This is a genomic window from Wandonia sp., from assembly GCF_984588085.1.
This window is the reverse complement of sequence record NZ_CFIGVI010000006.1, coordinates 1-57,671: the sequence shown is the minus strand read 5'-3', so window position 1 is coordinate 57,671 and position 57,671 is coordinate 1. Positions and strand designations below refer to the sequence as shown.

Below are 57,671 nucleotides of genomic sequence, written 5' to 3'. Positions count from 1 at the left end.
GGAAGGAGTAGCTAATCCAAGTGTTACATCATCGTCAACCGCTGTAATAAAGTCTTTACCAAGTCCTATTGTACGGGCAGAATAACCAAGATTGAGAAAACCGAAAGTAGATTGTCCTCCAATCTGCCCGTGTACCCAACTTGCTGAAAATAAAAGTAAAGCAGCAACAATTCGTAATGACATGAAATAAATTTTTCACCTAAGTAACGAGCGAAATTAATAATTATTGACTGTAAACAAAAAAATAACCGGTTTACAAGAGAAATGTAAACCGGTTACCTACTGTTTTTAAGTTGGTTTTATCAGAATTTCATCCGAAGCGATAAGATAAAGTTTCGTCCGGGAGCTGCCAGTCCGGAACTATAGGATCTGTATCGTTGGTTGGTGATATTCTCGATTCCACCTGTTACCGTAAAGGTTTTATTGATGTCATACGACATACGAAGATTCAAGGTGTACCAGGATGGCGAGTAAGGATTCCCATTTTCATCTTTTGCGTAGATGAATGTTTTTCCCTGTTCTTCAACGGGTAACTCATCGAATGACAAGCCTCCGTTATAGACAGCATAAGCTTCTACACGTACTTTAGAATTACTGTAGTACAGGCGGGTTTGTCCGAATAAGGGAGCAGCATGTCTGGACCTGCTTCGGGTTCCGTTATCCATTTCTTCTTCTCCGTATTGGTAATTAATATGAGATGAGATTCCGAAACCGGCAGGAAGTTTGACATCTACACCTGCCTGAATTCCCCAGACATAAGCTGAAGCAGCATTTTGTATTGCCTGAACCTGACTAAGTTGACCATCATACATAATACTGTCTTGTCCGTTTAGTGAGTAGTCTCTTCTTACCAGCGCATTTGTCAAATAGGTGAAATATCCGGTTGCGTCAATTTTCATCCAATCCCCGAAGACTTTAGCTATACCAAGATCTGCATTGTAGGCATATTCGGCCTTTAGGTTTGGATTTGGAACAATTACACTTCCTGGTTCTGAATCAAATATTTTCCCCAGATCATCAATGTTGGGCGCGCGATAACCTGTGGATGCATTGAATTGAATCGTCCACTTTTTCGAAGGGTGAATAACGAATCCAAGATTTCCATTTACAGCACCGTTATTTAACGAAGCCTCTGTAAAAGGTAATGTGAAATTGGTAGTATCAAAATCAGCCTGAATCATAAAGTGGCTGTATCTGGCACCCGCATTCATGATGAACTTTTCATTTACTTTGTACTGGTACGAAAGGTAAGCTGCATAAGTAGACCACATAGAGTTCGGGTATCGGGCAGATGTGGACGAGCGTACACCTGTATTTATATCTTCCTGAACTCCGACTGAACTGATGTCATTGAATACGCCTTCCAGCCCATAGAAAAGCTTATGTTTACTACCTCCCAGATTTTTAAAGAAATCTGCATTTAGTGAGTAAGCGTGAACTTCTTCTGTCCGGGTTCTTCTTCTTACATTATTAAACTTTCTGTCAATACGACTTTCCTGAAAGTACTGATGAGCCAAACGAATCATCAGTTGATCATACATTTTTCCACGGGCATAGTTCGAAATAGTCAGGTTATTCATCATCCAGATTTGAGGGCCATATCGCCATTCTGCTGATTTAGGATTGTTTCCTGAAGTTTCGATTAATCGGTCATACCGATCGTAGTCGGATGTGGTATTCATGTGGAAATTATAATAAAATTCCCATTTTTCAGAAGGCTTGAAACGAATCTTCTGCATAATACCTGTCTGTGTAAATCCTGAATTCAATTGCGTTTCAGGATCTGCATTTGCTTTTGCCACATCCACACTGTCTATTCGCTCTACGGTGAAAGTTCGTAGATAATCGTCGGTTCCGTGAGAACCCATTTTAAGGTCTCCATACCGGTTGAAGGAAATGGAGGTAAGAGAAGCCCATTTTTTACCTCCTACATTGATGTCAAAATGACCTGCAAATTCATTATTTGCTGAAGCATAACGTGCAGCAGCACTTCCTTTGGTTAGTGTTTTTCCGTCAACCGAAAATTGTGGCTTCAGGGTTTGAAAACTCATAACACCTCCGATAGCGTCACTTCCATACATGACCGATCCGGGACCAAACATTACTTCTGCAGATTCAATAGAAAAAGGATCAATTGAGATAATGTTCTGTAAATTCCCACTTCTGAAAATGGCATTATTCATACGTACACCATCAACGGCAATCACTAAACGGTTTGTCGCAAAACCACGGATCATCGGACTACCGCCTCCTTGTTGACTTTTCTGGATAAATACTTCACCTGATTGCCCAAGTAAGTCGGCAGTTGTCTGAGGGTTCTGAAGTGCTATTTCTTTTGCACTGATCGTTTTGATTTTTACCGGGACATCACGAGACAATTGTTCAGAACGGGAGGCGGACACAACAATGTGATCCAGCATAACCGAAGTCTGTTCTAACTCAATAGTGAGACCGGCACTTTCGATGGTGGTGAAATCGGTTTCTATTTCTTTATACCCAAAAGAACGGATGAAGATTCTCTCTGCATCAATAAATGAATGCAAATCTATCTGTCCTTTGGCATTTGTCGTTTTTACTAATTCGGGATTTTCCCTGTAAAATGATGCGAACTCTACCGGATTTCCGGTTTCTTTGTCCACCACTGTGGCTATTTGTGAAAAAACCTGTTGTGCGCACAAAAGCAACACAAAGGTAAGAATACTATTCTTCATGTTTTTACTTTGATTTTTTACTTCGTTAATTTTCGCTTGATTGCTAATCAAAGATTCGGAATGGGTGGAGGAGTAGGAGGTTTGGTGGTTATCAGACAAATTAATCTGGTAAAGGAAAAGGAGAATTGTTTTTCGTAGGGAAAAATAATTTTGTTTAACTGTATGATTTCTGTTGTCAGATAGTGCAGATCTTTAGAATAAGAGAACAGATGCTTTTTTTCAGGGTCTTTTTCTGTTTTCTTTCCGAATGACACACTGCAAAGCATATTTAACTTGTGGTTTAATTCGGTTTCAACTTTATCCCACCAGCAAACAAACGTAACCGAGTCTTTACTTTCACTCCTCCGAATTATATCGTACATCTGTCCATTGTACTCAAATTCATGGTCGTGTTTCCAGTTCAATTTTTTAGATTGTTCCTGCGAAAAAGTAAAATGTACCAGATCCTCTTCAGGCGTTTCGTGGGCGATCATCCACTTCACCTCTTTACGTATAGTCTTGATCTCCTGTTGAAAATAATATTTCAGTCCCCAAAAGGGAAGGTACAATATAACAATGAGAAATATGGATAAAAGTCCTCTCAACTATTCATAAATTTATCGTACAAATATAGAGAATCATAAAACAATCAGAACTATATGTAAGGTATAGTTCCGTTTCACACGATTTAAACATGCATTGGGAAGAAATTTAATTCTATATTTGTAAAGTTTTAAACCCGATGGAAACACAAGTTATTCTCAATAGCCGGCATTTTGATCTGACGTTAAAGCGTTTATGTCACCAGCTTATCGAAAACCACGGCGACTTTTCAGACACAGTATTGATAGGGCTACAGCCCAGAGGCATAAATGTGGTTACCCGATTAAAATTCCTTTTAGAAGAAATTTTGGGTAAGCCGGTTCAATGCGGATCTTTGGATATAACATTTTATCGGGATGACTTCAGAAGACGAGAACGTCCTTTAATTCCAAGTGCAACCAATGTTGATTTTGTTATTGAAAAGAAGAAAGTGGTATTGGTAGATGATGTTCTTTTTACGGGAAGAACAATTCGTGCCGGGTTGGATGCTATGTTGGCTTTTGGACGCCCTTCAGGCGTTGAATTACTTGCGTTTATTGACAGGCGATTCAAACGCGAATTGCCTATTCAGGCTGATTACGTCGGTAAGACAGTTGATACACTCAGCGAAGAGCGTGTTTCTGTTGAATGGCAAGAAGTAGAAGGAGAAGATAAAGTAGTATTGTTTACACCAAATAAGCTGAATGGATAATTTAAGTGTAAATCATTTGATCGGCATAAAAGATGTCACACGTGAGGATATCGAGTTGATCTTTAAAACGGCAGATAGTTTTAAGGATGTTATCAACCGGCCGATTAAAAAAGTTCCCTCATTACGGGATATAACAATTGCCAACTTGTTTTTTGAAAACTCTACGCGTACCCGTTTATCCTTTGAATTAGCCGAAAAGCGTTTATCTGCAGATGTTGTCAACTTTAGTGCAGCCTCTTCTTCTGTTAAGAAAGGAGAAACGCTGGTTGATACGGTTAACAATATACTTTCAATGAAAGTGGATATGGTGGTAATGCGCCATCCTAATCCCGGAGCAGCAAAATTCTTATCGGAACGAGTGAATGCGCGGGTTGTGAATGCGGGGGACGGAACACATGAACATCCTACGCAGGCTCTTTTGGACGCTTATTCCATTCGGGAACGATTGGGAAGTGTTGAAGGTAAAAAGATTGTCATTGTCGGTGATATTCTGCATTCGCGGGTAGCTCTTTCTAATATCTTCTGTTTACAGAAACTGGGAGCCGAGGTGATGGTGTGTGGTCCGACAACATTAATACCTAAGTATATTCATGAATTGGGTGTGAAAGTGGAGCATAATCTTCGCAAGGCGCTGGAATGGTGTGATGTGGCAAATATGCTGCGCATTCAGTTGGAACGCCAGGATATCAAATACTTCCCCTCACTGCGTGAGTATACTATGCTTTTTGGATTGAATAAAGAGATGCTGGACTCATTGGACAAAGAAATTATCGTGATGCATCCCGGTCCGATTAACCGGGGAGTGGAGATTACATCTGATGTGGCCGATAGTAAACAATCCATTATTTTAAATCAGGTAGAAAACGGGGTTGCTGTTCGTATGGCTGTAATTTATCTTCTGGCCGGAAAAATTGAGCGGTAATTCGGAAAAAATATTACTTTTGGGAAAAGTCGATCCGTTATGAACTATATTATCGAAAACCCTGAGAATTGTTCTATAATTACTTCGAAGGTTGATAAGCTTGATGCCACAAATGCTACCGAACTGAAAAGTGAATTGGTGCAATTGAATAAAAACGGTGTCAATAATATCATTCTCGATCTTGCTAATACAAAATATTGTGATTCATCCGGGTTGAGTAGTATCCTGATCGGAAATCGTCTTTGTAAAGATTCAAGCGGATACTTTGTGCTTTGCGGATTACAGCCTACAGTGGCTAAATTAATTTCAATTGCCCAATTGGATAGAGTGCTAATGATTGAAGAGAGCAGAGAAGCAGCTGTGGATAAGTTAGCTGCTCTGAATGTGAAAGTCGGTTCATGAAATTTGAAATAACTGTTCTGGGATCTGGTTCTGCTTTACCAACTCTTACCCGGAGACCTTCATCTCACTTTGTTAACTGTAATGAGCGCTATATACTCATTGATTGTGGGGAGGGAACTCAACTTCAGCTTCGTAAGTATAAATTGAAATTTCAGCGTATTGATGTAATATGCATAACTCACCTTCACGGGGATCATTTTTTTGGTCTTGTAGGATTGCTATCAACAATGCATTTGCTGGGAAGAGAGAAAAAACTAACTATTATTTGTCCGCAAGGACTGGAGTCCATTATCCGTATGCAGCTGGAAATCGGTGGTGGAGCATATCTTAGTTTTGAAATTGAGTTTAACGAACTCAATTATCCATCTTCAAAGCTGGTTTTTGAGGACAATGTTCTTGAAATACATTGTTTTCCGTTAAAGCATCGTGTTCCGACACATGGTTTTCTGATTCAGGAAAAAGAACGCTTATATTCACTTGATAAACCTGCTTTTGACCATTATGGACTTAGTATAGCTCAGATTCCTGCCATTCGCAGGGGAGAAGATATTGAACGCGAAGACGGAACCGTTATCCGTAACAAAGAATTGGTTTTACCTAAAGAAAAACCGAAAAGTTATGCCTATTGTTCGGATACGATATTCAGAGAAAGCATAATAGAGTATGTTTCAGGTGTAGACCTGATGTATCACGAAGCAACTTTTCTGGATAAGGATAAGGATAAAGCGAAGAAAACTTATCATACTACTGCTGCCCAGGCCGGACAACTTGCTAAAAAATCCCGGGTAAAGAAATTGCTGATTGGTCATTTTAGCACGCGATATTCGGATGTGCAGGGACATATTGATGAAGCAAGTCAGCATTTTGAAAATGTAGAAGCGGCAGAAGAAGGAAAAGTAATTCGAATATGAAAAATCAGGATTTTTTGAATCGGTTGAGAGAGGATATTTCACCCGTTAGAGAAGAAATTATTAATCATCCGCTATATGCTCAAATACAGACTATTCAGGATGTGAGATGTTTTATGGAGCATCATGTCTTTGCAGTATGGGATTTTATGTCTTTGCTAAAAGTTTTACAAAATCATCTTACATGTACCCAGGTTCCGTGGCTTCCGGCTGAAGACGGAGATTCTGCATGGTTGATTAATGAGATTGTTTTGGGAGAGGAGACAGATGAAGATGAGAAAGGGTTGAAAATGAGTCACTACGAGTTGTATTACCATGCGATGAAACAAACAGGGGCTTCTCATACAACAATTGATACCTTTATTGCTAAATTAAGACAAGGTATTAGTGTAGCTAAAGCTTTGGAAGATTCCTCCATTCCCGCCACAGTAAAAGACTTTGTGAAGTTTACTTTTGCATGTATTGAAGAAGGTAAAACGCATATACTGGCAGCTGTATTTACGTTTGGAAGAGAAGATCTGATTCCCGGAATGTTTATTTCCATGATGAAGGAAATGCAACAATCCGGATCAGGTGAAATGGATAAGTTTGTCTATTACCTTGAACGACATATTGAGGTAGACGGTGGACATCATGGAGCGTTGGCGTTGCGTATGACAAGCATGTTGTGTGGTGATGATGCAGAAAAATGGGAAGAAGCAACAAAAGCTTGTGTGTTGAGTCTTCAAAGGAGAAAACAACTATGGGATGGTATATTGTATCATATTCAAGCCGAAAGAGATTCTTCTAATTAACCTTTTCTGAACCTATTAGGTTATACAGGGATTGAAAAAAGAGGTTGATAATTTGTTGATAAAGTAGAAAATACGTATCTTTGCGCCCTATTTTGAAATTCTCGGCCGACAGAGAAAATTGAATTATTGTTAAATCCTTTCAGGAAGTCGGTTGCCTGAAATACAAAGAAATGAGCCGAATGGCAAAAGAACAAATTACAGAAGGACTTTCTGATTTCGATTGGGAAGCAGTATCGCAAGGCGGATACTCTACAGCAAAACGCGAGGAGTATTCTCAAATGTACGACGAAACTTTGAATGCTATTGCTGAAAAGGAAGTTGTTAAAGGAAAAGTTGTTGCGATCACTAAAAAAGAGGTAGTGATAAACCTTGGTTACAAATCTGAGGGGATCATTCCTATTAACGAGTTCCGCTACAATCCTGACCTTAAGGTTGGTGATGAAGTAGAGGTGTATGTAGAATCACAGGAAGACAAATTTGGTCAGCTTGTTATCTCGCACAAAACAGCTCGTACTCACAATGCATGGGAGCGTGTTAATGAAGCGCTTCATTCAGGAGAGATTATCACTGGTTATGTGAAATGCAGAACTAAAGGTGGTCTTATCGTTGATGTATTTGGAATCGAAGCATTCCTTCCTGGTTCTCAGATTGATGTTAAACCAATCCGTGATTACGACATTTATGTTGGTAAGAACATGGAGTTCAAAGTGGTTAAAATCAACGCTGAGTTCCGTAACGTTGTTGTTTCTCATAAAGCACTTATTGAAGCTGAGCTTGAAGAGCAGAAGAAACAAATTATCAGTGGTCTTGAAAAAGGTCAGGTATTGGAAGGAACAGTTAAAAATATTACTTCATACGGAGTATTTATTGACTTAGGTGGTGTTGATGGTCTTATCCACATTACTGACTTGTCATGGGGGCGCGTAAATCATCCTGAAGAAATCGTTGAATTAGATCAGAAATTGAATGTTGTAATTCTTGATTTTGATGATGATAAAAAGCGTATTGCTCTAGGATTGAAACAACTTCAGCCTCATCCATGGGATGCTTTGGATGCGAATCTGAATGTTGGAGATAAAGTAAAAGGAAAAGTTGTTGTTCTTGCTGACTATGGAGCATTCGTTGAAATCGCTCCTGGTGTAGAAGGTTTGATCCACGTTTCAGAAATGAGCTGGTCTCAACACCTTAGAACAGCTCAGGATTTCCTTTCAGTAGGAGATGAAGTAGAAGCAGTTATCCTTACGTTGGATAGAGAAGAACGTAAAATGTCTCTAGGTATCAAACAATTGATGCCAGATCCATGGGAAGGAATTGAGTCTCGTTATCCGGTTGATTCTCGTCACAAATCTAAAGTTCGTAACTTTACTAACTTCGGAGTATTTGTTGAGTTGGAAGAAGGTGTAGACGGATTGATCCATATTTCAGACCTTTCATGGCAAAAGAAAATCAAGCACCCATCAGAATTCTGTAAAGTTGGAGATGAGCTTGAGGTGGTTGTTCTTGAAATCGATAAAGAAGGAAGACGTATTTCTCTTGGGCACAAACAACTTGAAGAGAATCCATGGGAAGTATTTGAAACAATCTTCGGAGAAGGTTCGGTACACCAGGGAACAATTGTTGACATGAAAGATAAGTCAGCTATCGTTTCTCTTCCTTACGGAGTAGAAGGTGTTTGTCCGGCTAAACACTTGAGAAAAGCAGATGGAGCAAACGCAAAAGTTGACGAAACACTTGACTTTAAAGTGATTGAGTTTAACAAAGATGCTAAGAAAATCGTTGTTTCTCATACGGCAACATTTGAAGAAATTGAAACAGAAAAACCTTCTTCTAAGAAAAAAGGTGGTGATTCTTCAACTTCAAAAGCTGTAAAATCAATTAACCAAAATCAGGAAAAATCAACACTTGGAGATTTGGATGCTTTGGCACAATTGAAAGATAAAATGGAAAACGAAGGAAATTAATTCCGGTTGATATTTTATAGAAAGAAAAACGGTTGGCTTTTTTAAGTCAACCGTTTTTTTTTAATCGCTATATGATAAATTATTTCCTAATTTTGCACTATGAAAATTTTGTACTTCTATGATCCCTTATGTGGATGGTGTTTCGCTTTTGCAGATGCAGTAAAACAACTAAAGGAAAAATATCCTGATTGGGATTTCGAAATTATTTCAGGAGGAATGGTTCGGGGGGTAAATGAAGGACCTATTGGTAACATGGCTTCCTATATTCTTAGTGCTCTTCCGAGAGTAGAGGAGATGTCCGGTGTGAAGTTTGGTACTGCATACAGGGAGGTACTTAAAGAGGGAACGCAGAATACTTCTTCGGTACCACCATCAAAGGCTTTAGCCCTTGTGAAAAAGCATTTTCCCAAACAACAATATAGCTATGCTGAAGCTATGCAACAGGCATACTATATGGAGGGACGGGATTTAACGTCCATTGAAACGCATAAGAAATTGTTTGCTGATTTGGGTCTGTCAGTTGAACTACTCGAAAATGAATTCGATAGCGAGGAAGCGATGAAATTAGCATTAGAAGATTTTCAATTTTCAGCCAACTGTGGAATAACCGGTTATCCGGCTCTGGTAATTCAGAAAGGTGAGGAGTATTTTCTTGCCGCGAAAGGATATACTTCGTTTGAGCAATTAACGACAGTAGTTGATCGTATTACAGAATAATACTAATCGTCTGCCAACACATTTCTGAGTACTTCTTCGTAAACATCTTCTCCCCGATAAAGAATGTTTCGGCACCATTCGGTTTTGAGGTCAATTAATTCTTCATTGGTTAATTGCCACTCGATGTCTGAATCCATGAGCCGGTCTCGTAGCGTATTTAAAGATAAGGCTGCAGAAACACTGATGTTAAAACTTTCGGTAAAACCATACATAGGGATACGTATAGCTTCATCAGCAAGATCGATAGCTTGTTGACTTAAACCGTCTTTTTCAGTTCCGAAAACGAGAGCTACAGGTTGAGAGAGATCCAGTGTTTTTAATGTTTTATCAGCGTAAGGAGAAGTGGCTATAATTCGATAACCTTCTTTTTTTAGCTGGTTCAGGCAAGATTCTGTGTTCTGGTTTTTGTAATGATGTGTAGTTACCCACTTTCCTGCTCCCATCGCAACTTCACGATTAACTTCATACTTTTTTTTGTCAGCAATGACATGAACATCCTGTATTCCGAAACAATCACAGGATCTTACCACGGCGCTGGCATTGTGGGATTGATAGATGTTTTCTAAAACAACAGCAATATGTTTGGTTCGTAATCCGGCTAACTTTTCAATTAACTCCCGTTTGTTATCCGAAACCATATGAAGCATCCGGGTCATGATTTCATGCTTCTGATCGTACGTGATATTCTTCATCCTTTGTAAAATGAAAAAGGAGACTCAAAATGAATCTCCTTTTTAGAGTTTTCTAAGCTACTGAGATTAGCCAACTGTCTTGTTCAATTCAGCACCAGCTTTAAACTTAACTACTTTTTTAGCAGCGATTTTGATCTCTTTTCCTGTTTGTGGGTTACGACCTGTACGCGCAGCACGTTCAGAAATTGAGAAAGATCCGAAACCGATCAAAGAGATACGGTCACCTTTTTTCAAAGCCTGAGAAGTAGCGTTAATAAATCCGTCCAATGCTTTTTTAGCATCTGCTTTAGACAATCCTGCGTCAGCAGCGATAGCGTCAATTAATTCCGCTTTGTTCATAGTCCTTTTGGTTTTTTAGATTGTTAATAAAAAAATTACTTGAAGCAAATATATACGAATAATCAAGCTAGACAAGTATTTCAGGGAAAAAAAATATTTAAATGTTGATAATTTTGGCAAAATGTGGATAAATGAACAGATTTTCCAGTGTTTATAAGCTTTTTGGGGATTTTTTATTGCAAAAAAGAGAAGTCATTTGGTGGGCATAATTCGATAAATGGGTTCTAACCTTCTATAAACAGTGCTTTTCTTTCTCATAACCCATATCAACGGAATTGATTAAAATTTAATCAATAAAAGATAATAAACAATTTATCAGATAGTTTGCAGCTTGTACTACAGATTCGAAAAGGAAAATAGGGGGGATGAAAGAGAAAAGCTTCTATTTTTGTATTATGAAAGTTACTATACTTGGTTCCGGAACTTCTCAGGGGGTACCGGTTATTGCCTGTCAATGTGAAGTGTGCTTATCTTCCGATCCAAAAGATAAAAGACTCAGAGCTTCAGTTCTTATTGAACACGGAGGAATGAATTATTGTATAGACAGTGGTCCCGATTTCCGTCAACAGATGCTTATGAATGACGTGAGGTCTCTGGAGGGAATTCTATATACTCATGAGCACAAAGATCACATAGCAGGAATGGATGATGTACGCGCATTTAACTTTCTACAACAACGTCCAATGGATTTGTACTGTAATACGCAGGTAGAAGAAGCGCTGCGTCGTGAATTTCACTATGTTTTTTTACAGGACGGCTATCCCGGTATTCCAAAAGTAACGATAAACAGAATCTCTGCTGACACCTCTTTTTTGCTAAAGAATAGGTTGGAAGTACAACCGATAGAAGTGTTGCATTACAAGATGCCTGTTTTAGGATTCCGTATCAATGACTTTACCTATATCACAGATGCGAAGACGATTTCAGAAAAAGAGAAAGAGAAAGTAAAAGGGACAGAAGTATTGATAATAAACGCTCTGCGGTTAGAGCCTCATTTGTCACATTTTAACTTAGAGGAAGCTTTACAATTTATTGATCAGATAAACCCTTCAAAAGCTTACATTACACATATCAGTCATTTATTTGGAACTCACCAGCAAATTACGGATCAATTACCGAATAACGTTTATGCTGCTTATGACGGACTGACGATCGAATTATAACTGTTATTTTCCTTTGGCTTTTACAACGATCAGTATCGTGTAAAGCATGATTTTAAAATCCAAAGCTAGTGACATATTCTTCAGATAAAGAAGATCGTATTTCATACGTTGCAGCATTTGGTCAACATTCTCAGCATATCCGTATTTAACTTGCCCCCAGGAGGTGATTCCCGGACGTACTTTTGTCAATTGCATAAACTGAGGTTCCTTTTGTATAATTTGATCAATATAAAATTGTCGTTCCGGTCGCGGACCAACTAATGACATATCTCCTTTTATGACATTGATAAACTGGGGGAATTCATCCAGTCTTAGTTTGCGCATTATTCTTCCAACAGGTGTAATTCGGGGATCATTAGAACTGGATAACTGAGGACCTTTGGATTCTGCATCTGTATACATGGTTCTGAATTTGATGATCTTAAAAGGAATTCCGTTTTTACCAACTCTCTCCTGAAGAAAGAAAATAGGACCCTTGGAAGAAGTAAGAACAGCAATAGAAAGAACAATGTACAAGGGTATGAGTAAAATAAAGGCAATTAGTGAGAGAACAATATCAAATATACGTTTTAAGGCTTGTTGCCAAAAAGGCATGAATTCCGAGTTGACTTCCAGAAGTAAAGCTCCAAAGATGTTGTTCATTCGTACCGATCCCGATATGATATCGTACATATCAGGGATTAATTTAATTCGGACAGGGTAACCTGAAAGAATTGAAATAATACCTTTTAGCTTTTCATGTTCACTGCGATCCAGAGCAATGATAACTTCTTCAATCTCCTGATCTTTGATCACTTGTTCCACCTCCTTAACGTGGCCAAAGTAGGGAAGTTTTTCTTCTAGAATTGTGTCAATTCCATTCAGATTGACAAATCCCACAAAACTATTCCCCATACTTTTTGGGAGGGCTTCTAGTTCTTCGTAAATCTGTACTGCTTTTTCACTTCCACCAATCAATAAGGTTTTAAAGCCCACTTTTCTTGTTTGAATACGCCGGACAAAATAGCTGGTCAGTATGTATCGGGGTATAATGGTACAAATAAAATGAATGGCAAATAACCCGAGAATAGATTTGTAGTAAAACTGGTAACTGTATATATCGTCATCCAATAATAAAGCAAAGAAAAGACCTATACTTCCTGTAAGTGTTGCTGTAAATGTCTGACTGAGGATTTTGAATCTGTGTTGGCGAATAACATTCTGATACGTTCCAACAATATAATATAACAATAACCAGAATAAAGGGATTACAATACTACCTAACCAAAAAGTAGGATTAGTAGAAAATTCAGCCTGTTCGATTTGGGTTTTTCTGAAATAATAAAACGCCGCCCAGGCAAGTGCTGCAGAGCAATAATCAGTCAGAACCATGAACAGAGCAGGGTAACGTGTAATCATGCGAGCGTCAGAAGTGTATCAGTTTTATATTGTCGATGATTGCATAACTATCAGACATGCCAGTCTGAAGAATACTGGTAAAGAGTAACTGAAACTGGTTATAGTTTACACTATAGCTAACAATTTCCCGGATATCAATGTACATCTTTTTCCAAACAACACTCCCTTCATACTGAGTATTCAATAGTACGTGAGCATTTACATTAAATCCATCCTGATTAATCGCTTTTACAGACGTTAATATCGAGTTAGTATTGTAATAATCGATTTCAATATACACATCCTGACCTTTTGGGATGTTCCACATATCAGTTGTAGCAGCTTCCCAGAGTGAATCTGTGGTATTTAGATCCACACGACCATAAAAATTACCGTACTTCAATATTTCAGGGTCATTGTCCTTATAGAGATCTGTTTTACTATAAATAGTTGACTGTATTTTTACAGACGCATCTTCAAAGTCTTCAATCCAGAAATTAAGCCCTGAAAAATAACGCGTTACCGGAGTCACTGTTGTTGTATCCAATCGTGTAAAATTGATCTGTTCAGAATACATCTCTACAAATGGGTAGCGCACTTTTCTTGCTGAAATCCCATTCTTCCGCACGCCAGCTACAATTTGCAGCTTATGAGATCCTTCGTAGTCAAGTGGTAATTTACAGGGAAGCTCAAAAACACCAAGCAATTCACCATCAATATATACCCAGGCATCGGAGAAATTATGGGTAAGTTCTCCCTGAAGACTGGAAGCAGAAGGATTCTCCTCCAGAATGAAGTCATTAATTTTAAGAAACGTTGGTGGATTTACATCTTTTCCGCAGGAATAAAGCAGAAAAATACCAATTATGCTTACCAGTAGTTTATTCATTTCGTACAATTCTCAACTGTTAAACGTAAAAAAGAATTAATTATTTTCGGTAATCAGGTTTCCTGAAAATTTTAATTTCTCCAGAATTTGGTGAGCAATGGACAGTGCAGCGTAACCATCTTCTATTGTCACGGCAGGAGTTGAGTTTTCGTTTATTGCCTGAGCAAAAGAGCGAAGTTCTTCTTTTATTGCATTTGTTTCCTGAATATCAGGTTTATCGAATTGAATTTTTTTCGAAGGTTTTCCCGGTCCAAGGTCCATAACGATATCAAAGGGATCTGGTTCTCCCTGTACGTCAGTCATCGTAACAACTTCCATCTCCTTTGTCAAAAAATCAACGCTTACGTAGGCATCTCGTTGGAAGAAACGACTTTTACGCATGTTTTTTAAAGAGATACGTGAAGCCGTTAAGTTAGCGACAGCTCCGTTATCAAATTCTATCCGTGCATTGGCAATATCAGGTGTATCACTTACTACAGCTACTCCTGATGCAGAAACACGTCTTACGGATGACTTTACAACACTCAGTATAACATCAAGGTCGTGAATCATCAGATCAAGAACCACAGGAACATCACAGCCTCTGGGGTTAAACTGGGCTAATCGATGTGTTTCAATAAACATGGGTTTTTCCAGATACGGTAATGCAGCCTGAAATGCAGGATTAAATCGTTCAACATGACCGACCTGCACTTTTACATTGGCTTCATGCGCAAGGTTCATTAGAGTTTTTGCTTCCTCCGGTGTTTCAGTTATGGGTTTTTCAATAAAAACATGTCGTGAAGCTTTTAAAGCCATCGAAGCACAATCGAAATGAGCTAATGTCGGAGTAACGATGTCTACCACATCAACATGTTCAATAATCTCTTCAATACTGGAAAACGCTTTTGTATTAAACTCTTTCGCTACTTGTGCAGCCTGTTCGGGATTTGGGTCATAAAAACCAACAAAATCATATACGTCCTCTAGTTCTTTAAGAAGACGAATGTGAATCTTTCCCAAGTGACCTGCTCCCAATACTCCGACTTTCAGCATACCTTTTAAATCTGTTTTTTACAAAAATAAAGTTTGAACCTACTACTCAACTAAGAAAAAGCCGAATGTTATGAACAAAAAGGCTTGAAAAAGTACCGTTTTAGTACAGACTCCCTGTCTTATCACCTTTTTATATACTTTTGCGGGTATGAGACTGCGATTGGATTTACAGTATGACGGAACCGATTTTTTCGGTTGGCAGATTCAACCTGATGTGATTTCTGTTCAGGGTGCTATTGAAGATGTTCTTACCCGGTTAAATAGTGGAAATCCGGTTGAAGTTACGGGGTGTGGAAGAACAGATACAGGGGTACATGCTTTTCATTATGTTGCACATTGTGACTTTTCGTTTAAAGGAAGTCTTGCAGATCTTGAATGGAAAATGAATACGATGCTTCCTTCTTCGATTGCGATTCTTTCTGTTCAAACGGCTGAAGACAATTTTCATGCACGTTTTGATGCGCACTTTCGAACTTACAGGTACTTTATTCATCAGATAAAGAATCCTTTTGAAAAATCTTTTAGTTATTACTACCCACATGCGTTAGATGTAGAAGCCATGAATAAAGCCTGCTCTTTTATCACAGGTCAAAAGGATTTTACTTCCTTTTCAAAATTACATACTGACGTAAAAACAAATGACTGTGAAGTAACCTCAGCTAGATGGGTAAAGGACGGAGACAAAATCTATTTTGAAATCACAGCTAATCGGTTTTTAAGAAATATGGTTCGTGCAGTGGTTGGTACTTTACTTTTGGTCGGAGAAGGTAAAATCAGCCCGGAAGAAGTCGCTGCTATAATTGAGAGAAAGGATCGGGGAGAGGCCGGAAGAAGTGTTCCCGGGTGCGGGCTGTTCCTTTGGAGAATAGAATATTAGTGACCAGATTAAAATAACAACAGCGTAATGTGAAATAATCCGGGGAAATAATTTTCGGAAAGCGTTCTCTTTTCCTGAAATGCTGTGTATTTTTGTGGCTGTGAGTAAAGAAAAAAATAGCGAATTTTCTGTTTTTAAACGATTATTTCAGGCTACCCGTTCATACAGGTGGCTTTTCATAGGAGCGTTTCTGGTAACTATAACTCTGGCTGTTTTGGGGCCATTCAGGCCTATGCTGATGGGAGAAATTGTAAATGAATTTCTGAATAACCCGGGGGAAAAAGATCAGTTATTGTTTTGGATCGTTATTCTTTTGGTGATTTTATTCGCCGAGGCACTGTTTCAGTTTCTTTCATCCTATATGTCTAATTTATTGGGGCAATCCATCATTCTGGATATGCGGAAGAAGCTATTTAAACATATCGTGTCTTTCCGAATGAAATTTTTTGATAAAACCCCGATAGGTTCGCTGGTTACCCGGCTTGTTGCAGATATAGAGGCGATCGCGGATGTTTTTTCACAGGGATTGATTAATATTTTAGGAGATATCCTGGCTTTGGTGGCTGTGGTTTTGTTCATGCTTTATGATAACTGGCAACTTACTTTGGTCGCTTTGATACCTATTCCGCTGTTGATTTTGGCAACCCGTATTTTTGCCCGTGCGATGAAAAAAGCTTTCCAACAGGAGCGGCTACAGGTGAATCGGTTGAATAATTTTGTTCAGGAGCGGATAACAGGAATGGCCATTCTCCAGATTTTCAATCGACAGAAAATTGAAATGAATCATTTTCAGGAAATTAATAAAGAGCACAGACAGGCGCATATCAATGCTGTGTGGGCGAATTCTATATTTTTCCCGATTGTTGAACTTCTGAGTTCCATATCCATAGGAATGCTTGTCGTTTGGAGTGTGATTCAATTAGAGTGGGTGGATAGCGATGAGCATGTTTTTGGAGAAATAATTGCCTTTACATTGTGGATTCACATGTTATATCGTCCTATTCGCCAATTGGCAGATAAGTTTAATGTATTGCAACGTGGAGTTGTTCGCGCCGAACGCGTATATGAATTACTGGACAGGAGTGAACATATTCAGGATGATGGGAAAGCAGACCAATGTGATTTTTCGAAGGAAATTACTTTCAAAAATGTTTGGTTCGCTTACAAAGATGAGGATTGGGTTCTTGAAGATATTAATCTTACAATCAAAAGCGGCGAAACCGTTGCTTTTGTCGGTGCAACAGGAGCGGGTAAGTCTACTATAGTTAATCTTCTGGGGCGTTTCTATGAGTTTAAAAAAGGACGTATTGAGATTGGAGGGGAATCCATCGTTGATATCAACCTGAACTATCTCCGAAAAAACATAGCTATTGTATTGCAGGACGTGTTTCTGTTTTCAGATACCATCCACAATAATATAACACTTGGAGATCCATCTATTTCCCGTGAACAGGTAATTGAAGCGGCAAAAGCGGTAGGAGCACATGACTTCATTATGCGCCTGAAAGATAATTATGATTACAACGTAGGGGAAAGAGGAGGCGTGTTATCAGTCGGCCAACGACAATTGCTTTCATTTATACGCGCTTTTGTGTACAATCCGAAGATTTTGGTTTTGGACGAAGCTACTTCAAACGTTGATAATGAATCGGAAGAACTGATTCAGCGAGCGACTGAGAAGTTGACAAAAGGAAGAACTTCTATTGTTATTGCTCACCGACTTTCCACTATACAAAAGGCAGATAAAATTGTTGTTATGGAGCATGGACGAATAATCGAAAGCGGAACACACCAGGAGCTTCTGGAAGAGAACGGACATTATAAAAAGCTGGTTGATTTACAGTTCAAGTAATGCCTGTTCCATAGAATGAACCGAAGAATAGCCTTTTAAATAACAAGTCAAGTAAAGAATATTAAATTTGCAGGACAAACGAATTCAAACGTAATGGCACAGAAACCAAGTATTCCAAAAGGTACAAGAGATTTTTTACCCGCAGATGTGGCAAAACGCACCTATATTTTTGAAACGATTAAAAATGCGTTCAGAAAATATGGTTTCCAGCCCATTGAAACACCTTCTTTTGAGAAAAGAGAAACGTTGTTGGGGAAATATGGAGAGGAAGGAGATCGATTGATTTTCCGGATTCTCAACTCTGGAGATAAAATGAAAAAAGCTGATTTGAACGCTTTGGAAAATGATAATCTGGCTGTATTTGCAAATTCACTATCTGAAAAAGCATTGCGATATGATTTAACAGTTCCTTTTGCACGATTCGTCGTTCAGCATCAGAATGAAATCTCTTTTCCTTTTAAAAGATATCAGATTCAGCCGGTTTGGCGGGCAGACAGACCGCAACACGGCAGGTATCAGGAATTTTATCAATGTGATGCGGATGTTGTAGGAAGTGATTCGTTGCTCTATGAATTAGAGTATATTCAGCTTTTTGACGAGGTTCTTACTTCGTTACATATTCCTGATTTTACCATTAAAATCAATAACCGAAAGATTCTTTCCGGCATTGCTGAAATCAGTGGGGAATCGGAGCGATTAATTGATATGACGGTTGCCATTGATAAGCTGGATAAAATTGGTCAGGAAGGTGTGGTGAAAGAGTTGGAGGAAAAAGGTGTTTCCGCTGCGGCTATTGCGAAAATTACACCCTTATTCGATTTGTCAGGGTCAAACTCAGAAAATTTGGAAAAAATACGCGAGTTTTTGGCCGAAAGTGAGATTGGTCTGAAAGGAATTGAGGAATTAAGCTTTTTATTGGATCAGATTGAAGCATTGGGATTAAACCGCGCTAAACTCGAGTTTGACGTAACACTTGCCCGCGGATTGAATTACTATACAGGCGCCATTTTTGAAGTAAAAGCAAATGGTGTTAAAATGGGAAGTATTTGTGGTGGTGGAAGGTATGACGACCTTACCGGTCTTTTTGGAATGTCAGGAATGTCAGGAGTTGGGATTTCTTTTGGTGCAGATCGTATTTATGACGTATTGACTGAATTACAACTTTTCCCCGCATCATTGGAGAAAGGGTTAACCCTATTGTTTGTGAACTTCGGTGAAAAAGAGCAACAACATTGTTTAAAATTGCTCAAAGAGGTCAGAGCTAACGCTATTGATGCGGAACTGTATCCTTCATTTGATGCTAAAATGAAGAAACAGATGAAGTATGCAGATGATAAAAAAGTAGAGTTTGTTGCTATTGTCGGAGAGGAAGAAATGAATGAGGGGCTTATTCAACTAAAGAATATGGCGACCGGAGAACAGGAGGAATTCAGCCTGGAAGAGATGATAGATTTTTTAGTGAAACGACATAATGCATATTAGATAAGATGAATACATTTACCATAACGAAGGAATACATTACACTTGATCAATTACAAGATGTTTTATCAACTAAGACTGTAGTTGAACTAAGTAAGGAGTGTAAAGAATCTGTTGAGAAGTGCAGGAACTATCTTGATCAGGCTGTTTCAGGACGAGAGGAGTTGATTTACGGAGTTAATACGGGATTTGGTTCTTTATGTAATACGGCGATCAGCGAAGATCAGCTGAGTTTGTTGCAGGTAAATCTTGTTCGTTCTCATGCATGTGGTGCGGGAAAAGAAATAGATCCGGAAATTGTACGGATTATGTTGCTGTTAAAAGCCATTGGGCTTTCAAAAGGTCATTCAGGCGTGCAATTGGCGACTGTAGAACGACTTTTGTATTTTTTTAATAATGATATACTTCCTGTTGTATATGAACAGGGGTCTCTAGGAGCTTCTGGAGATTTGGCACCATTGGCTCATCTGTCATTGCCTTTATTGGGTGAGGGAGAGGTGCTGGAAAAAGGGCAGCGGAAACCTGCCGGGGAAGTACTTAAATCACATAATCTTGATCCGATTGTTCTTCAGAGTAAAGAAGGTCTTGCTTTATTGAACGGAACACAATTCATGAGCTCTTTCGGACTATGGAGTGTACTTCGTGGTCGTGAAATTTTGCAGGGAGCGAATAAAATCGGCGCAATTTCTCTGGAGGCGTATGACGGAAGAAAAAATCCATTTAATGAAAATGTAAATGCGATTCGTTGCCAGGAAGGACAGATGGCTGTTGCCGGAGAGTTTCGTAAATTATTAGCAGGTAGTGAATTGATTGATCAGGTGAAAGTAAATGTTCAGGATCCGTATTCATTCCGTTGTATTCCGCAAGTGCACGGAGCTTCTTTCGATACTTTAAATTACGTATTTCAAATCATTGAAAAAGAAGTGAATGCAGTTACTGATAATCCGACTGTTTTCCCGGATGAAGACGAAGTGGTTTCAGCAGGGAATTTCCACGGTCAGCCTCTTGCATTATCAATGGACTTTTTAGCGATTGCAATGGCAGAACTGGGCAGTATTTCAGAGAGAAGAACCTACAAGTTAATAAGTGGAACCAGAGACTTACCGGCTTTTTTGGTTACCAATCCCGGACTTAATTCCGGATATATGATTCCTCAATATGCGCAGGCATCTATTGTGAGTCAGAACAAACAACTGTGTACACCTGCCAGTGTCGATACCATTGATTCCAGTAACGGACAGGAAGATCATGTGAGTATGGGGGCTAATGCGGCAACAAAATTGTACCGTGTAATAGATAATGTTTTTTCAATTCTTGGGATTGAGCTAATGAATGCATCTCAGGCTATTGAGTTTAGAAGACCGGGAAAAAGTTCACCTGTATTGGAGGAAATACTCCATTTGTTCCGGAAAGAAGTACCTTTAACGGAGAATGATACCTATATGCATCCAAGAATGGAAGCGAGTAAGAAATTTGTAAAGAACGAGTTATGGAAAATCAATTTGCAGAAATAGAAAAAGAGCAAAATCAGAATAAACGACCGTTATTTTTGACGGTACTAGTAATTCTAACCTGGATGTGGACAGCGATTTCAATCATGAACAGTTTTACTGCGTTGGTAAATGGTCCGATGGATGATGAGATGATGAAAGAGCAGGAATTAGCTGCCGCTGAAACGATTAGTGAGCTGAAAGAAAGCGGACAGGATGGAGAAGAAGGTGAGTTTGTGCAAATGATTGAGCTGGGACTTGAAAGAATGAAATACGTCAACGAAGAAGCGTTTATGCGTAACTATCTGACGATTCTTGTTGTCTCCATCCTGGGAGCTATAGCTGCCTATCTTATGTGGACACGGAAAAAGACTGGGTTTCATTTGTACATTATTTATACTCTGTCATATATTGGTATGGCCTACCTGATTTATCCGGCAAGTATGGTTATTAATATGGAAGTGTACATTAATTTGTTGATAGGAGGTTTATTTGTGATCCTGTATTCGAGGAATCTTCACGCGATGTCCTGATTTTGTAGGTGATATCGCTATTAATTCACTACCTTTGCACCAAATTTTAGAAAAATATGTTAACAGTAAGCAATTTATCTCTTCAATTCGGAAAACGTACCTTGTTTGATGATGTAAACCTTAAGTTCCAGAATGGAAACTGTTATGGGGTGATCGGAGCAAACGGAGCCGGAAAATCTACTTTCCTGAAAATCCTTTCCGGAGAGCAGGACCCGACAAGGGGTTCTATTGATCTTGAGCCGGGGAAACGAATGGCTGTTTTGAAGCAGGAGCACAACGTATTTGACGAATATGAAGTGTTGAAGACTGTTATCATGGGGCACAAGCGCCTTTATGAAATCATGGAGGAGAAAGATGCTTTATATGCCAAACCTGATTTTTCAGATGAGGATGGAATGAGAGCATCCGAACTGGAAGCTGAATTTGCTGATATGGAAGGCTGGAATGCTGAGACAGACGCAGCAAGTTTATTATCTAACCTTGGAATTAGTGAATCGTACCACTACATGAAAATGGCAGATGTTCCTGCCGAGTTGAAGGTACGTATTTTGTTGGCGCAGGCACTTTTTGGTAATCCGGATGTATTAATTCTGGATGAGCCGACGAATGATCTGGATGCAAGAACAATTGCCTGGTTAGAAGATTTTATTCTTGATTTTAAAAATATGGTGATTGTTGTTTCTCACGACCGTCACTTTTTGGATGTTGTGTGTACACACATCTGTGATATTGACTATAGTAAAATCCAATTATTTACAGGAAACTATTCTTTCTGGTACCAGTCTTCACAGTTGGCCGCACGCCAAAGAGCGGACAAGAACAAAAAGAATGAGGAAAAGAAGAAAGAACTTCAGGACTTTATTTCCCGGTTCTCAGCGAATGCCTCTAAATCGAAGCAGGCTACCAGCAGACGTAAGTTATTGGATAAATTAGATCTGGATGAAATTCAGCCTTCATCCCGACGCTATCCCGGAATTCAGTTTTCACAGGAAAGAGAAGCCGGAAATCAGGTGTTGAATGTTTCAAACCTGAGTGCAAAAGGTGAAGAAGGGGAAGTACTATTCAAGGATTTGAATTTTGTGATGAATCAGGGGGATAAAATTGCTTTCGTTTCTAACAATTCGAATGCAATTACTGCCTTATTTGAAATCCTGAACGGTAATAAAGAACAGGAATCAGGAGAATTTACATTCGGAACAACGATCTCAACAGCGTATTTACCAAGTAATAACAGCAGCTTTTTTGAGGACGAGATTAATCTGATTGATTGGTTGCGTCAGTATGCTCAGACAGACGAAGAGCGCGAAGATGTTAACCTGCGTGGATTCCTGGGACGCATGCTGTTTACCGGAGAAGAAGCTTTGAAGAGTTCAAAAGTTCTTTCCGGAGGAGAGAAAATGCGTTGTATGTTGTCACGTATGATGTTGGCTAAAGCGAATTTACTTATGCTTGACGAGCCGACAAACCACCTTGATCTGGAATCGATTACTGCATTAAACAATGGAATGCGTGATTTTGAAGGGCAGATTTTGTTTAGTTCGTATGACTATGAATTGGTGAATACAGTAGCGAACAGAATCATAGAGTTGACTCCAAATGGTGTGATTGATAAAATGATGTCTTACGAAGAATATCTCAAGGATGAGAAAGTTGTGGCACAGAAAGAAGAAATGTATGCGTAATGCATTCTGAATAATTATAAAGAAAGAGAGGTGATATCAGCCTCTCTTTTTTGTTTATATTTTTACAAAAACAAATAACGATGCATACTCTGGAAGAAAAAAAAGCAGCATTTGAGAGATTGTTGAATATTATGGACGATCTGAGAGAGAAATGCCCCTGGGATAAGAAGCAAACGCTTGAATCTCTTCGTCACCTGACAATAGAAGAAACATACGAATTAGGAGAAGCTATTCTGTCAGGAGATATGAATGAACTGAAAGGTGAAATAGGAGATCTGTTGTTACATATGGTATTCTATTCGAAAATAGCATCGGAAACAGAAGATTTTGACATCGCTGATGTATTGAATGCCATTTGTGATAAGCTGGTATATCGTCATCCGCATATTTATGGTGATGTAGAGGCGTCAACGGAGGAAGAAGTGAAAGCCAACTGGGAAAAATTAAAATTAAAGGAAGGTAAGAAATCCGTTCTACAGGGGGTTCCGACAGGGTTGCCAGCAATGGTAAAAGCAGCGAGAATACAGGAAAAAGTAAAAGGTGTAGGTTTTGATTGGGACAACCGGGAACAGGTTTTTGATAAGGTGAAAGAAGAATTGGGCGAATTAAAAGAAGAGATTGATAAGGGATCGGATCAGATAGAAGATGAATTTGGAGATCTGTTATTCTCTATGATTAATTATGCGCGGTTTATAGGTGTTAATCCGGAAAATGCGCTGGAGAAAACCAATAAAAAGTTTATTTCACGTTTTACCGCGATGGAAGAATATATAGCAAACGATGGTAAGCAGTTCGCGGAGATGAATCTGGAAGAGATGGATACATATTGGGAAAAAGCTAAAAACGAACAACTTAAAAATCAATAATAGCGACACAAAGTTTGTTGATAGAGTAAACAACGTGTTTCGTGCGTTAAATTTTCCGGTTAGTATAAAATAAGCAGTATAATTTTTTGGCGAAATTTGATAAAACTTCTATCTTGGCACAACAAAAAAATATAACTATGAAAAAGAACTTATTTGTTTTGGGAGCTGCTGCTTTAGTTTTGGCTTCTTGTGGAGGTCCAAGTGACGAAGAAATGAACAAAGCTGCTCAGTCAATGTGTGACTGTGTAGAAAAGAAGCGTGCGGAGGCTGATCCGGATGATTTATTTGCTACTGACGATATGCACTTTGCTTTTTGTGCATTGGATGTTGCTGTTGATCACGGAGTAAACTGTGCTGATGAGTCGTTTGCAAAAGCTTTGGATGGAAAATGTCCTGAGTTGAACGAGCTACAGAAAGAGTACGCTAAAACAGCTGAGTAAAAAATGGTACGTTGGTTATTTTTTTCTTTACCGGTTTTCTTTCTGTTGAGCTGTGGTTCAACGGAGGCGGAGAAAAATGCTGCTGAAATGGCCTGTTCCTGTTCTGAAGATAAATCTGTTTTTGGTATAGCGAACTGTTTTGCTTCTGTTGCAGATAGCCTTGGTGTTGATCCGGCTTCAATCGGATACGATAGGGCTTTCAGAAAGCAATGTCCGGAAACTTATAATAGATTGATGGACTTTTCGAAAGGGAAAAAATAAACTACGTAAGCGTAAGAAATAGAAAAGACCGGGATTTTTATTCCGGTCTTTCTTTTTATCTGTTTGTTAGTAATTATTTTGTTTCAGGTAGTTTTTTTGCAAGCATTAAATAAGGCTCAAACATATGGTGTTGGAAAATATTCTCTTGAGCGTCTTTTGGAAACGAAGCATAATATTCAATATCAGGCATAAGGATAATAGGAGTTCCCGCCCGGGTATAATAGATCCCTCTGGAGAATTCAGGTTGTACATACTGAGGTTTACTTTTTTGTATTAGTTTTCCAGTTCTGTATCCCAATTGTTTCTTTACATTTTTACGGGCTTTTTTTGTAGATTTATCCATACTGTTATAGGCGCCTTTTAGAGCCATTCGTACAAGTAATTTTTGCTTTTTCAACATGGGTTTTACATACCTAAAGGGATTAGTTGTCGCGAAATCTTCTGAAGTTTGGACAGTAATTGGAGTTTCCGGAACCCAATCTTCCGGATTTACGACTGTGTAAGCCCAGCCTCCAAATGTTAAGTGCTCATAATCATAAGCAAAATAAAGGTTGCCCGGTTTGGGTGCAGCGCTGGCATACGTTTTAAATACGATATCAGCCGGCAGTTTTCCGTCCTTCTGAAGATAGCGCAGATAGGCAGTGGTAAGATGAGATAAAGCACCTCCCTGGCTATGACCAAAAATCAGAACATTTTTTACTCCTGTCCGGTAGCAGGAATCAATCTTTTCGACAATATCTGAAGCCATTGATCCCAAACCAAACGTCCATCCGGCATGAACCGTTGCATCCGAACGTTCGGCCAGCTTATAGTTGAACGTTAGTGAATCATTAATCTTAATTTCTCCACTGGCTGGAATCATTGCCGCATAAAAGTTGGCTAACCAACTCAATGCTTCCGGTGCTGTACCACGAAGGCTTATACCAATTTCATTTTTATCCTTTCGCATCCAGAGATCCCAGCGATTTAAAAGCCCTACAACCGGAGATCGGTATATACGATCATATTTATCGGATCTGAAAACAGCATCCGGTGAAATCGTATCCTTTTGTGCGGCATTCATTTTTAATGTTTCTATATACTCTGCTTTTGAAAAACCGGAAGACAGGTCATTGGCAAATAACGTCAAAGTAGAGATGCAAGAAAGTAGAGTTATTAAGTATCGTTTCATTTAATGATTGAATTAAGGAATAAGCAAAACTAATAAGTTTCGACTCAAAATACGATAAATTAGGAGGAATTAAAAAGATTGTTCAACCTTAATTTTTTTTCTTTGAGAAGTGTACATGTTAAAACTGTTTCCCTCTTTATAAATACAGGAAGGAGCTAGACGTTGCGTATAATTCAAACGCATGGATTCTCCGTAAGCTCCACAGGAATGAATAACAATATAATCTCCTTCTTTCAACCCTGGTAGTTGATAATTTTTCCCGAAACAATCAGTTGATTCACAACTTGGGCCACTAAGTGTATACGTTTGAAATTGAGTTGTTTCAGAATGCGGTTGCATAGGTGAGATGTGATGTCTTGCACCGTACAAAGCCGGTCGCATAAGATCATTCATTCCTGCGTCCAGAATTACAATTTTCTCGTCCTGCCGGTCTTTAATATACTGTACCTCCGTAATCAATTTACCACACTGACCGACAAGACTTCTTCCGGGTTCAAGGTACACATGCGGAAAACGATCCTGTGGAAAATAGGGGCGAATAGCTCGCATCCATCCGGTAAAGTTTGGTATCATTTCGTTATCCGGATCATCGTAATTTATTCCTAACCCTCCACCCAGATTGATATAATCAAATGAAAAGGAAGAAGGAAGGGTTTGAAAAAAGTAAAGTACAGACCTGCTTAATTCTTCAAAATAGTCCATTCTTGTGATCTGTGATCCGACATGAAAGTGGAACCCACAGGGCAGGAGAGAGGAGTCGTTTTCAATAAGTTTCTGAATTAATCGGGAAGCTTCTTCAGTGCTGATTCCAAACTTGTGATTATTCCCCCCTGTTTGTATATGTTGATGTGTATTGGTGTAAACATTTGGAATAATCCGCAAAGCTATTTTTGTAGTACATCCTGTTGGGTAAACTGAAGAAATATACTCCCATTCGGAGAGCGACTCACAATGAATAGTAGCAATATTTAATTGTAAAGCCTCATCAATTTCCCGTTTCGTTTTTCCGGAACCCGCGAAAGCTATCTGATAGGATTGGAAACCGTTCGTTAAAGCTAATTTAATTTCGCCTATTGAAACAGCATCTATCCCAAAACCATACTTTCGGATGCGTTCCAGTATATATGGATTTGTATTTGCCTTAATAGCATAGAGCAATTTTATGTTATAAAGTTCTGCTGCTACCTGAGCTTCCTCAAGTGTAGTATCCAGCAAATTCATATCATAGAGGTAATAAGGCGTTTCCATCTGATCTTTTTAGACAAAAATAAATCAGAAAATTCAATATTAAACCATTTGTTAAAATATAAACAAATTGACTACAAAAACAAACTATTCTCCATAATTCAGTACGTTCAGTTGCAAATCGTAGATAATAGAGAAATGTTTTTCATTTTCCACTCCATTATAAGTATAGCGAATAGAGGCTTTCTGAAAGTATCCGGTCAGCGGAGGTTCAGAGTTCTCCATTTCAGACTGGAGTCTGGAGATACGCTTTTTCTCCTTTCCAGTCGTCTTCTTTCCAGAACGAATAGTATTTAGAATAATCTTCCTGAGTTTCGAGTATTGTTTTGCAACCTGTTTATTGAGATCATCAGGGAAGGTGGTGTCGTTATACTTTTCCCTGTATAAAAATGCAGCATAATATTCGTCTCTATCCGAATAGAGAGAAGGGTAGGCTAGTGAAGTAATTTCCAATGGATACTCTCGAATGGCGGAAAGATCAGAAAAATTGAATAATTCATAATCTTTCTTATCCATTTCTTTTTGTAGAATACTGTCGATAAATAAACAGAACTGAACCTGAGCTTTATGTTTCAGAGAGTCTTCCTGTCCATATAAAAATGAATAAGAGCAGAAGAGAAGAACCAGTACCAGGACGTTATTTTTCAATTTTTGCCAGTTGTTGGATTACATACGCAGCAGCGTGTAATCCGAAAAGAGCCGGAATATAGCTGATGGTTCCGTAAAATGATTTCTTAAAATTAGTTCCGTCTGTCATTTTTAAAGAATCTTCTTTTTGGTGTTCCGAAGAGAAAACAGCCTTAATACCTTTGTTAATGTTCTCCTTTTTCAGACGTTTTCGAAGATGTTTGGCCATTTTACAATTGACCACTTTTGAAATATCCCGTGTCTGAACCCTTGACGGATCGATCTTTCCACCAGCTCCCATAGAGCTGATAACTTTGAATTTATTCCTTTTACAGGCAATGAGCCAGGTGAGTTTGGGAGTAATGGAATCAATACAATCCATCACGTAATCGGGCTGGTATTCGGTTAAAATTTCGCTAACTCTTTCCGGCTGAACGAATTCATTCAGAACATGTAACGTTATATCCGGATTAATATCCCTGATACGTGCTGCAAGAACTTCTGCTTTGGATTTTCCGATAGTAGACTCCAGTGCCGGAAGCTGACGATTTTTATTGGTCGGGTCAAAAACATCTCCGTCAATAATAGTCATTGTTCCGATTCCGGATCGGGCGATGAATTCTGCAGCATATGAACCGACTCCCCCGAGTCCACAGATGAGTACATGACTTTTTTTTAGATTCTCAATTGCGTCTTTACCAATCAAAAGCTCAGTTCTTTCCAACCAGTCTGTCATAGTTTTACATCAAAAAAGTTGTGTGTATTTCGTTCTGTTTTTTTTTCGAAAGCTTCCAAAGATACGTTTTTCAATTTAGCAGCAAACTGAATTAATTTATTAATTTCTGTAGGATCTTGTTCATCTGTTTCTAAAAAAGTTTCCGTATCAGGAAGAAGGGAATAAATTTCCTGTATGGATGGAGAGTTGAGAAGATAGGTTCCAAAACTCAATTTAATACCTTGTCTGACTACCATTTGAGCGACTTGTATCTTGCTTCGAAAGCCATGGATTACCATGGCAATGTTCATCCATTCTTTTTTTAGAGTAATTAATTCATTGAAAGCTTTGACGCAATGTATGATAACCGGTTTTCCTGTTTTTTCAGCGAGGGCTAATTGTAGACTGAGAATTTCTATTTGTTCTTCCAGAGAAGCTCCTTTTAGTTTATCCAATCCACATTCACCAACAGCAAGGCAGTTTTTCCGGTTCAGTAGATGTTCCAGTTGTAAGCAAGCCTCAGAAACGGAACAGTTCATAGTACCCGTTTCCCAGGGGTGAATACCGATTGAAAAAGGAGCATTGTAGTGAAGAGCCTCATGGATTTCTCCGAAAGAAAAACTTCGAATAGCATCTTTCGCCGGTATATGAGTATGAATGTTTCTGATGATCATCAAGGTAATATAAATAAAAAAACCGCACATTAATTAATGCGCGGTTTTTCTATTGTCTTAATCAGGGATTTTTAGTCAATAATGATTTTTACAACATGATTTCCTTTTTCGGAAGTAAATGTCATAAAGTAAATTCCTGAAGCGAAATTAGAAATATCAAGCGACTCGTTGAAAGAACTCATTGGTTTGATGTTCGAAAGAATAGATTCTTTACCATCTGTCGTAACTAATGAAATACTGATTTCAGCATCCTGAATATTATCCAGAGAAACAGTTACGAATCCTGAAGCAGGGTTCGGGTAGACAACAAGATTGTTGATAAAGTTCTCTTCAACAGATACGTTTGGACAATCTTCAACAGTGATAGTTTCTGTTGCTACTCCTGTACATCCTTCAGGTGTTTCATAAGTATACGTGATCGTATGTGTACCTTCTCCTGCAACTGACGGATCAAATGAACCGGCATTCACTCCTGTTCCTGAATAGGTTCCTCCAGCCGGAGTACCACCCGTAAGTACAATTGGATTTTCTGCATTATCACAAACATCTTCAAAGGCAGCAAGCGTTACTGTAGGGTTTTCATTCACTGTTACAGTTACCTGATCAGTTCCCTCACAACCATTTGCATCTGTTCCGGTTACAGTGTAAGTAGTAGTTGCTGTAGGAGTAAAGGATACACCATCCTGAACACCGTTATCCCATACATATGTATCAGCACCTGATGCGGAAAGCGTAACTTCTTCTCCTTCACATACGGAAACATCAGCTCCTGCATCTACTGAAGGAGTTTCAGCTGTTACGGTGATCTGATCAGTTCCTTCACAACCACTTGCATCTGTTCCGGTTACTGTATAAGTTGTTGTAGCCGTAATCGTAAATGCTACACCATCCTGAACACCATTATCCCAGACATAAGAATCTGTTCCGGAAGCTGATAGTGTAATTTCAGCTCCTGGACACACAATAAAGTCTGATCCTGCATCAACAGTAGGAGCCGGATTAACAGTCACTACCACAATATCACTATCCGTACAACCGTTAACATCTGTTCCTGTTACACTGTATGAAGTAGTGTTGTTAATGATGAACGGAACACCGTCCTGTACACCATTGGTCCAAACATAAGAATCTGCTCCTGAACCTGATAGTGTAATTTCATCACCTTCACAAACTGTAAGGTCAGTTCCTGCATTGACTACTGGGTCAGGGAAAACATTTATTGTAGCACTTCCTGTACCTGCGTTTGTACATCCGGTCGCATCTGTTACAGAAACGATTGTGTATGTTCCCGGTGTAGAAATGTTTTGAGTAACACTAGAAATAGGTGAACTTTGCGAGAAGTTATTAGTTCCGTCAGAAGCTATTAAATCCCATGGTCCCGTCCCTGTTAATGTAATTGTAATGGGAGCATCTCCATTAGAACAAATATCACCTCCTCCGGAAATTGTTGCTGTCGGAGCTTCAGAAATTGTTACCGTGAAACTAGCCTGATCCATTGGGCAGGAAGCTGTAGCAGCAATCGTATTCGTTACTTCATAAGTTCCAGGCAGACTGTTTGCCAAATCAATAACTCCTGTTGAAGTATTGATTGCTAAACCTGTTATATCCACACTGAATGCACCCGCACTTGCTCCTGTTAGGAAAACCGGAGAAGGGTTAGATTCTGATTGACAATATTCAGTTTCAGCGTAGGTAAATACAGCATCAGGAGAGCTGGTAATTGTTAACGTATTAGTTTGTGAACTTGAACATGTACCATCAGTTGTAAATGTAATTTGATAAACCCCATTCAAGCTGCTTGTCATATCGATTTCACCAGTCGCCGTATTTGCAAATACAAGATCCGGAGAATCTACCGTAAAGGTTCCTGTAGCATTTACAGTTGGAGTTTCGTTGGTTCCTCCTGAACATAGCGTTCCTGAAGCATACGAGAAGCTTGGATCATCTAACGGATTCACTGTAACAGTAATCTGATCAGTTCCTTCACAACCATCTGCATCTGTACCAATTACATTAAATGTAGTAGTGGCAGAGATGTTGAATGGAGTCCCGTCTACTGCACTGTTATCCCAAACATACGAGTCGGCTCCGGATCCTGATAATGTAATTTCATCTCCTTCACATACTGTAAAATCTGTTCCGGCATCAACCGTTGGGAGTGCGTTTACAGTAACAGTGATATCTGCCTGATCTTCACATCCGTTTGCATCCGTAAGAACAGCTGTATAAGTAGTTGTAGCTGTTGGCGATACAACAACAGAAGTTCCTGTTCCAATGCTGGCTGCTCCTTCAAACCATTCTATTGTTCCGTTTCCGGAAGCAGTCAGTGTTGCATTATCACCGTTACAAACGGTTTGATCAGTTCCAACAGTAATTGTTTCCTGAGGAGTATTAGATAGCGTTACAGAATACGTTTCTGAACACCCGTTACCGTCTGATTCTACATAAACGGTGTAATTTCCTGCACTTAATCCGGTAAACGTATTACTTGCTGAAAAATTAGTTCCATCCAATGAGTAACTATAAGGAGCGGATCCACCGCTGGTTCCTGTTACTTCAATTTCTCCGTTATCATTTCCACAAGTCAGATCAGTTGTGTTTACAGTTGCCGATATCGCAGGGTTTACAGTTACTGTATAGTAACCTCCTCTTGTCTGACAAGAACCTGTTGCGAAAATATAGACTCTATTGGTTCCGGCTTGTGTAGTTGTTAATGTAGCTGTTTCACCTTCTTGTTGATCATAAACAGGTTCACTGAAAGGGTCACTGGTAAGGAGCCAATCATAAAAAAGAGCATTCGTTGAGCTACTTGCATCAACATTAAATACACCTCCCACACATGCTGTAGCATCTTCAAAAGTAGCAGAAGGTACTGGAGTAGGATCAGAAGAAAGTAAAATATCCATCACAATAGCATTTTCAGAAGGGTTTTCTTCAGCACCAATTGTGTAAATATCGTTACTAAAGTACCATGTGCCAGCTACGTATAATCTGGTGAAATCTTCACCGGCAGGATTATTATTGAATAAAGCAAAAGTATCCAATGGATTAGTATAAGTTAATTCGTATCCGACAAAAAAAGAACCTGTTACGGACACAGGAGTTGTGAATTCGATTGTATTATACTCCATCTCAGTTAAGTCAGCTAATGGTACTATTTCAGATCCAAGAATAGACCCTGGTGAGCCTGAAGCATCTGAATATACATTAAAAGTGACATTTCCTCCACCATCAGAGATACGTTTGATCGGCATTCGAATAGCCCTCACTTCACTGGGAGAGGGAGTGGTATATCTTTCTGCCCAAGCTTCAACATTATAATAATTAGTTCCATCAGTTAAGATCTGGTGACCTGATAGATATCCTAATGGGTTTGAAATGGTAGAAAAGTTATCATTGGGATTATAATTCCGAAGTGTATCACAACTCTGTGCATAACTGAAATTGCCCAGAATAGACACTATTATAAAAAACAGTGAGTTAAAAACTATCTTTTTCATATTTGTCTTGTTTAATTAGATTGATTGTTTTCAAATTCTTCTTTTCGAACTTGTTGCTCAGGAATAGCTTCCAGATTAGCTCTTTTAATGGTCTTTTCCTCGTTTATCTTCGAAGCAGGTGTCTGTTCTGCTTTTATTTTTTTTAAAGAGGTTTTACCTTTAACAGAAGAAGTTGATTGTGATGGACTCAATTCGTTGTTTTGTTGAGCGAACGAAATAGAAGCCATAGAAAATGCAAAAAAAGTAAGTGCAATTGACTTTTTCATAATAATAGATTAACAGTTTCGCCGACGAAAATACAGGTTTAAGTTTGATTGCGATTAGATTGTTAATAACATGATCTTTGATTGTGGATAACGCAGAGTCATTTTCACAAAAGAGTTAGAAAACACTATGTTTTCCTGGTTTCTGTTTGTTTTTTTAACAAAACAAGATAAAACAGACAGATTAAAACTAAAAAAAATCAATACTTTTTCGCAAATCTAGTTTTTCCAGATACAAATTAAGGATACTTTGATTGGTTTGAATTTCAATCCATCGAATCTGATCAATACCGATGATAATCCACATCTCAAGAAAATATCCTTTGCAGGAAAATAAATGCACCCGATGCCCAAGGCTTAAACGAGATCCAATAAATTCTCCTTCTTTTTTCAACAGGTTCAATCGTTGATGAATAGAGAGTTTATTGAATTCTTTTGTTGTCATATTGTAAATAACTAGTGTCCAATAAAACTTTTTAGAAAAGCAGAATTTTTTGTTTAAGGACCTCCCGCTTTCATGCTATTTGGTTTTGCAGAACTAAATCACATGAATAAAAGTAGTTACTTTTTCAGATAGTCTGTTTTCGGACAGCTGATTTCTTTACTGGATCTCAAAAGTAAGATCAATTCAACTTCCTAAAAACATATGGGAGATCACTACGTGAACAAGTCCGATATTCAAATCTCCCGATGCATACGCAGTGTTCTACATTCGTACATTACACTAATTTACAAGAAACACTGGCAAATCGAATTCCCCTTCAAACAGTTTTCAACACAACTTTCCACTGAAATTTTTCGCTGGATACAATGAAAACATTATCAACATACAAATCTGATGTGCGCTAATAGTCCATCTGCTTTAACAGTTCATAAAGAAGGGGCTTACTTTTGAAATCAAGAAAGCATACGCTTTAAAATCAAGGCTTTTAGAAAGCAACTTGATTAATCAGTATTTTTATCAGACACTAGTGATCTTTTATTTAAAGTTTTCACTTTACAGAACATTATTAAGTTAATACATGTTTAATTAAAAATATTTTGATGCAACATTTTATAACCCTGTTTTTTGTTAGTTTTTCATTCTTTTTATGTTCCCAATCCGGAATGATAACCGGGCGAGTTTTCAATGAAACCAATAATGAGCCAATTCCTTTTGCCAATGTCGTGGTTACTGAGTTAGGGATAGGAGCGGTTTCTGATTTAGACGGGAACTATACCATAGAAGGTCTTGCCCCGGGGGTATATACCATTAAGTCGAGCTGTGTGGGGTTTGAAGAACTTATTTTTGCTGAGATAACGATAACTATTTCACGTGCGCTACGATTAGATTTCCCGCTGTCCGAAAAATCAACTGTATCTAATGAGGTTGTCGTACAAGCTAATCCTTTTCGACGCAACGATGAATCACCTGTTAGTTTGCGAACATTGAATGCAACTGAAATAGAGCGTTATCCTGGGGCAAATCGTGATGTGAGTAGAGTAGTGCAGGCTTTACCTGGAGTTGCTCAGGTACCTGCTTTCCGCAATGATATTATCATTAGAGGTGGTTCGCCAGGTGAAAACAAGTTTTACTTAGACGATATTGAAGTTCCGAATATTAATCACTTTGCTACACAAGGAAGTAGTGGTGGTCCAGTCGGTTTGCTGAATGTTAATTTTATTCGTGAAGTTGATTTTTACGCAGGTGCTTTTCCTGCGAATCGTGCGAATGGGTTGAGCTCGGTACTCTCCTTTAAACAGAAAAGAGGAAATGATGAGGCGTTAATTACATCCTTTACAGTTGGATCAAGTGATTTTGGTTTGACTTTTGACGGGCCAATTGGTAAAAAAGCGAACTTTATTTTCTCTGTTCGTACATCTTATCTTCAGTTATTATTTAAAGCGCTTCGATTACCATTTTTGCCCCAATACACTGATTCACAATATAAAATCGATGTCGATTTGAATCAAAAAAATCGTTTGACTTTTATTGGGTTGGGGGCTATTGATAATTTTCGGTTGAATGAATCGGTTAACGATGGCGTTACAGATGAAGAAACGTTGAAGCGTAATACTTATCTGTTAAATAATCTGGCTATTAATGAACAATGGAATTACACAGTGGGAGCCAAATGGACGCATTTTTCAAAAAAATCATACCAGACCGTTGTTGTTTCAAGAAATATGCTTAAAAACACAGCTGTTCGTTACTTAAATAATATTCAGACTCCTGAAAATCAATTACTGGATTATGCTTCATTTGAAGCCGAGAACAAATTTCGCTTTGAGCATGATTGGAAGAAAAATGGATGGAAAATAAACGCTGGATTTGGTTATGAGTATGCACGCTATAACAACAATACGTTTAATATAATAGCAATTGGTGATCAGTTGCTTCAAATTGATTATCAATCTGATTTACGATTGAGTAAGGGCTCGATGTTTGGACAAGTTTCTAAAAGCTTTTTCAACGATCGGTTTAATACAAGTTTTGGTTTACGAACGGATATATCTGATTATAGTAGTGAAATGACAAATCCATTAAATCAATTGGCCCCAATACTATCCTTATCGTATCGCTTAACAGAGAAATGGGCTGTTTCAGGAAACTTAGGACGATATCACCAGCTTCCGGCATACACCATCTTAGGTTTTAGAGATAATGAAGGAAATTTGGTGAATAGAAATAATAATTTGCGTTACATCAGTGTAAATCATGCCGTTTTAGGTGTTGAATATGTGTCAAAATGGAATGGGCGTTTTTCAGTAGAAGGTTTTTATAAAGTATATGATCGCTATCCATTCTCTTTGCGAGATTCAATCTCACTTGCGAATATTGGTGGTGACTTTGGAGTTGTTGGTAACGAAGCTGTATCCTCTACGTCAAAGGGGCGTTCAGTAGGAGGTGAATTCCTCTATCAGCAAAAATTGATCAAAGGCTTCTATGGACTTCTTGCGTATACATTTGTGCGCAGTGAGTTTCAAAATAAAGGTGGAGAATATGTTCCGTCTGCATGGGATAGTCGTCATATTCTTTCGATGTCTGTGGGTAAAAGCTTCAAAAAAGGCTGGGATATAGGAGTTCGTTGGCGCTATTCTGGTGGCGCTCCCTACACACCTTACGACATTCAAACCAGTTCGTTGCAACAGGTCTGGGATGTTAACGGTCGAGGAGTTTTTGATTATAATCAGCTTAATAGTATGCGTCTGGGTAGCTTTCATCAGTTGGACATCCGAGTGGATAAGAAGTTTTTCTTTCCGAGATGGAGCTTGAACTTTTATTTGGATATTCAAAATGTGTATAATTATCAGGCCGAATTAACACCTATTTTGACAGTGGTTCGAGATGAAAATGGTCAGCCGGTGGTTGATCCGAACAATCCGAATGCTTATTTAACGGAGCAATTGACCAACTATACAGGAACGGTGCTTCCAACAATTGGAATAATTATTGAATTTACGGCTAAGAAAAAATCCAAAGTAGGTTAAGTATCTAAACTCTTTCTAAGATCAATTCAATGTGTAAATTTAAAATAGTAAGATTCAATAAATTCCCCTTCCTTTTTCAACAGGTGTAATTGTTGATTAATAGAGAGTTTATTGAATTCTTTTGCTGTCATATTGTAAATTTACAAAAAAGATATTTTGAACCTTTTCTTAATAGAGGTGTACAGAAGATTGCAAGTCACACATTGAACTATGATACAAACTGTTTTTTATAGCATTTTCGTTGTTGTATTTACACTGTTCCCAATTGTTGGCAGAACCCAACAGGAGGAGAAAAGCAGGCTTCAAAATACTTCGGTTGAAGAGGTTGAAAAAAAAGAGATGGATAAAGATCGCTATAAGGCGAAAATGGAAGATGCTGATCTAAATCAACCTGTTCGTAATGCAGAAAACTATTGGTTTGAATACACCTCTTCTGCCAGATCGGATCAAAAAGTTAATGCTCTTCAACAGGCATACAGGCTAGCTCCTGATGACAGAAGAATTGCAGGGGAAATGGCGGGGTATTACATACGCACTCAACAAAAAAATGCTGCAGCACCGATACTATCCTCTTTAGTGGAACAGAACTTTCTTACCAGTGATCAATTACTCTATGGTCAGGATATACTTAAAGCAGTTCCACTAAATGGTATATTAATTTGTAACGGATTTGATGACACTTATGCAGTTACGCAGCAACAAGTGAATAACCAGTTTAGAACAGATGTAGAAGTGATTAGTATGGATTGGCTCCTGATCCCGGATTATAGAAAGTCGTTAGAAGAATCAGGGTATTTTGTTCCGGAATCGAAAAGTGTGGATGCCCTGTTTCTGAGTGAATTTGTGAGCCTGAATCCGGGATACAATATTGGGGTTTCGCTTTCAGTTCCTGTTCAATATACCCGACAATTTAAAGAAAAAGTAATTTCCGGTCCTGTTGTTCTTGTAACAGGAATAGCAAGCAATTCTTTTATTATGGAGTTGTTTGATAATCTGGAACTAATTCGCGAAAAAGAAGTAGATGACAAAACGAAACGATGGTCTGCCAATTATTTACCTTACTTATTTGCTTATAGAAAGAAGGGGCTGCAACAAGTTGGAACTGATAAAGTGAAAGAGGTAGAACAGTTGATAAGGAAAATAGGCATTTGGATTGGTGAGGAGCAACGAATTGAAGAACTATTGAAATAAATGGGATTATTTTCCCCTTCATATAAACAATTGACAGACGAAGAGCTGATGAAATTATCATCAGAAGGAAATGCCCGTGCTTTTTCTGAACTTTATGACAGGTACGCAAAAAAACTGCTGAACTATTTCTTTTTCAGATTATGGAAGGATCGGGAGCGATCAGAAGATCTGGTTCATGATTTGTTTACGAAAATTATTAATAATCCGGATCTATTTGACCCGAAACGGAAGTTTAAAACATGGGTATATAGTGTAGCAAATAATATGTGTAAGAATGAGTATCGGAAGGAAGCCGTTCGATCAGGAATGCAGTCTACAGAAGAACTGGAAACTGATATTCGATCCGGTAGTACTGATGTACTGGAGGATATACATGAGAATGAGTTTAAAGAAGCTCTGAACGAAGCATTGGATAAAATTGACGATAAACATAGTGAAGTTTTTGTTTTACGGCATTTTCAGGAGATGTCTATAAAGGAGATTGCGGCTATTCTTGAGTGTAATGAAGGTACAGTCAAATCCCGTTTGTTTAATGTGACAAAGCGATTGGCCGGAGAGTTACAAGTGTTCAACCCGTTGTTAAATAGAATATAAAGGAGCTCATGAAAGATGATATTTTAGAAGTACTGACCAAACAATATAATGAGTTAACTCCGGAGCAGTTAAACTCTTGTAGAGAATTGTTCAAAAATGAACAGGAATTTGAAATACTGAAGAAAATGCTCATACAAACGAAGGAAGAAGTGATCCGAGAAGAAATTACTCCCTCTGAAAAAATGAAAGAGAGTTTAATGGGGACATTTGACCGGAAGTGGAAAAAAGAATCTGTTCCCTGGTGGAAATGGAACATCGGCGTTTCAAACGGTCAAAAACCTTTTTATGCAAGACCTTTAACTATTGCAATTGCTATTGGTTGTTTATTGGTTATGGTTTTACCTTTTATCCCGGTAACGGAGAAAGATAGTCCGCAGATAGCAAAAGTAGAGGAGAGCGCGGTAGAACGAACAGAACAATTGGTTGATTCTGTTATGAAAGAAAGAAGCGAAGGGAAAAGCCCGGAAATAAGCACTTCGGAACGGGAGATATTAATAGCTACTAAAGAGAAAGACCTGCAGTCCGGTACTATTCAAGTTGCAGCAGATACAGTATCGTTCGAGTTATATGAAGATAAAACAAGTGATTTGGTTGCAAGTAGAGAGGCTATAACGAAAGATGTTGATGAGCCTGCACAATCACGAGCTTTAGCAAAGGAACAAGAGGCTCCGTCTGCTTCAAGCGCGAAACGATTTATGAACTACTCCAGAGTCACGTTAGGTATTGAGAAAGAAGTGGAAGGGAATCATCTATTTACTATTTCTCAAAATGAGGCAGATATCTTGTGGGAAATGTTAGAACCAGCGTATTAACGGTCTATTGGTCTTAGCTAATTAATGTGAAGTTATAGGAATAGAAAAAGTGGATACCTATCAAAAACAAAAGCAGGTTTATTATAAACCTGCTTTTGTTTTTGAGTATAGAGACGACTGATTAGTAATAAATCAGACGGCGTACTTTTGCAACATACTTTGCTAATCGGATTACTTGTTTTGTATATCCGAATTCGTTATCGTACCAGGTATACAGCACAACATTTTTACCATCATTGGATACGATTGTAGCCGGCGCATCATAAACCGAACAACACGTGTTTCCGATAATGTCATTACTTACTAATTCTTCATCAACCGAATAAAAAATCTGGTTGACAAGATCTCCGTTTAAAGCAGCATCACGAACAACAGCGTTAACTTCTTCTGCTGTAACATTTTTACCTAACGAAAGGCTCAAAATAGCCAAAGATCCGTTTGGTGTTGGTACACGAACTGCGTTTGCTGTTAATTTATCCTGAAGATCAGGTATTACTTTAGTAACAGCTTTTCCAGCTCCTGTTGAAGTAATAACCATGTTAATGGCTGCCGAACGACCTCTTCTTGGTTTTTTATGCATATTATCCAACAAGTTTTGATCGTTGGTATACGCGTGAACTGTTTCGATATGACCTTTTTCAATTCCGAAATTATCGTTCACCACTTTAAGAATAGGGGAGATGGCATTTGTTGTGCACGAAGCAGCAGAGAAAATAGTCTCATTATCAATATCAAGATCTTTATGATTAATACCATAAACGATATTGGGTATCTCTTTTCCTGGAGCAGTAAGGATTACTTTTTCAACACCTTTGGCTTGCATATGTCTTGAAAGAGCTTCGCGATTTGTAAATACTCCTGTATTATCAATTACAAGTGCATTTTTAATACCGTATTTTGTGTAATCAATATCTTCAGGATTATTAGCTGAGATCATGTGTACGATCTGACCATTAATGATCAATGCCTTGTTTTCCGTATCAACAGTTACAGTTCCTTTAAAAGCACCGTGAACAGAATCCGAACGCAATAAAGAAGCCCGCTTGATGATATCTGCATCCGAAGAACTTCGTGTTACGATGGCACGAAGACGGAGCTGCTGTCCTTTTCCTGCCTGCTTGATTAATTCACGTGCAGCCAGACGACCAATTCTCCCGAAACCATAGAGAACAACATCACGTGGTTCGAAACTTCCTTTTTCCTCTCCGATAAAATCAGCAAGAATATCATTCAGGAAATCAGCTTTAGAAGCATAGTTGGATTGAGCAGATAACCAGTCACTGGCTAACTTTCCGATATCAAGTTTTGATGGTGCTAAATCCATTTTCAACAATTCTTCAGCCAATTCTGAAGTTGTGTAAACATCAATAGGTTTGTTTACTACTTTTTCTGCATATTCATGCAAATTCAGAATCTCTGAAGTTGTTGTGTCAATGAGGTGGTTTCTGAACAGTACAAGCTCAATCCCTTTGTCGTAAAGCAATTGCCCTGTTTTACTGGACAGCTTGACAGCCGCACGTTCTCTTCTTACATGCTCTTTCAGCTCATTTTCATAACCGATTGCTGCTTCCATAATTTTTAGTTAAAGTATTTGATTTTGAATTATTTACAAATAAAAAGGGCCGCCGAGTAGGCAGCCCTGAAATTTTCTTTATCCCAAATAAGCTTTTAACAGCTTATTACGCGACGTATGCCGCAGACGTCTGATCGCTTTTTCTTTAATCTGACGAACACGTTCCCGCGTCAGGTTAAACTTCGAACCGATTTCCTCCAGGGTAAGCCCATGGTTCATTCCGATTCCGAAGAACAAACGAATAATTTCACGTTCTTTATCGGTAAGCGTGGATAATGAACGTTCGATTTCACGCTGTAACGATTCAGCCATCAACTGCGAATCAGCTTTTGGAGAATCAGAGTTTGCCATTACATCCATCAATGTACCTCCGTCTTCAGCAGAAGACAAGGGTGCATCCATAGAAACATGACGACCTGATACATTAAGACTTTCCTTGATTTTATCTTCAGGAACTTCTAATGCTTCCGCTAACTCTTCAGCAGAGGGTGGTCGCTCAAATTCTTGCTCAAGACGTGAGAACGCCTTGTTAATTTTGTTCAAAGAACCGACCTGGTTCAATGGTAAACGCACAATACGTGCCTGCTCAGCCAAAGCCTGAAGGATGGATTGACGAATCCACCAAACCGCGTAGGAGATAAATTTAAATCCACGCGTTTCATCAAACTTTTGAGCAGCTTTTATCAACCCGAGGTTTCCCTCGTTGATAAGATCCGGTAGGGTCAATCCCTGATTCTGGTACTGTTTCGCTACCGAAACTACGAAACGTAGATTCGCACGAGTCAGTTTTTCCAACGCTAGTTGGTCACCTTCTTTAATACGGCGGGCAAGGTTTACTTCTTCTTCAGCTGTGATAAGCTCCTCTTTACCAATGTCCTGTAAGTATTTATCAAGTGACTGACTCTCGCGGTTAGTGATTGATTTTGTGATTTTTAGCTGTCTCATTCTTTTCCTTTCTCTTCTTTACAACTATAAAGTTTTGCAAATTTACGGCAAAATAACACGTTAGTCAAATAAATCGTACGTGATTTTTATTATTAACTTAATACGTTCTTAAAACGTCCTTTATACCTCACGTTTCTGATTCATTTTACAAACCAAAACCTATATACTCTTTTCTGCCGCTTTGGGTTACTATTTCCAGTAAGATTCCTCCATTTTTTTTGTTTAACTTACTGGTTAGTGTCTCAATATCAGAAACTTTTTCGTTATTAATTCTTGTTATAACCATTCCTTCTGTTAACCCCAGAGATTTTAGTTTTCCGGGACTAAGAGATTTTATCTTCACTCCGGAATCCAAATTGAGCTCTTTCATCTCTTTTGCAGATAATTTCTCAAATGTAGCTCCTAATACAGCTTTTGAGGTCTCGGTTCTTGCAACAAGTTCCGTTTCTCCTTCCTGATTCTGTAAAACGACTTCTTTGATACTTTCGCTTCCGCCTTTGTGGCGAACTGTGATAGAGAGTTTTTCTCCCGGACGAGCTTTACCAACTTCCTCCAGTAATTCAGAGGATGAATTTACGTTTTTAGCTCCTATTTTAAGAATGACATCACCATCTTTAAGACCTGCTTTTTCAGCGGCACTTTTAGAGATTACTTCTGAAATATATACTCCATGCGTATTTGGTAAGTTCTTGTCTTCTTTCAGTTCCTGATTGATATCCATAATTCGGACTCCCAGAAATCCACGTTGTACAACGCCATAATCAATAATATCTGACATTACTTTAGCAACAAGGTTTACAGGAACAGCAAATGAATATCCGGTATAACTTCCTGTCCGGGAGGCAATAGCTGTATTAATTCCGATTAGTTCACCGTTTGTGTTTACGAGAGCACCACCGCTGTTTCCTGGATTTACCGCTGCGTCGGTCTGAATAAATGATTCAATAGGGAAGAGGTTCTGATCACCGTTCTGACGAAGAATGTTAATGTTTCTGGATTTAGCACTTACAATCCCTGCCGTAACAGTAGATGTCAGATTGAATGGATTTCCAACAGCAAGCACCCATTCTCCGATTTTTACATTATCACTATTTCCTATTTGTATTGCCGGAAGATGTTTTGCGTTGATTTTCAGTACGGCAAGATCGGTGGACGGATCGGTTCCAATAACCTCTGCACTGTATTTTTGGTTGTCGTTTAATGTGACTTCAATTTCGCTGGCATCGGCAATTACGTGATTATTCGTAACAATGTATCCATCTTCCGATACTATAACACCGGAACCGGCTCCCTGACCGTAGAGGTTTTCTTTTTTTCCGGCTCCCGGACCATAAAAGAATTCAAGAATAGGGTCACGAACAATTTGTTGCCGAACGACCTTAGTGGTAACGTGCACAACCGAATGGATCGTTCTTTCACTTGCAATAGTGAAATCCGTATTCATTTCTGCTCCTACAGGCATTACACTGGTGGTATGAACCGGATATTGCGGAGAAGAGGTTGGTTTCTCCGTTAATGGACTAGTAGTGTTGAGTTGAAAAATAAAAACCAGTCCGGCAGGGATAATTCCCCCTAACAACCCCAAACCAAGATATTTCATATTTTTCATGTGTATAATATTTTAACGTTCTACATAAAGATAACTATAAACAGAGGGTAATGTTACTGGCTCCGTGTTAAATAATGTTAAGCATCCTACTGGTGTAATGTCTTGCTTTTTTGTATGTTTGCATCGAATTAGTAAGCAGTAATTTTGAACCGATTTATTATCTTTCTTCTGGGCTTTTTAGTGGGAGGTATAGTTATATATGTCCTGGGTGATTTCTTTCCCCGAATTGTGATTAATCATACTACGATTAAAAAAGAAAGTTATGACCGGGAGAAAGCAGATACCATATTAGTAGTTAAAGCTTCAAAGAAGAAAGTTGAGAGGCAACCCGAACGGAAAAAAGCAGTTGTTTCTGATACAGCTTTGATTGTAGAGGAGAAACCGGAAGATTCTATTTCTCCTGATACCCTCTCTGCGGTCACAGAAGATGTGGACGCTGAGGATATTGTAACGGATCGCTTGCTAAGTAAGAGAACGGTGTTACTTCAAGGTCTTCCGGTTTCCACTGATACATCAGCTTCTGGAAAACTGGCTGAGAAAGTAGGCGAGACCTCTTATTTTAGTAAAAAGATGATGGTTGAATTCTGGGAGTCCCCCATTGATTTTATGGGATATCGTCTCAATAAAACTACGTTAGTTTTATATGGTATTTCACCACAGGAATCGTTTGAATTGATTTATCAGAATAAGAATACGTTACTTTTTCGGACGGAAGAAACAGAGATTCCGATGATAAAAACAGAAAAATATACTTCTATTTCGTTTTAAACAATGACTATTCATTTTTCTAAATATCAGGGGACGGGAAACGATTTCATCATGATTGATGCAATTCATTCTGATTATTCCGGTCTTACAGAAGAGCAGATTCGTTTTTTGTGTGCCGAAAAGTTTGGAGTGGGAGCGGACGGACTGATTCTTTTGGAAAAGAAACAAGGAGTTGACTTTTATGTAAATTATTACAATTCCGACGGTTCCCAGAGTTTTTGTGGAAATGGAGCAAGGTGTGCTATTGCATTTGCCTTTTCCTGTGGAATCATTTCCGGAAATTGTCGGTTTGGAGCAATAGATGGAACGCACGAAGGAGAAATGCTCCCTGACGGAACTGTTCGTCTGAAAATGGGAAAGATTTCCGGATTCAGGAAAATGGGAGAAGATTATTTTCTGGATACGGGATCACCACATTATGTGCGTTTTCTTGAACAAGAAACTTTTCCGGATATCGTAACATTTGGTAAACAGATTCGCTATAATGATGAGTTTCGTGTAACCGGTACGAATGTGAATCATGTTGTAGAGAAAAAGGACGGTACACTTTGGGTGGAAACGTATGAACGCGGAGTAGAAGACGAAACGTACAGCTGCGGCACAGGTGTAACCGCCGTTGCACTTTTGCACGGTAAAATCAAAAATGAACAGGAGGGAAGTCGTACTATTGTTACGAAAGGCGGAACACTAAATGTCCGGTGGAAGACAAATGAACGGGGAGCGTATGAAGAAGTATGGTTGGAAGGTCCTGCCGTACTCGTTTTTAAGGGAGAGATAGATGTTTAGGTGGACAGCATCCAAAATACAGAAAGAAGCTGATTTTGTTTTTTTAGAGGAGGGTATTTTTCTTTGGGTGATTAACTGGAAGCTTATACCGCCTCACATAGCATTGTCTAAGAATGGACGGTATTTTTCGGTTACCATAAAAGAAGCACAGGTTGATAAGGGGATTCAGGCATTAACCCGGTTATTTGAGAAAAAGAAAAAACCGGTTCTTTTTGTTCGGTTTAATGCTCGTATTCAATTGGAAGAAAGAGAATTGAAAGAAAGTTTTCAAATTGATCTTTCAGACGGTAGAACGTGTCTTGAACCTGTAAATAAGGTACTTTTTGGGAATTATGAACAATTTGATACAGTAGCTGATTTATTGGTTGCGCTTGATACATCCGGATTAATAAAGTCGGTTCATGTACCCGCCTACACCAAAGAAGACCAGATAGGAGTTCTTGAATATAGTAAGGAAACAGTTGCAGGTTTTATAGATTTAAAACGGTTGGAAAATGCGATTAAAGAGTGATAAAATATATCTTCGGGCTGTCGAATCTTCGGATGCAACCCGAATTATGTTGTGGGAGAATAATCCCTCGTTTTGGCATGTGAGTGAAACTGAAATTCCCTTTTCTTTACGCGATATTCACCATTTTATAGAAAACTCGCAGCATTTTCGTCAGACGGGACAGTTACGTCTTATGATTTGTCTGAATGAAAATGATTTGCCTGTAGGATGTGTTGATTTTTATGATGCAGATTTTAAACACCGGAGAGCCGGGGTAGGCATTCTTATTGCTGAACCTGAAAATAAGGAGAAAGGATATGCATCTGAAGCGATTCGGTTATTAATAAAGTATGGAAGAGATATATTTGACTTTCAGCAAATTTATGCAATGATTTCCGTATCGAATGAACCCAGTCTTCGACTTTTTGAAGCGTGTGGGTTCGAAAAGAGCGGTGTATTGAGGTCGTGGAGGAAAATAGGTAAGAACAGAGAGGATATTGCATTTTATCAGTTAATTTTGGAAGAATTATGAGTCGTTCGAAGGTAATCGTGTTGGTTGTGTTGGTCGTTGTGGCTGTTGGGGGGTATATTGCTTATCCGTACATTAAATTATTTCTGGCTGCTCAGGAAAAAACGATTAACAGTTCTGAGAAAACGATTTATGTATATCCGGGAACTGATCTTCAGGGATTAAAATCCCAATTGAAGGAGGAGGGAATTATTTCTGAAGAAACTTCTTTTGATGAACTTTCTGAGTATAAGGGATTAACTGATTCATTAGTGGCTGCCGGAAAATATGTTATCGAAGCAGGATATCCAGTGAAACATTTGGTGTATGGGTTTCGGTTAAATGCTCTAGGGAATGGAAATGCAGAAGTAGAGGTTGATGTTACATTCAATAATTGCCGTGACTTGTACGATGTTTCCGGTAAGGTAGCACAGGCTCTTGTTATTGATAGTTCTGAGCTGGTATTTTATTTAACAAAGCCTGAAACAGTTGCGTTTTATGGCTTCAGACCCTCAACATTCGGTTCTATGTTTATCCCCAATACGTATAAAATGTTTTGGGATACACCTGTTGAAAGTTTTGTCGCGCGTATGGCAGAGGAGTTTAAGTCTTTCTGGAACGAAGAACGTGCACGAAAAGCAAAATTACTGGGGTTGTCAGAAAGTCAGGTCGTAACACTTGCCAGTATCGTATATCGTGAGCAAGGGATTGTTTCGGAGGAATGGGCAACTATTGCCGGATTGTACCTGAACCGTCTGAAGGATAACTGGAAACTGGAATCTGATCCTACTTTCCGTTATTGCTGGGGGCGCGAACTGGATGGTGTTCAACGTTTGACCTATAAGCACAGAGATATTGATTGTCCGTATAATACCTACAAATATGTGGGATTACCTCCGGGACCAATTTGTATTCCCCCTTCTGGTGTCGTAGACGCTGTCCTGAATGCAGAAAAACACAATTACTATTTTATGTGTGCAAAGCCGGGAGGAGAGTATAAGCACAGTTTTGCTCATTCGTATAACGATCATTTGAAAAACGCTAGAGTCTACCAACAGTGGCTTTCAGCTAATAAGATTAGGTAAATAGATTGCTTTTAACTATGCGATGTTAACTATTTTTTGCGTTTTTCCTTTGTAGTTAATACCGTGGTAAGTACTTTTGTAGTATGAAAATTGAAGAAGCCATACAGACAACCTTCAAAGATGAGCGATTCAAGGCGATGATAAATCTGAAATATACCGCCAACTGGATGAATACGCATCAGAACAAGAGTTTAGAAGAGTTTGGTCTGACAATTCCGCAGTATAATATTCTTCGAATCCTGAGAGGGTCTAAAGGAACATCACTTTCTGTCAATACAATCAGAGACCGAATGGTTGAGAAATCACCCAATACGACGCGTTTGATGGATAAACTAATTGATAAAGAGCTGATTGAAAGAACGCGCTGTGAAAAAGATAGGAGAGTGGTATATGTTATGATCACCGAAAAAGGGCTTGATCTTTTGAACGAAATTAATATAAGATTGGGAGATTCATCTGATTTTATGCGGAATATTACACCGGAGGAAGCGCGTTTGATGAACGAGCTTCTGGATAAAATAAGGAGTTGATAATGAATATAGTTGTTGTATCCGGAACTTATAGGGAAGGAAGGAGATCTCATGGTGTTGCAGTCTGTATTCACCGGGAGTTAGTATCCAGGGGGTATGAGACAGAGTTGGTTGATCTAAAAGCATATGATTTACCGGTTCTCGAATATATTTATGAAAAACATCCTGCTCCAACCGAAGTTATGCACAAGCTTCATTCGATTTTTGATTCGGCTGATGCTTTTATTTTAGTAACACCGGAGTATAATGGTGCACCGGCCGCATCTCTTAAAAATTCGCTTGATTATTTTAGAAAAGAGTATTACCGAAAGGTAATGGGAATATGTACGGTCAGTGCAGGTGCTTTGGGAGGTATGCGGGCAGCCACCTCTTTGCAACAAATGGTGCTGTGGTACGGGGGAGTTCCGGTCTCACAAATGTTGACAGTTCCTAAAGTACAAAATCATTTTGATGAAGAAGGAAACCTTTCAGACTCAGAATTTAAGCCGAACATTGACAAATTTATCGAATCATTTCTTTGGTTATCCGATGCTGTAACAGCTAAACGGAATAGCTGATTTAACTTTATTTTACAGGGTAAATACCTTATATTTGGGCATGAAATTTTACAACGGATACGTACTAGTCCTTCTTCTCAGCTATTTTTTACTTTCCATTCCAGAGCTTAAAGCTCAAAATCAAACAAGTGGTAATAATAAGCTGTCAGGTAAGGTTTTAGATGGAGGTAATAAGCAGCCTTTGGACTTTGTGAATATCACATTATTTAATGCAAAAGACTCTGTTCCGGTAACAGGTGGGATTTCAAATATAGATGGGCTTTTTTCTATTTCGGATATTCCGAGAGGGAGCTTTTATGCGCGACTTAAATTCATTGGGTTTGAAGAGAAAATTATAAGCGATATTCAATTCAAGGGGAATTCAGAACACCGAAAATTGGGAGACGTTTTACTTGAAAATGCGGATAATGAATTATCGGAAGTCGTTGTGGAAGCAGAACAAAAAATGCTGGAAACAAGCATCGACAAGAAAGTCTTTAATGTTGAAGAAGATTTGTCTACTCGGGGAGGAACGGCAAATGATGTTCTGAGTAATGTTCCGTCCATTGATATTGATCAGGATGGTCAGATTTCGCTTCGAGGAAACAGCAATGTAACAGTATTAATTGACGGAAGACCAAGCTCTCTTTCAGGAAGTTCGAGGGGAGCGATCCTGGATGCTATTCCGGCTGCTTCTATCGAACGGGTGGAGGTAGTTACAAATCCTTCTGCGAAATACGACCCTGACGGAATGTCAGGAATCATCAATATTGTCTTGAAAAAGAATAAGCTGAGAGGATTTAACGGTAATATCGACGGAACGTATGGTACCGGAAATAATTATACAACGGCTGTTGGTATCAATTTGAGAAATGATAAATTCAATGTGTTCGCCAATTACAGTTACCGGTATTATGATGGGTATCGGAATTTTTTCTCAGATAGGGAACGGGAATTGGCGTTCGGAACTGAATTTCTTAGTCAGGAAAGGTATGGACGTGATAATAACAACGGTCATACAGGAAAAGCGGGATTTGATTACAGGATAAAAGACAATCACATCATCGGAATGTCTGCAACGGGTTCGTATAATGAAAGAACCCGAGACGGACTCTTGAGTAATACACTGTATTTGAATGGTATAAAGGATTCTGTGTGGCAGCGGAATTCCAGCGAGCCCCGCACGAGGCAAAGTTTTGACCTGAATCTGAATTATCAGTGGACATTTAAAGATAAAAAAGGGGAGATGATTGCTGACTTTAATCAATCCTGGGGAAAGAACTCAGTGAAAGGGTATTATGACGAATACGATTTGATGGAGTGGACTACAAACCCGGCTCGTATGGAGCAATTGGATAACCCTACTATGAATACCGTTTTTTCAGGTTTGGTGGATATTGTTCGGAATTTCAAAAATGCTATGCGTCTGGAAACAGGAGCTAAAGCTATTGTCAATACAAATGACAGAACACAGTTCAGAGAGATTTATGATTTTGAAACAGCAGATTTTTATCCGGATACGAATATCAACAATAGGTTTAAGTTGACAGAGCAGATTTATGCGGTGTATGGAATATTTGGGCACCAGATTAAAAAGTTCAAGTATCAATTAGGAATCCGTCTTGAGCAGGCATTAGTACGACCGGAGTTGATTACAACCGGAGAGAAATTTAAAAATGATTATTTCTCGTTCTTTCCGTCTGCACACCTCGCTTATGAATTAAAGAAGAAGGGAGAGCTGTTTTTGAGCTACTCAAGAAGAATTAACCGACCATCTTCGTGGAATTTAAATCCCTTTACCGAGTACTCGGATCCGTTCAACTTACGTATGGGTAACCCGGCTTTGAAACCGGAGTACATCAACAGTTTCGAAGTAGGGTACAACAAGTCATGGAAAAAACTGACCGTTAATGCGACCGGATATTATCGTCATTCAACGGATGTGATTCAACGAGTTCGTACCTATTATCCGGACGGAACTGCTGCAACTGTTTTTGATAATCTGGATAAAACAATGAATTACGGGGTAGAAGGAATAGTGATTTACCGTCCATGGGATTGGTGGCGCACCAATTTTTCGACAAATGTTTATCAGAGTTTCCTGATTACTTCTAATCCTGAGTTGCAAAACAATTCCGGGTTAAACTGGGGATTCAAATTGAGTTCTGCTATTGATTTCTGGAAGAAAACAACGACCTTTCAGTTGAATTATCGCTATAATGCACCGCGCGTAGTGCCACAAGGACTTGTTCAGTATAAACCGGCAATTGATTTATCTTTACAACGTCAGTTTTTGGATAAGAAATTATCCGTAACATTACGTATTTCAGACGTCTTTGACTGGCAGGGATTCTACATGTTAGTTGAGAATCAGAATGTATGGCAGGAGTCAGAATACAAATGGCAGTCGCGTAGATTGTTCCTGACGGTTAGTTATCGGTTTGGGAAGCTGGAAGTAGGAAACGACAGCAGACGAAGAAGAGGAGGTTCCGGAAACGGAAGTGGTGGAGATATGGACTTTTAAAAATTATAAATTATGTTGACAGGAAAACGAATTTTAGTGACAGGTGGAAGCTCTGGGTTGGGAAAGGCAATGGCGGCTTTGTTTATCGAACGTGGTGCACAGGTGCTGATAACCGGAAGAGATGAGAACAAACTTAAAAAAGTAGCAGGAGAGTTACAGTGTTCTTATGTTACAGCAGATGTGGCAAGTGATGATGATATTGCCCGTACGTTTGACTGGATCGATGCCAACTGGAAGGGGATGGATATCTTGATTAACAATGCAGGTATTGGTTCCTTTTCCGAATTAGACAGTTTAAACAGAGCAGACTTCCGTGAAGTTTTTGAGGTAAATGTATATGGAGCCGCAATGATGGCTAAAGAAGCTGTGAAACGATTTAAGTCAGAGAAGATACAAGGTGATATCGTTAATATTGCATCGACAGCTTCTCTGAAAGGTTTTGCCAAAGGATCGGTTTATGCGGCAAGTAAATTTGCGTTGCGTGCAATGACACAGGCATGGCAGGCTGAATTGCGTCCTTTTGATATTCGTGTTATCCAGGTGAATCCGTCTGAAGTTCCGACAGCTTTTAACTCTCCCGAACGTACAGAAAGAGCGATACAGGATAAAAAACTGACTCCGACAGAAATTGCGCATACGGTTCTTTCAACTCTTGAAATGGATAGAAGAGGTTTCATTCCCGAAGTCAGCGTTTTCGCTACCAATCCTTTTTAAGCGACCTGTTTTTCAGATTGCTTTTCCGGTTTACAGGAAATCCCCAGGACAGATAGCGCCTGGTCAAATCCGTTAGTAGTATTACTGCGAATACGTTTTGTATTTGTCATATTGGGCATTTTTCTGGTGTTCTTTGTCGTTTTCATGGTGTATGTATTTGTTATTCTTTAAAAAGATAATCAAATTTCCTGCCAAACAAGTTATCCTTATGTAAAAGGTGTTTCCTGATTAGTGTACGGTATTATTTTTAATGTAAACTGAATCTTTGTCACAAAAAATGTCCGTTTTTTCTTGAAATTTCTATCTTCATGACGTAGTTTTAAGAAGATGACAAATCAACTCGTACTGGCTTCACAATTTCTTCTCCTCAGTTTGGCTGTGTTTCACCCTGTTGCGGGATTGCTGTATGAGTATTTCAGTGATGTGAATGATCCTTTTTTGATTCGCTTACTTTTCTCAGTCTATTGTTTGTCGGCTCTTTTATTAATTATTGTTTCCCGAAAAGTACGGAGACACCATTGGCGGATTTCGAGGATTACTTTTGCTTTACTGAGTTTACAAACATTTTACCTTACATGGATTAATGAAATAAATCCTGCCTATTTTGCTACTATTCCGATAATCGTTGTTTCTGCCCCCATTTTTTTTACCCGGTACAGGTTGTTAGTACCTTTTTTATCTTTTATTGTTTTGCTGACCATCGTTTCGGGAAGTTACTATGGGATTAATGAAGACACGATCTTTTTCTTTTTGTTGGTGGGATTAAGTCTTCCGGTTTCCTTTTTTAATTTGTTTTTGTTCAGGCGTATTATTAAAAAACTACAGTTTAGTGATTATGTTCTGAATAATATCGATGCGCTTGTGTTGGCTTCTGATTCAAGTGGTGAAGTGACTTTCGTTTCCAAAAATATAAACCGTATTCTCGGTTACAGTCGTCAGGAAATACTGAACAGAGGGTGGTGGGATGTGCGTATGCAACGAAAAGTAACGGATGAAGAATTAACGCATTTCCGAGATCACATTAATGAACGGGCGGACCGGGAAGATGGCTATGACTCGATGGTCGTTACCAAAGAAGGGACAGAAAAATGGTTTCACTGGAAAGTTGTCAGTCTTGGAAAAAAATCAAAAGTTGGAGTAGGGCAGGAGATTACGCGAAAAAAGAATGCAGAAAACGAACTAAAGAAACTGTCGCTAATTGCTCGTGAAACGGACAATATTGTACTGTTGATAGGAGAGGAAAATACAATTGAATGGGTGAATCCTGGTTTTCTGAAGGTGACGTTGTATGATGAAACCGATGTCCTGGGAGCAGATACTTCTTCTTTCTTTTTTGATCAATCTGACAGTCCTGAGATATTCCATTCGACCATTCATGCTGTGTATGAAGATCGTTGTATGCACTATGCCGAATTACGTCTGAAAAAGAAATCGGGAGAGGAATTTTGGGCCAATATCAGTTTCACACCGATTCTTGAAGAAGGTAGAGTAGCGCGAATTATATGTATAGGTAGGGATAGTACAAAAACAAAAGAGGCTGAAGCCCAGATTAGATTGTATAGTGAGCGATTACGCACACTTCATAAACTGGATCAGAAACTATTGAAAGCGGACAGTCTGAATGATATCTTCAATGAAATTATTATCAATATAAAAGGGTTCGGGCTTCCCTGTAATCGCGTTTCTATTGCGATCTATGAGTTTGACGAAGAGTTTGTTAATGTTATTTCCGGCGATCCGCAGGGATCAGTAGATGAGATTCTCATGGACAAATTGCCTATAGCGGATTTTAAACGTTCTATACATATCCTGAAGAGTGCTGAGTTTATCGTAAATGATCTGGAGAATGCTAACGAAAATGAACTTACTTCCAGCCAGAAATATCTGTATAAAGATCATGGAGTGGGGGGATACATTAGTTTACCGATTCGTTACAATAAAGAATTGGTAGGTTCATTGAACTTCGGAAGTACACGTGCTGTTGATTTTGATGCGGAGACCATCGACTTTCTGAAGGAAATTACTTCTGATGTTGCTTTGGCTGTTTACCAGTTCCGTTTAAAAGAAGCTATCCGGGTGAAAAATGCAAAACTGGAGCAGCGTAATAAAGACATAACAGACAGCATCAATTATGCCCGACGTATTCAGAATACATTTTTACCCTCCCCTCAGGATCTGGAAGAATATTTTGAGGATAGTCTGGTGCTGTTTAAACCTAAAGACAAATTGTCAGGAGACTTTTACTGGGTAGAGGAAACGCCCGATGCTATTTGGGTGGTTGTGGCAGATTGTACTGGTCATGGAATCCCAGGTGCATTGGTGAGTCTGGTTGGGACAAATATTTTGAACCAGGCCATTTATGAAAAGAAAATGCAAACTCCGGATGAAGTTCTGGCCTACCTAAACTTAAAGGTTATTCGCACGTTTAGTAGCCAGAACAAGGAGAATGGTGTGAATGATGCGATGGATATAGGAATTTGCTGTATTCGTAAAAATGAAGGAGTGTTACTTTATGCCGGTGTTTTAAACGACTTGTACTTAGTCCGAAACGGTGAATTACAAAGTTTTAAATCTTCCCGTTACCCGATAGGACTGAAACCCGAACGTGTATTCATGGATTTCGAAATGCACCATATTTCAGTGCAGCCTGATGATCAGTTTTATATGTTGTCCGATGGATTTACGGATCAGTTTGGTGGGGAACAGAATAAAAAATTTGGTAAGCGCAGTCTGAAAAGGTTGATTCTTGAAATTCAGGATTATCCGATGCCTGAACAGTTACGTATTTTTCAAAATACGTTTGACCTCTGGAAAAAAGATCACGAACAAACCGATGATGTTGTTCTATTGGGGTTCAAAATCAAAGAGATAAAGAAATAATCAATTGTTTTTTACTGGTTAAAGTTGTATTTTCGTCATGAAAAAACAACCCTTAAAATTACAAATTATGAAATTAGGTAAAGCAGTAATGCTATCTCTGGGAATTGTATTCCTTGTCTCGTGCGAAACAGAAACTCCTGAGAAAGGGGTGAAGTATAATGATGATCTGTTGAATATGATTGATCGTTTGGATGAAAAGGTAGAAAGTCTGAACGAAACATTTGATGATTATGTTCCAGAAGAAATGAACGCCGGGCTTTCTGATTTAAAGAAACAGGTTGAGACAACAGAAAAGGAAGTAGAAGATCACGGAGATTTCTTTGGAGATGCTGCACTTCAGAACGCTGCTAAGGGATATGTTGAAGCTGTAGCTAAGTCTGTTCCGCAATACGAAGAACGTGTGAGAATCGAATCAGTAGATGATGCAGATTACACGGATGATATGGCAGATAAATCGTATGACCTGATGGAGGAAATTCAGGATCGTATTGATAATGCGAATAAGAATCTCATCGAAGTACAACAGAAGTTTTCCACTGATCATAACTTCCTATTGGTAGATAAGGAAAAGTAATAGCGAGATATAATAGTATATAAATAACAACAGGCTGATTCGTATGGATTCGGCCTGTTTTGTTTACGAACAGAGTGAATAAAACAAATCGAAGAAATCCGACCAATATTCGTCCAAACCTTTTATTTTTTCTGCTAAAAACTCCATGATTCGTTCGTGATCCGATTCATTAAACAAGTTCACATCTTCTAAAGTCCATTGCATTCGGTGGGAGATCGTATCAGGTGTAAGGGCGTATGAAGGGAGACAAACCATTTCATTCCCGATAGTAGATTCGAGAAGGAGTCGTGTTTCCATGAATTGTTCCCAGACAATATCGCGGACTCCCTTATCCTTCATCTGGATATCAATGGCAAAAAAAGCTTCTTTTCCGGTAACTTCAAGCCGGAAGAAAATGCCTTTAATATTTGAGCGGTAATGTAACCAGTTTTTACGCTTTCCGGTAGCGGAGCGTTGTTTTTCCATTTTCTGACGGAACTTTTCCCAAAAGGCCGTCTTATATTCTTTAACTTGTTCCCGGGTAAACATGTACAAATTTACAATTCTATTCCTTGTGTGATAAATATCACATGGCTTTTGCTTAAACTTCAGTAAGTTTGTTCTATAAAAGAAAATAAGTATGCGATTCGTTAGTACGTTGATAGTAGTATTATTTTTTGCAGGTTGTCAGGCGCAACAAACTCCGATTCAGGAGCAAGCAAACGGAGGAACAGTCACAAAGCTTGACAAAGGGGCTTTTACAGAGAAAATTACTGAGGAAAATATTCAGTTTGTAGATGTACGTACTCCGCGGGAATTCAATGCGGGACATATTGAAGGTGCTGTTAATATTGATTATACCAGTCCCGATTTTCCGGATAAAATTCAGCAATTGGATAAAGATAAACCGGTGGCAATATACTGCCAAAGCGGGAATCGTTCAGGACGAGCTTCAAAGGTTATGTTAAGTCTCGGGTTTAAGGAGGTGTATGACTTGACAGGTGGTTATTCACATTGGAAATAAGTATATTTCATAATACGTTGTTTAGGTTGAAAAAGCACACTCGTTTGAGTGTGCTTTTTGTTTGTAGAATCTAAAAGTAGGTGCTTTCCTCTTCTTTAAAAAACTTACTGTCTCGTGTATTCTTCTGAACAGCAATGGCAGCAAACAAGGATAGGGTAAAAGCCATTCCGTAAAACCCTTTTTCACTTAAGGATAAATCAGCATTGCGTAGTCCAACCACCAGCAATACAATAGAAGTAAGTGTTGTAAACCAACTGATTCCGTAGTATATATCCGTTACCTCAATTCCTTCGGAGCGGTCTCTCACGCATTTTTGCACCGAAATAGCTGAAAATAACCCGAACAATATTATAGTGAAGTAATATCCTTTTTCATTGAGTAACATATCCGAATTCCATAAACCGATACAATACGAAATCAAACCCGTTCCGAGAGCTACCCACGATGCTCCGATAAATGCAGGTGTTGGTTTCATTCCATTTGTTTGCACCGCTCGCTTCGAAGTATTGTTTTCATAGGTTGCTGTTACATTTCTTTCATCGTTTGTCATACTTTTTGTTTTTAAGTTCTGGGACAAAAGTGAGGTATCTGTATTATTTGAACAAACCCATTTTAAATATTTAATTACGATATATTTATTATTTTTTGTTCTATATACTTTATTAATATTATTTAATATCTTAAATTTATTACGATATATGAATGATAGTATAGCAATAATAAGTCTCTTAACCACTACCGAAAAACAGGAATTTATTCGTTTTCTTGATCGAAAAAACAAGCGACATGACACGCGGAATATAACCTTGTTTTCAGCAATTGATAAGGGAGAGGCAGATTTGATCCGACAAGAAATCGGTACAAATGCTTTCAATGTACTCAAAAAACGTCTGATGGATAATCTGATTGATTTTCTGGCGAATTTAAGTCTTGAAAAAGAAGCGTCTTTGGAAGTACAACTCATGAAAAGAATTCTGGTTGTGCGCAAATTGTTAGATAATCGACTGGAGAAAAAAGGATTCAAATTATTGAAAAGGGCAGAAGAGTTGGCAATGGAAGCCGGACAACTAACTCTATTGAATGAAATTTACCATACGTATGTAGAATACTCTCATTTATCTGAAGCTCCGGATCAGGAAGAGATTTTTGAGAAGTTGAAAAGAAATACGGAACAATTCATGGAACAGGAGCGGTTAAATATGGTTTACGCAAGGGTAAAGAAAGCGTTCAATGAAAATGCAACAATGAAAATTAATTTAGATGCACTTATCAATGAAGCATTTGTGAAGTTTGGAGGCGATTCTGAAATGACTTATACTTATAAATTACTCAGCCAGATAGCGCAAATAGCTGATATTGTCGCAGAAGCGAAAAAAGATTATTCAACTATAGACTTATTCTTTGTCGAAAAACTCGAACTACTTGAAAGAAGAGGGGAGAGACGGCATCCAAATTACCGTATAGACTTAGTTTATCATATAGCAAATATCTATTTCAGACGCAGAGATTTCGATAACTGTAAACTCTATCTCGACCGTTTGCAAGAAATCATCGATCCAAAACTACAACCAAAACATTATGTTAAATACAAGAATCTGGAAGCACTATATTTCAATTATACCGGTAACTTTAGTAAAGCCTTAGAAATTCTTGAGTCCGTACTAAACAATAATTCCCACGACGACACCATGAATCCTCGTTTAGTCGCAATGATGATTGAACTCCAGCAAGAAAACCATAAAGAAGCCAGAAAACATTTATTCCGTTTAACCCGCAGCGATCGTTGGTACGAAGGAAATATAGGGATTGATTGGGCTTTACACAAAAAGTTTTTGGAAATTATTCTATTGATCGAATTACAGGAATCTACGCTCTTAGAATCGCGTATTCAGAGTTTGGATAGGACATACGGTCAGATTTTAAAATTTGGCGCAACCAGTAATGCCAGTAATTTTTTAAGACTGATTAAGAAAATAGTAAACAAACCTGATATTGTGGAATCTGATGAATTCAGACTGCTTGTGGATAAAACAATTATCTGGCGACCCAAGGAAAGAGAGGATATTTTTATGATTAGTTTTTATGCCTGGCTAAAAGCTAAAATGGAGAAGAGGAATGTGTATGAGGTGACATTGGAGTTAGTGAGGGATGAATAGATCAGGAACAGTTTAAATAGTTTTATTTAACATAATATTAATTATAGGACAAAACAATAGAAAG

At 38.6% G+C, this 57,671-nt stretch carries 55 protein-coding genes (1 of these 55 running past the window's edge); 34 read left to right on the top strand and 21 right to left on the bottom strand.

Annotated elements, in window-relative coordinates:
- The 3 genes from porQ to AC4PL9_RS03980 form a co-directional block, all read right to left on the bottom strand.
- Window positions 1-183 carry the start of a type IX secretion system protein PorQ gene (porQ, locus tag AC4PL9_RS03990; protein WP_491603486.1) on the bottom strand. It extends 879 nt beyond the left edge of the window, so only the first 183 of its 1,062 coding nucleotides appear in the window; the start codon lies at window positions 181-183; its stop codon lies off the left edge, out of view.
- A gap of 119 nt (window positions 184-302) precedes the next feature.
- Window positions 303-2,711 carry a TonB-dependent receptor gene (locus tag AC4PL9_RS03985; RefSeq protein ID WP_491603485.1) on the bottom strand — a complete coding sequence of 803 codons (2,409 nt, stop codon included), beginning with the start codon at window positions 2,709-2,711 and terminating at the stop codon, window positions 303-305.
- Between the two features lie 47 nt (window positions 2,712-2,758).
- Window positions 2,759-3,295, bottom strand: a complete 537-nt coding sequence (locus tag AC4PL9_RS03980) for a hypothetical protein (protein WP_491603484.1) — start codon at window positions 3,293-3,295, stop codon at window positions 2,759-2,761.
- Between the two features lie 137 nt (window positions 3,296-3,432).
- Between AC4PL9_RS03980 and pyrR the strand changes: the two genes are divergently transcribed.
- The 7 genes from pyrR (at window position 3,433) to AC4PL9_RS03945 (ending at window position 9,688) form a co-directional block, all read left to right on the top strand.
- Window positions 3,433-3,984: a bifunctional pyr operon transcriptional regulator/uracil phosphoribosyltransferase PyrR gene (gene pyrR, locus AC4PL9_RS03975; RefSeq protein WP_491603483.1), complete on the top strand. Its 552-nt coding sequence runs from the start codon at window positions 3,433-3,435 to the stop codon at window positions 3,982-3,984.
- Window positions 3,977-4,906 (top strand): aspartate carbamoyltransferase catalytic subunit, encoded by a 930-nt coding sequence (locus AC4PL9_RS03970; RefSeq protein ID WP_491603482.1) that lies wholly within the window; start codon window positions 3,977-3,979, stop codon window positions 4,904-4,906. The genes pyrR and AC4PL9_RS03970 overlap by 8 nt, the downstream gene beginning before the upstream one ends.
- 39 nt (window positions 4,907-4,945) lie before the next feature.
- Window positions 4,946-5,308, top strand: coding sequence for an STAS domain-containing protein (locus AC4PL9_RS03965; RefSeq protein WP_491603481.1), 363 nt, complete (start codon window positions 4,946-4,948; stop codon window positions 5,306-5,308).
- Entirely contained in the window at window positions 5,305-6,219 is a 915-nt protein-coding gene (locus AC4PL9_RS03960) for a ribonuclease Z (protein WP_491603480.1), read from the top strand. Before AC4PL9_RS03965 ends, AC4PL9_RS03960 begins: the two co-directional genes overlap by 4 nt.
- On the top strand, window positions 6,216-7,010 hold the full coding sequence (locus tag AC4PL9_RS03955) for a DUF3050 domain-containing protein (protein WP_491603479.1): 795 nt from the start codon (window positions 6,216-6,218) through the stop codon (window positions 7,008-7,010). The genes AC4PL9_RS03960 and AC4PL9_RS03955 overlap by 4 nt, the downstream gene beginning before the upstream one ends.
- A gap of 170 nt (window positions 7,011-7,180) precedes the next feature.
- The gene (rpsA, locus tag AC4PL9_RS03950) at window positions 7,181-8,971 is read left to right on the top strand and encodes a 30S ribosomal protein S1 (protein ID WP_491603478.1); all 1,791 of its coding nucleotides are present in this window, start codon (window positions 7,181-7,183) and stop codon (window positions 8,969-8,971) included.
- 99 nt (window positions 8,972-9,070) lie between these two features.
- Entirely contained in the window at window positions 9,071-9,688 is a 618-nt protein-coding gene (locus AC4PL9_RS03945; protein ID WP_491603477.1) for a DsbA family protein, read from the top strand.
- A 2-nt stretch (window positions 9,689-9,690) separates the two neighbouring features.
- Here the strand turns inward: AC4PL9_RS03945 and AC4PL9_RS03940 are convergent, their stop codons facing one another.
- Entirely contained in the window at window positions 9,691-10,380 is a 690-nt protein-coding gene (locus AC4PL9_RS03940) for a TrmH family RNA methyltransferase (protein WP_491603476.1), read from the bottom strand.
- 66 nt (window positions 10,381-10,446) lie between these two features.
- A complete protein-coding gene (locus AC4PL9_RS03935; protein WP_343786815.1) occupies window positions 10,447-10,719 on the bottom strand; it encodes an HU family DNA-binding protein in 273 nt (90 codons plus the stop codon).
- Between the two features lie 365 nt (window positions 10,720-11,084).
- On the opposite strand from AC4PL9_RS03935, the gene AC4PL9_RS03930 reads away from it, so the two are divergent.
- On the top strand, window positions 11,085-11,882 hold the full coding sequence (locus AC4PL9_RS03930) for an MBL fold metallo-hydrolase (protein ID WP_491603475.1): 798 nt from the start codon (window positions 11,085-11,087) through the stop codon (window positions 11,880-11,882).
- A 3-nt stretch (window positions 11,883-11,885) separates the two neighbouring features.
- Here the strand turns inward: AC4PL9_RS03930 and AC4PL9_RS03925 are convergent, their stop codons facing one another.
- The 3 genes from AC4PL9_RS03925 to AC4PL9_RS03915 are packed head-to-tail and all read right to left on the bottom strand — an operon-like array spanning window position 11,886 to window position 15,183.
- Window positions 11,886-13,280: a sugar transferase gene (locus tag AC4PL9_RS03925; protein ID WP_491603474.1), complete on the bottom strand. Its 1,395-nt coding sequence runs from the start codon at window positions 13,278-13,280 to the stop codon at window positions 11,886-11,888.
- 7 nt (window positions 13,281-13,287) lie between these two features.
- Window positions 13,288-14,148, bottom strand: coding sequence for a hypothetical protein (locus AC4PL9_RS03920; protein ID WP_491603473.1), 861 nt, complete (start codon window positions 14,146-14,148; stop codon window positions 13,288-13,290).
- Between the two features lie 36 nt (window positions 14,149-14,184).
- Entirely contained in the window at window positions 14,185-15,183 is a 999-nt protein-coding gene (locus AC4PL9_RS03915; protein WP_491603472.1) for a Gfo/Idh/MocA family protein, read from the bottom strand.
- A gap of 148 nt (window positions 15,184-15,331) precedes the next feature.
- Here AC4PL9_RS03915 and truA point away from each other — a divergent pair, with 148 nt between their 5' ends.
- The 9 genes from truA to AC4PL9_RS03870 all read left to right on the top strand — a co-directional run bounded on the left by truA (window position 15,332) and on the right by AC4PL9_RS03870 (window position 24,663).
- Window positions 15,332-16,060: a tRNA pseudouridine(38-40) synthase TruA gene (gene truA / locus AC4PL9_RS03910; RefSeq protein WP_491603471.1), complete on the top strand. Its 729-nt coding sequence runs from the start codon at window positions 15,332-15,334 to the stop codon at window positions 16,058-16,060.
- Between the two features lie 100 nt (window positions 16,061-16,160).
- Entirely contained in the window at window positions 16,161-17,912 is a 1,752-nt protein-coding gene (locus AC4PL9_RS03905; RefSeq protein WP_491603470.1) for an ABC transporter ATP-binding protein, read from the top strand.
- Window positions 17,913-18,005: 93 nt separating this feature from the next.
- Window positions 18,006-19,394 carry a histidine--tRNA ligase gene (hisS, locus tag AC4PL9_RS03900; protein WP_491603469.1) on the top strand — a complete coding sequence of 463 codons (1,389 nt, stop codon included), beginning with the start codon at window positions 18,006-18,008 and terminating at the stop codon, window positions 19,392-19,394.
- Between the two features lie 5 nt (window positions 19,395-19,399).
- Window positions 19,400-20,905 carry a histidine ammonia-lyase gene (gene hutH / locus AC4PL9_RS03895; RefSeq protein WP_491603468.1) on the top strand — a complete coding sequence of 502 codons (1,506 nt, stop codon included), beginning with the start codon at window positions 19,400-19,402 and terminating at the stop codon, window positions 20,903-20,905.
- The gene (locus AC4PL9_RS03890) at window positions 20,881-21,414 is read left to right on the top strand and encodes a hypothetical protein (RefSeq protein WP_491603467.1); all 534 of its coding nucleotides are present in this window, start codon (window positions 20,881-20,883) and stop codon (window positions 21,412-21,414) included. Before hutH ends, AC4PL9_RS03890 begins: the two co-directional genes overlap by 25 nt.
- A gap of 56 nt (window positions 21,415-21,470) precedes the next feature.
- On the top strand, window positions 21,471-23,096 hold the full coding sequence (locus tag AC4PL9_RS03885) for an ABC-F family ATP-binding cassette domain-containing protein (RefSeq protein WP_491603466.1): 1,626 nt from the start codon (window positions 21,471-21,473) through the stop codon (window positions 23,094-23,096).
- Window positions 23,097-23,176: 80 nt separating this feature from the next.
- The gene (mazG, locus tag AC4PL9_RS03880; RefSeq protein WP_491603465.1) at window positions 23,177-23,962 is read left to right on the top strand and encodes a nucleoside triphosphate pyrophosphohydrolase; all 786 of its coding nucleotides are present in this window, start codon (window positions 23,177-23,179) and stop codon (window positions 23,960-23,962) included.
- A gap of 137 nt (window positions 23,963-24,099) precedes the next feature.
- The gene (locus AC4PL9_RS03875) at window positions 24,100-24,402 is read left to right on the top strand and encodes a hypothetical protein (protein WP_343786840.1); all 303 of its coding nucleotides are present in this window, start codon (window positions 24,100-24,102) and stop codon (window positions 24,400-24,402) included.
- A 3-nt stretch (window positions 24,403-24,405) separates the two neighbouring features.
- The gene (locus AC4PL9_RS03870) at window positions 24,406-24,663 is read left to right on the top strand and encodes a hypothetical protein (protein ID WP_491603464.1); all 258 of its coding nucleotides are present in this window, start codon (window positions 24,406-24,408) and stop codon (window positions 24,661-24,663) included.
- Window positions 24,664-24,736: 73 nt separating this feature from the next.
- On the opposite strand, the gene AC4PL9_RS03865 is transcribed toward AC4PL9_RS03870, so the two are convergent.
- From AC4PL9_RS03865 to AC4PL9_RS03830, 8 genes are all read right to left on the bottom strand, one after another.
- Complete coding sequence (locus AC4PL9_RS03865; protein ID WP_491603463.1) at window positions 24,737-25,834, bottom strand: lipase family protein; 1,098 nt, start codon at window positions 25,832-25,834, stop codon at window positions 24,737-24,739.
- A 69-nt stretch (window positions 25,835-25,903) separates the two neighbouring features.
- Window positions 25,904-27,082 carry a diaminopimelate decarboxylase gene (lysA, locus tag AC4PL9_RS03860; RefSeq protein ID WP_491603462.1) on the bottom strand — a complete coding sequence of 393 codons (1,179 nt, stop codon included), beginning with the start codon at window positions 27,080-27,082 and terminating at the stop codon, window positions 25,904-25,906.
- 84 nt (window positions 27,083-27,166) lie between these two features.
- On the bottom strand, window positions 27,167-27,727 hold the full coding sequence (locus AC4PL9_RS03855) for a hypothetical protein (protein ID WP_491603461.1): 561 nt from the start codon (window positions 27,725-27,727) through the stop codon (window positions 27,167-27,169).
- Complete coding sequence (locus tag AC4PL9_RS03850) at window positions 27,717-28,442, bottom strand: tRNA threonylcarbamoyladenosine dehydratase (protein ID WP_491603460.1); 726 nt, start codon at window positions 28,440-28,442, stop codon at window positions 27,717-27,719. The genes AC4PL9_RS03855 and AC4PL9_RS03850 overlap by 11 nt, the downstream gene beginning before the upstream one ends.
- Complete coding sequence (locus AC4PL9_RS03845; protein ID WP_491603459.1) at window positions 28,439-29,095, bottom strand: TatD family hydrolase; 657 nt, start codon at window positions 29,093-29,095, stop codon at window positions 28,439-28,441. The genes AC4PL9_RS03850 and AC4PL9_RS03845 overlap by 4 nt, the downstream gene beginning before the upstream one ends.
- Before the next feature lie 71 nt (window positions 29,096-29,166).
- Window positions 29,167-32,595 carry a T9SS type A sorting domain-containing protein gene (locus AC4PL9_RS03840; RefSeq protein ID WP_491603458.1) on the bottom strand — a complete coding sequence of 1,143 codons (3,429 nt, stop codon included), beginning with the start codon at window positions 32,593-32,595 and terminating at the stop codon, window positions 29,167-29,169.
- Between the two features lie 11 nt (window positions 32,596-32,606).
- Window positions 32,607-32,861, bottom strand: coding sequence for a hypothetical protein (locus tag AC4PL9_RS03835; RefSeq protein ID WP_491603457.1), 255 nt, complete (start codon window positions 32,859-32,861; stop codon window positions 32,607-32,609).
- Between the two features lie 187 nt (window positions 32,862-33,048).
- Entirely contained in the window at window positions 33,049-33,303 is a 255-nt protein-coding gene (locus AC4PL9_RS03830) for a hypothetical protein (RefSeq protein ID WP_491603456.1), read from the bottom strand.
- 599 nt (window positions 33,304-33,902) lie between these two features.
- On the opposite strand from AC4PL9_RS03830, the gene AC4PL9_RS03825 reads away from it, so the two are divergent.
- The 4 genes from AC4PL9_RS03825 (at window position 33,903) to AC4PL9_RS03810 (ending at window position 38,926) form a co-directional block, all read left to right on the top strand.
- Entirely contained in the window at window positions 33,903-36,329 is a 2,427-nt protein-coding gene (locus tag AC4PL9_RS03825; RefSeq protein WP_491603455.1) for a TonB-dependent receptor, read from the top strand.
- 210 nt (window positions 36,330-36,539) lie between these two features.
- A complete protein-coding gene (locus tag AC4PL9_RS03820; RefSeq protein ID WP_491603454.1) occupies window positions 36,540-37,520 on the top strand; it encodes a hypothetical protein in 981 nt (326 codons plus the stop codon).
- Complete coding sequence (locus tag AC4PL9_RS03815; RefSeq protein ID WP_491603453.1) at window positions 37,521-38,114, top strand: RNA polymerase sigma factor; 594 nt, start codon at window positions 37,521-37,523, stop codon at window positions 38,112-38,114.
- 8 nt (window positions 38,115-38,122) lie between these two features.
- Window positions 38,123-38,926 carry a hypothetical protein gene (locus tag AC4PL9_RS03810; RefSeq protein ID WP_491603452.1) on the top strand — a complete coding sequence of 268 codons (804 nt, stop codon included), beginning with the start codon at window positions 38,123-38,125 and terminating at the stop codon, window positions 38,924-38,926.
- Window positions 38,927-39,047: 121 nt separating this feature from the next.
- On the opposite strand, the gene AC4PL9_RS03805 is transcribed toward AC4PL9_RS03810, so the two are convergent.
- From AC4PL9_RS03805 to AC4PL9_RS03795, 3 genes are all read right to left on the bottom strand, one after another.
- The gene (locus AC4PL9_RS03805) at window positions 39,048-40,499 is read right to left on the bottom strand and encodes a glyceraldehyde-3-phosphate dehydrogenase (RefSeq protein WP_491603451.1); all 1,452 of its coding nucleotides are present in this window, start codon (window positions 40,497-40,499) and stop codon (window positions 39,048-39,050) included.
- Between the two features lie 78 nt (window positions 40,500-40,577).
- Entirely contained in the window at window positions 40,578-41,444 is an 867-nt protein-coding gene (locus AC4PL9_RS03800) for a sigma-70 family RNA polymerase sigma factor (protein WP_491603450.1), read from the bottom strand.
- A gap of 145 nt (window positions 41,445-41,589) precedes the next feature.
- Complete coding sequence (locus AC4PL9_RS03795) at window positions 41,590-43,053, bottom strand: Do family serine endopeptidase (RefSeq protein WP_491603449.1); 1,464 nt, start codon at window positions 43,051-43,053, stop codon at window positions 41,590-41,592.
- 144 nt (window positions 43,054-43,197) lie between these two features.
- Here AC4PL9_RS03795 and AC4PL9_RS03790 point away from each other — a divergent pair, with 144 nt between their 5' ends.
- From AC4PL9_RS03790 to AC4PL9_RS03740, 11 genes are all read left to right on the top strand, one after another.
- A complete protein-coding gene (locus AC4PL9_RS03790) occupies window positions 43,198-43,821 on the top strand; it encodes a hypothetical protein (protein WP_491603448.1) in 624 nt (207 codons plus the stop codon).
- A 3-nt stretch (window positions 43,822-43,824) separates the two neighbouring features.
- Window positions 43,825-44,607 (top strand): diaminopimelate epimerase, encoded by a 783-nt coding sequence (dapF, locus tag AC4PL9_RS03785; protein ID WP_491603447.1) that lies wholly within the window; start codon window positions 43,825-43,827, stop codon window positions 44,605-44,607.
- The gene (locus AC4PL9_RS03780) at window positions 44,600-45,118 is read left to right on the top strand and encodes a hypothetical protein (protein WP_491603446.1); all 519 of its coding nucleotides are present in this window, start codon (window positions 44,600-44,602) and stop codon (window positions 45,116-45,118) included. The genes dapF and AC4PL9_RS03780 overlap by 8 nt, the downstream gene beginning before the upstream one ends.
- Window positions 45,102-45,629 carry a GNAT family N-acetyltransferase gene (locus AC4PL9_RS03775; RefSeq protein ID WP_491603445.1) on the top strand — a complete coding sequence of 176 codons (528 nt, stop codon included), beginning with the start codon at window positions 45,102-45,104 and terminating at the stop codon, window positions 45,627-45,629. The genes AC4PL9_RS03780 and AC4PL9_RS03775 overlap by 17 nt, the downstream gene beginning before the upstream one ends.
- Window positions 45,626-46,690, top strand: coding sequence for an endolytic transglycosylase MltG (gene mltG / locus AC4PL9_RS03770; RefSeq protein WP_491603444.1), 1,065 nt, complete (start codon window positions 45,626-45,628; stop codon window positions 46,688-46,690). Before AC4PL9_RS03775 ends, mltG begins: the two co-directional genes overlap by 4 nt.
- A gap of 83 nt (window positions 46,691-46,773) precedes the next feature.
- A complete protein-coding gene (locus AC4PL9_RS03765; protein ID WP_491603443.1) occupies window positions 46,774-47,220 on the top strand; it encodes a MarR family winged helix-turn-helix transcriptional regulator in 447 nt (148 codons plus the stop codon).
- Window positions 47,221-47,222: 2 nt separating this feature from the next.
- Window positions 47,223-47,777: an NADPH-dependent FMN reductase gene (locus tag AC4PL9_RS03760; protein ID WP_491603442.1), complete on the top strand. Its 555-nt coding sequence runs from the start codon at window positions 47,223-47,225 to the stop codon at window positions 47,775-47,777.
- 40 nt (window positions 47,778-47,817) lie between these two features.
- On the top strand, window positions 47,818-50,280 hold the full coding sequence (locus AC4PL9_RS03755; RefSeq protein WP_491603441.1) for a TonB-dependent receptor: 2,463 nt from the start codon (window positions 47,818-47,820) through the stop codon (window positions 50,278-50,280).
- A 12-nt stretch (window positions 50,281-50,292) separates the two neighbouring features.
- Window positions 50,293-50,994 (top strand): SDR family oxidoreductase, encoded by a 702-nt coding sequence (locus AC4PL9_RS03750; RefSeq protein ID WP_491603440.1) that lies wholly within the window; start codon window positions 50,293-50,295, stop codon window positions 50,992-50,994.
- Between the two features lie 327 nt (window positions 50,995-51,321).
- On the top strand, window positions 51,322-53,874 hold the full coding sequence (locus tag AC4PL9_RS03745) for a SpoIIE family protein phosphatase (protein ID WP_491603439.1): 2,553 nt from the start codon (window positions 51,322-51,324) through the stop codon (window positions 53,872-53,874).
- A 67-nt stretch (window positions 53,875-53,941) separates the two neighbouring features.
- Complete coding sequence (locus tag AC4PL9_RS03740; RefSeq protein WP_491603438.1) at window positions 53,942-54,448, top strand: LIC11966 family surface protein; 507 nt, start codon at window positions 53,942-53,944, stop codon at window positions 54,446-54,448.
- 63 nt (window positions 54,449-54,511) lie between these two features.
- On the opposite strand, the gene AC4PL9_RS03735 is transcribed toward AC4PL9_RS03740, so the two are convergent.
- A complete protein-coding gene (locus AC4PL9_RS03735; protein ID WP_491603437.1) occupies window positions 54,512-54,976 on the bottom strand; it encodes a DUF4268 domain-containing protein in 465 nt (154 codons plus the stop codon).
- Between the two features lie 91 nt (window positions 54,977-55,067).
- Between AC4PL9_RS03735 and AC4PL9_RS03730 the strand changes: the two genes are divergently transcribed.
- Entirely contained in the window at window positions 55,068-55,451 is a 384-nt protein-coding gene (locus AC4PL9_RS03730; protein ID WP_491603436.1) for a rhodanese-like domain-containing protein, read from the top strand.
- Between the two features lie 70 nt (window positions 55,452-55,521).
- Here the strand turns inward: AC4PL9_RS03730 and yiaA are convergent, their stop codons facing one another.
- Complete coding sequence (gene yiaA / locus AC4PL9_RS03725; protein ID WP_491603435.1) at window positions 55,522-56,001, bottom strand: inner membrane protein YiaA; 480 nt, start codon at window positions 55,999-56,001, stop codon at window positions 55,522-55,524.
- 148 nt (window positions 56,002-56,149) lie between these two features.
- On the opposite strand from yiaA, the gene AC4PL9_RS03720 reads away from it, so the two are divergent.
- Window positions 56,150-57,607 (top strand): tetratricopeptide repeat protein, encoded by a 1,458-nt coding sequence (locus tag AC4PL9_RS03720; RefSeq protein ID WP_491603434.1) that lies wholly within the window; start codon window positions 56,150-56,152, stop codon window positions 57,605-57,607.
- Window positions 57,608-57,671 lie beyond the last annotated feature (64 nt).

Excerpts from the sequence above, each read along its gene's own strand:
- AC4PL9_RS03730 (WP_491603436.1), top strand. The coding sequence starts at position 55,068 with ATGCGATTCGTTAGTACGTTGATAGTAGTATTATTTTTTGCAGGTTGT.
- AC4PL9_RS03875 (WP_343786840.1), top strand. The coding sequence starts at position 24,100 with ATGAAAAAGAACTTATTTGTTTTGGGAGCTGCTGCTTTAGTTTTGGCT.
- dapF (WP_491603447.1), top strand. The coding sequence starts at position 43,825 with ATGACTATTCATTTTTCTAAATATCAGGGGACGGGAAACGATTTCATC.
- AC4PL9_RS03945 (WP_491603477.1), top strand. The coding sequence starts at position 9,071 with ATGAAAATTTTGTACTTCTATGATCCCTTATGTGGATGGTGTTTCGCT.
- AC4PL9_RS03925 (WP_491603474.1), bottom strand. The coding sequence starts at position 13,280 with ATGATTACACGTTACCCTGCTCTGTTCATGGTTCTGACTGATTATTGC.
- AC4PL9_RS03835 (WP_491603457.1), bottom strand. The coding sequence starts at position 32,861 with ATGAAAAAGTCAATTGCACTTACTTTTTTTGCATTTTCTATGGCTTCT.
- AC4PL9_RS03955 (WP_491603479.1), top strand. The coding sequence starts at position 6,216 with ATGAAAAATCAGGATTTTTTGAATCGGTTGAGAGAGGATATTTCACCC.
- AC4PL9_RS03800 (WP_491603450.1), bottom strand. The coding sequence starts at position 41,444 with ATGAGACAGCTAAAAATCACAAAATCAATCACTAACCGCGAGAGTCAG.
- AC4PL9_RS03885 (WP_491603466.1), top strand. The coding sequence starts at position 21,471 with ATGTTAACAGTAAGCAATTTATCTCTTCAATTCGGAAAACGTACCTTG.
- AC4PL9_RS03870 (WP_491603464.1), top strand. The coding sequence starts at position 24,406 with ATGGTACGTTGGTTATTTTTTTCTTTACCGGTTTTCTTTCTGTTGAGC.
- AC4PL9_RS03970 (WP_491603482.1), top strand. The coding sequence starts at position 3,977 with ATGGATAATTTAAGTGTAAATCATTTGATCGGCATAAAAGATGTCACA.
- AC4PL9_RS03815 (WP_491603453.1), top strand. The coding sequence starts at position 37,521 with ATGGGATTATTTTCCCCTTCATATAAACAATTGACAGACGAAGAGCTG.
- AC4PL9_RS03750 (WP_491603440.1), top strand. The coding sequence starts at position 50,293 with ATGTTGACAGGAAAACGAATTTTAGTGACAGGTGGAAGCTCTGGGTTG.
- mltG (WP_491603444.1), top strand. The coding sequence starts at position 45,626 with ATGAGTCGTTCGAAGGTAATCGTGTTGGTTGTGTTGGTCGTTGTGGCT.
- AC4PL9_RS03745 (WP_491603439.1), top strand. The coding sequence starts at position 51,322 with ATGACAAATCAACTCGTACTGGCTTCACAATTTCTTCTCCTCAGTTTG.
- AC4PL9_RS03740 (WP_491603438.1), top strand. The coding sequence starts at position 53,942 with ATGAAATTAGGTAAAGCAGTAATGCTATCTCTGGGAATTGTATTCCTT.
- AC4PL9_RS03920 (WP_491603473.1), bottom strand. The coding sequence starts at position 14,148 with ATGAATAAACTACTGGTAAGCATAATTGGTATTTTTCTGCTTTATTCC.
- AC4PL9_RS03890 (WP_491603467.1), top strand. The coding sequence starts at position 20,881 with ATGGAAAATCAATTTGCAGAAATAGAAAAAGAGCAAAATCAGAATAAA.
- AC4PL9_RS03965 (WP_491603481.1), top strand. The coding sequence starts at position 4,946 with ATGAACTATATTATCGAAAACCCTGAGAATTGTTCTATAATTACTTCG.
- rpsA (WP_491603478.1), top strand. The coding sequence starts at position 7,181 with ATGAGCCGAATGGCAAAAGAACAAATTACAGAAGGACTTTCTGATTTC.
- AC4PL9_RS03720 (WP_491603434.1), top strand. The coding sequence starts at position 56,150 with ATGAATGATAGTATAGCAATAATAAGTCTCTTAACCACTACCGAAAAA.
- hutH (WP_491603468.1), top strand. The coding sequence starts at position 19,400 with ATGAATACATTTACCATAACGAAGGAATACATTACACTTGATCAATTA.
- lysA (WP_491603462.1), bottom strand. The coding sequence starts at position 27,082 with ATGGAAACGCCTTATTACCTCTATGATATGAATTTGCTGGATACTACA.
- AC4PL9_RS03795 (WP_491603449.1), bottom strand. The coding sequence starts at position 43,053 with ATGAAAAATATGAAATATCTTGGTTTGGGGTTGTTAGGGGGAATTATC.
- AC4PL9_RS03775 (WP_491603445.1), top strand. The coding sequence starts at position 45,102 with ATGCGATTAAAGAGTGATAAAATATATCTTCGGGCTGTCGAATCTTCG.
- pyrR (WP_491603483.1), top strand. The coding sequence starts at position 3,433 with ATGGAAACACAAGTTATTCTCAATAGCCGGCATTTTGATCTGACGTTA.
- AC4PL9_RS03930 (WP_491603475.1), top strand. The coding sequence starts at position 11,085 with ATGAAAGAGAAAAGCTTCTATTTTTGTATTATGAAAGTTACTATACTT.
- hisS (WP_491603469.1), top strand. The coding sequence starts at position 18,006 with ATGGCACAGAAACCAAGTATTCCAAAAGGTACAAGAGATTTTTTACCC.
- AC4PL9_RS03940 (WP_491603476.1), bottom strand. The coding sequence starts at position 10,380 with ATGAAGAATATCACGTACGATCAGAAGCATGAAATCATGACCCGGATG.
- AC4PL9_RS03810 (WP_491603452.1), top strand. The coding sequence starts at position 38,123 with ATGAAAGATGATATTTTAGAAGTACTGACCAAACAATATAATGAGTTA.
- yiaA (WP_491603435.1), bottom strand. The coding sequence starts at position 56,001 with ATGACAAACGATGAAAGAAATGTAACAGCAACCTATGAAAACAATACT.
- AC4PL9_RS03765 (WP_491603443.1), top strand. The coding sequence starts at position 46,774 with ATGAAAATTGAAGAAGCCATACAGACAACCTTCAAAGATGAGCGATTC.
- AC4PL9_RS03865 (WP_491603463.1), bottom strand. The coding sequence starts at position 25,834 with ATGAAACGATACTTAATAACTCTACTTTCTTGCATCTCTACTTTGACG.
- AC4PL9_RS03915 (WP_491603472.1), bottom strand. The coding sequence starts at position 15,183 with ATGCTGAAAGTCGGAGTATTGGGAGCAGGTCACTTGGGAAAGATTCAC.
- AC4PL9_RS03960 (WP_491603480.1), top strand. The coding sequence starts at position 5,305 with ATGAAATTTGAAATAACTGTTCTGGGATCTGGTTCTGCTTTACCAACT.
- AC4PL9_RS03825 (WP_491603455.1), top strand. The coding sequence starts at position 33,903 with ATGCAACATTTTATAACCCTGTTTTTTGTTAGTTTTTCATTCTTTTTA.
- AC4PL9_RS03735 (WP_491603437.1), bottom strand. The coding sequence starts at position 54,976 with ATGTTTACCCGGGAACAAGTTAAAGAATATAAGACGGCCTTTTGGGAA.
- AC4PL9_RS03935 (WP_343786815.1), bottom strand. The coding sequence starts at position 10,719 with ATGAACAAAGCGGAATTAATTGACGCTATCGCTGCTGACGCAGGATTG.
- truA (WP_491603471.1), top strand. The coding sequence starts at position 15,332 with ATGAGACTGCGATTGGATTTACAGTATGACGGAACCGATTTTTTCGGT.
- AC4PL9_RS03830 (WP_491603456.1), bottom strand. The coding sequence starts at position 33,303 with ATGACAACAAAAGAATTCAATAAACTCTCTATTCATCAACGATTGAAC.
- AC4PL9_RS03820 (WP_491603454.1), top strand. The coding sequence starts at position 36,540 with ATGATACAAACTGTTTTTTATAGCATTTTCGTTGTTGTATTTACACTG.
- AC4PL9_RS03805 (WP_491603451.1), bottom strand. The coding sequence starts at position 40,499 with ATGGAAGCAGCAATCGGTTATGAAAATGAGCTGAAAGAGCATGTAAGA.
- AC4PL9_RS03850 (WP_491603460.1), bottom strand. The coding sequence starts at position 28,442 with ATGACAGACTGGTTGGAAAGAACTGAGCTTTTGATTGGTAAAGACGCA.
- AC4PL9_RS03840 (WP_491603458.1), bottom strand. The coding sequence starts at position 32,595 with ATGAAAAAGATAGTTTTTAACTCACTGTTTTTTATAATAGTGTCTATT.
- AC4PL9_RS03985 (WP_491603485.1), bottom strand. The coding sequence starts at position 2,711 with ATGAAGAATAGTATTCTTACCTTTGTGTTGCTTTTGTGCGCACAACAG.
- AC4PL9_RS03780 (WP_491603446.1), top strand. The coding sequence starts at position 44,600 with ATGTTTAGGTGGACAGCATCCAAAATACAGAAAGAAGCTGATTTTGTT.
- AC4PL9_RS03845 (WP_491603459.1), bottom strand. The coding sequence starts at position 29,095 with ATGATCATCAGAAACATTCATACTCATATACCGGCGAAAGATGCTATT.
- AC4PL9_RS03755 (WP_491603441.1), top strand. The coding sequence starts at position 47,818 with ATGAAATTTTACAACGGATACGTACTAGTCCTTCTTCTCAGCTATTTT.
- mazG (WP_491603465.1), top strand. The coding sequence starts at position 23,177 with ATGCATACTCTGGAAGAAAAAAAAGCAGCATTTGAGAGATTGTTGAAT.
- AC4PL9_RS03760 (WP_491603442.1), top strand. The coding sequence starts at position 47,223 with ATGAATATAGTTGTTGTATCCGGAACTTATAGGGAAGGAAGGAGATCT.